This is a genomic window from Mesoaciditoga sp. (assembly GCF_054006115.1).
This window is the reverse complement of the sequence record NZ_JBPNHS010000025.1, coordinates 57,672-102,311: the sequence shown is the minus strand read 5'-3', so window position 1 is coordinate 102,311 and position 44,640 is coordinate 57,672. Positions and strand designations below refer to the sequence as shown.

The window sequence follows — 44,640 nt, the reverse complement described above, 5'->3', positions numbered from 1 at the left end:
GAAATATGGATGAAAATTACATATTATCGCTCATAAAAGCTTACAAAGATTTCTTTAAAAATTACAAGGGAAAATTCGTGATTATAAACGCTGATGAGATAGATTTCGTTCAAAGAAGATCAGATTTTAACTTTGTCCTGTCTAAAATAAAAAAGAGTGGTGTTGCGCTTTGATAATAGGTATTTGTGGAAACATTGGAGCTGGTAAATCAACTTTGATAGAAATCTTGCAAAAAGAAAAAAACTACACCCCCGTATACGAAATTGTGGAGGAAAATCCGTACCTTTCGGATTTTTATTCGGATATGAAAAAGTGGGCATTCCATTCTCAACTTTTTTTTCTCATAAAAAGATTCGATTTTTTGAAAAGGGTAAAGGAAGACGAAGGAATAACACTCGAAGACAGAACCATAGAGGAAGACGTTGAAATATTCGCAAGGAATCTTTACGAAATGGGATATATTTCCTCTAGGGATTGGAAAACCTACAAATCCCTCTTTAAAACTTTTTCAGATCATTTACCACAACCGCGGGGATTCGTGTATTTAAAGGCGTCACTTTCCACTTTATCCAGGCACGTTCAACGGCGAGGAAGAAGCTTTGAAAACGGAATATCAAAAGAGTATCTATCCAGATTAAACGATTTGTACGAAAGATGGACTAAAACTTTAAGCGCTCCACTTCTGGAAATAAACTGCGATGAATACGATTTTGTAGAATTTCTGTCTGATCGACAAAAAGTGGTAAAAATGGTGGAGCGATTTGTGGAAGAAACACTTAGTTGATCTTTCGTATAATCACATCACTTGCGAAGCCTTTCCATCTATGATAAAATATAAGCGCTTCAGGGCGTAGTTCAGATGGTAGAACGCCAGGTTCGGGACTTGGAGGTCGCTGGTTCAAATCCAGTCGCCCTGACCAAAAGCGGCTTTAAAAAGCCGCTTTTTCATTTTCAACAAATCCAACTGAATTTCTTTTGATAAGCGAAGCTTTCAGAATAACTTTCTGCGGTTTTCTGACAAGTTCGCCTTCAACTGCATCCAATAAAAGTGTTGCCGCAGTCATGCCTATAACATCTGTTGGTTGTACCATAGTGGTAACTGTTGGAGAACACACCTTCATCCATTCTGCATCGTCAAAGCCCATAACAGATAACTCATCTGGAACGTTTATTTTTAATTCTTTAACCGCTCTCATAACTCCCAGTGTTGTGAAGTTGTTCATGGCTATAATGGCAGTTGGACGATATTTCTGAGAGAGAATTTCAAGTGCACATTTGTACGATTTTTCTTCGTTGAATTCACCGCCTTTTACCCATTCGTTTTTACATTCCATTTTGAAATCTTTTACGGCTTCAAAAAAACCTTTTAATCTTTCGCTTCCAGTATAACTCTTCTCTATACCATAAATAGCCCCAATGCGTCTGTGACCAAATCTGTTAAGATATTTAACAGCCTCGTAAGTTGCCGCTTCATTGTCCACTATAACAGAATCTGTTTGAAGATCCCCTATTATTCTGTCAAAGAGCACGATTTTTATACCATGACGCACGAGTTTTTTGTAAAGAGGAAGGTTTTTCTCATCACCAGTCGGAGCCGCTATGATACCATCGACATTTTTTGAAACCAAAAGATTTATGTACTTTTTTTCTCTTTCCGGATTTTCTCCAACGTTGCAAATCATGAGATTGTAATTTTTAGCGTAAAGTACCCTTTCCATCGAAGATATAACTTCGCTAAAGTACGGATTTCTTATATCGGATATGAGCACTCCAACGGTAAAGGTTTTAGAAGTTTTCATTCCCCTTGCAAGACCATTTGCTATGTAACCAAGCTCTTTCGCCTTTTCAAATATCTTCTTTCTTAGTTCGTCGCTTACACCTTCCTTACCATTAAGAGCTCTGGACACGGTTGCAATCGACGTTCCAAGTTCTTTCGCTATATCCTTTATGTTAACTCTTTTCAAAACAATTCACATCCTTATCTGTACATCACACATAAATTATACCAAAAACGTCTTTTAAAGATCGATAACTTGCCTATCACTCACTTTCGCTCTCTTCGTTTTCTTTCAAGCTCCTTTCAAGAGTTGAAATTAGCTTCAACACACTTTCCCCATCACTTGGATAAGTTAATACAGCGTATTTTACATTCACTTCGTATTTGTAATTCTTAAGCTGGGAGATTATTAAATTCGCTTTTTTAAGGCAATCTTCTTTTTTCATGGAATAAAAACAAACCACGAATTCATCCTCCCCGTAACGTGCAGCTATATCGGTAAGACGAATGTTTTCACTTATAACACGCGCAATGTACTTTAAAAGCACGTCGCCGTTGAATTTACCATATTTTTCGTTGAATTCTCTCATTTTCTTTACATCCATCATGAAAAATGATAGATGTTTATTCTCTCGCTTGGCTAACGCTTCTTCCCTAACCATAAGTTCTTCAAATTCTTGTCTTGTTGATAAACCCGTTAAGGGATCATATTTCATGGAATTCTTGCTTCTTTCAAGAAATTCGTACATTGAAAGAAATGTGGTAACGTGGTAAAGGAGTGTCCTTATCATTTCTTTTGTTCTCTCGTTTATGGTAAACCTATCCACATTCACAACGTATTTAACAGCCGTAGAATCCGTTTTTAAATCCATATTTATCTTTGAACTGCTTGATGAATCAAAATTGAAATTGTTCACAGTTCCAAGGTATATCTCCATATCTTTGTATTTCATCCCTATTCCGCTGATAGGTTTGGAAAAATCGAGAATTCTTCTAAAAGCCATACGAAGTGCTTCTTGCAGGCTCTTTCTTTCAGTTTTCACTTCGTTAAAAAGCATTGAAAACTCGATCAAAAGCTTGTTCATTTCAACAAGTTCAGCGTTAGTTTCGTTCATGTTTTTTATGAGCTCTGAGTAGTCTTTATCGAGCTTTTCATGTTTTTCAACCAATTGATTGTATTTAAAGGAAAGCTCACTCTTGGAACCTTTCTCGTACTTTTTAAAAGTGTCCAATCCCTTCAAAAATTTCTCAAAGTCCAACACGGGGGCAACTTTCTTTGATATTCTGTAGTAAGATAAAGTCATCAAAGAAAGAAGAATAAGAAAAATAAGTAGCCAAATGTAAAGTGTCTTCCGTGAAACTTCAAAAAGTGTCGACCAAAACGCTCTCTTTATTAACAAAGAGTACCCGCCTATTCCAACGGGTTCTACGAAAAAAAGCTCTCCATTTTTCAAGATAATTCCACTCTTATTAAGCCCCATGACAGATAAGAAATTCTCACATTTGAAATTACTCATGTTAACACCCAATCCAGTTTTATCCACCAGAAATGTGTTTGGAATTTCGCTTCGCTTTACACCAATTATCGCCATGGAAATGTGAGTTCTATCTGATGTTTTACATGCCAACATGATAAACGGAATTGTGGAAGGTTTAAAAAATGGGGAGACATATTTTCCTTCCAGTGTGGCATATTTGTAAGCATTTGAATTTTTTGAAAACGAATTGCTTAACGCGTTATAGCCGTAAAGTAGATGGCCTTCCAGATCAAACAAAGCGTATCCTTTTATCGTTGTAACCGTCGCGGAGGGAAATTCAACCATCTTCGTATTTGAAAGAGTTGAAAGCACATCTTTAAAGTACCAAAAGGTGTTTTTTGAAGATATTTTTGCCTTGCTAAGCATGAAATCATCGTACCTTTTCATGTCATTTAAAACAGAAAAAATGGCGCCAACTGTTGCCACCGCCACTAATACAATTACAAGCATCTTGAATTTCATGATTTTCCTCCAAATTCCCATGCAAGTTTAAAACCAGCTGTAGTTATCCTGTAAAAGTAAATAGAGGTTGTGGCGTGAATGCCGTTAAAAGTAAAGGAATTTCCCACGCCAAAAAATGAATGAGAATTCAAATATTGCTTCACTTCTTTGTAATTAACTTTTTCTTTTGCCAAAACGTACGCGACTTTCAAAGCATTGTACGCTAACACGGCGGCTGGCGTAAGCACCAGATTGGCATGTGAGATTTCTTGATTTAACGTGGATTGAAGATAAAATGGATCCACAAAAGCAATTGTTACCATACCTTTAACCACTTGAATATGTTCAAGCAATAGACTATGAAATGTCCAATTGCTTCCCAAAAAGGCCGAATTAGGAAATTTCTCCTTAAGATGTTCAACAGTTTCCACCGCATGTTCTGGCGACATGATAAGCACAAAGACGTCTGGAGGCTGGATGATTTTTTCTGTTTCGTTCAGAAAAATGCTCTTTGATTTTATCCCACTTAAATCTTTAAGAATTTCACCGGCCAGATAATTCACATACACCAAATTGGACGTGTCTTTCACTATCACAACGTCCTTAAAACCCATTTGCTTAAGATATGTGGCTATGGCTTCAGCTTGAACATCGTCGGTAGGTGAAAGCGTGAAAGCAAATTTGGCCTTTTTCAGCATCGTAGGGTTCGTTACAGCTGTCTCAATTAAGATTGAATGGGTTCTTTCAAGAAAGCCGTCTATTTTCTCAAGATCAGATGAATATCCATCCGAAACGAAATATTCTACACCTTTTTCAACCGCTTTTTTCATGGCGCTAACCAAAGTGGTGGAAGTGTAGTTAACATCCACAAAATGAACATCTTTAGGCAGATTTTTCATGGCAGTTAAAAAGCCAACTCTGGCATCAAAATGCGCATCAACATCATCGGTGGGTAAAAGTATGCCTACCGTTGTTCTTTCCTTATAAGGATTGAATAGCATGAACAATATGATGAGCCCTAAAACTACGAAAATAACGATTCCTGCTCTTTTCATAACACCCTCTTCGAAATTTCAATTGCTATGTACGAAGCGACATCGGAAGGCAAAGTCCCATTTCCGAATCCGGCATCGTAGCCCAATTCAACAGCAAGCTCATGAGTTATGCGAGGACCTCCGGCTATCAACAGAATGGATTTTCTCAATCCTTCCGCTTCCAATATATCGGCTAGCTCTACCAGATTCTTCACATGTATATTTCTCTGAGTCACAACTTGCGAAACCAAAACAACGTCCGCATTCGTTTCTCTGACTTTCTTCGCCACTTCAGCCGGTGGGACCTGACTTCCCATATTGTAAACCTTGAACATTTTGTACCTTTCAAGACCAGAATCACCGTGATAACCTTTCATATTCAAAATTGAGTCAAGCCCTACCGTGTGAGCGTCCGTTCCAATAGTTGCGCCAACTACAACTATTTGCCTTTTGACGTGTTCTTGTATGTATTTATCGACTTCTTCCATACTCATTTTTGGTGTTTCAACCTCTAAAACCCTTATTTCATTGTAATCTATTGAGGAATTCAAATGACCGTAAACAACAAAAAAAGAAAAGTTCTCTTTTAAATCTTTGGAAAATACTATTTGTACATCTGTAAGTCCCATCTTATTTGCAATTTGTCGTGCCGCTTCGCGAGCTTTGGAACCATTTGGCACTGGTAATGTGAAAGAAAGCTGAACGGCACCATCGTCCATCTGATCTCCATACGGTTTAAGATGAGACAAATCAACCTTTTTTACACTCATAACTCTTCCTCCTCAAGCTCTTCTTCCATCATCTCAAAGATGGGATTGTAATAATCTTCTCCTTTTGTAAAGACTCCGTCCGCTCCTTTTCCTTCTTCTCTTTTTCTCGCTATGTCTCCGAAAGTTCCTTCCTCTATTGCCGAAATCAAACCAACATCCTTTACGTGTTCCAAAAGTTCAACGGCATTCGAAAGCACTTCGTTTGCTCTCTTTTGAATGAAACCATTTTCTTTGAATATGATCTCATCGCCTATGTTCTTGGCGTTGTTGAAAACGTACTTCGCGTTCTCTATAGCCAAATACCTGTCCTGCAAAAATGGAGTGTGAATCGCTTCTGTAAGCATTCCCAAAAGCTGTATGGATTGACCTGTCATTACGGAAACGAGATTGTACATGGTGTTCATAGCGTATCCTTTAAAAATATCACCTGTCATATGCCTCGTTGGTGGCATGTATTTTGGAGTTGCTTCTGGAAAAAGCTCTCTGGTCAACAATGCATGTGCTATTTCGTAAAGGAATCCATTTTCTACGTCTGGATCTATCTCAAAAGCGTGCCCAATTCCCATGTACTTTGGTTTTAAATGACTTTTCAAAGCGAATTGTTCATTTATGAGTTGTGAAGTGGTTACCGTATGAGCCCTATCTATTGGATCGGATGTTTTGATGTAATTATCCTCCCCCGTGTTAATCGTAATGTGAGAGTAAGCGCATATCAGTCTTGAGGTGTATTGATCAACAAAGGTTCTTAACATGTTTATATTTCTAAAAAGGATTCCATACATTGAATCATTTAAAAGGAAGTCCAGTCCTTCAATTGCGGCCATCGCGCTTATTTCAGGCATACAAAGTCCCGAAGCGTAATTCGTTAAACGTATATACCTTCCAACCTCATTTGCAGCTTCATCCAGCGCTTTTCTCATTATACGGAAATTCTCCTGAGTTGCGTAAGTGCCACCGTATCCCTCTGTTGTAGGGCCGTAAGGAACAAAATCAAGTAAAGACTGTGCTGTTGAACGTATGACGGCTATTATATCCGCTCCTTCTTTCACGGCGGCTTTAGCCTGAATAACGTCTTCGTATATGTTGCCGGTAGCGACTATGACGTAAAGGTAAGGTTGAGCCGGATCGCCAAGTTCTTCCAACATTTTATCTCTTTCATCTCTAACTTTTTTTAAACGTTCCAGCGCTTCCTGTGTTAGCTCCTCTATCTTTTCTGCTACCACACTTTCATTTTGTGGTGGAAAATCCACCAACGAAAATTCTCCTCTTCCAACACTTTCCGCAATTTCTTGAGGAGACATGCTTTTGGCAACACACGCATTTACAAGCCAATACGTAATCCCTCTGTCTAAAGCTCCAGATTTTTGAACGTCGTCTACCACCACATTAGGAAGAGGAACTCCTTCATGATTAACACCGTCTATTCCATAAAATCTTGCAACTGTTCTTTCTACAGACGTTGTGCTTCTAACATTTATGAATTTCTGAATCTCATCGGTAATTTCTTTTGCTAACTCTCTGGCTTTTTTTACCATCTTTTCGTCTAATTTTAGAACAGGCTTACCCATTTCTCTTCCTCCTCTGCAAAATGATGAATCAATGCCATTGAAGGTTTGAATCGCACTTCTCTTCTTTTAACTTTCTCTTTATTTCCGAAAGTGGTAATTTAACTTGTGAACCGTCGAACATATTTTTCAAAGTGTAAATTCCACTCTTCACTTCCTCTTCTCCAACAACAATAACGTAACGAGCACCCAATTTTGAAGCGTTTTTGAATTGAGCCTTCATCTTTCTTCCCATTACATCTGTTTCAACAATGAATTCTTTTGAAAGTTCAAACGCTATGCCCAAAGCATGCGGCCTTTGTTCATCCTCTACGGCCACCACGTAAACCTGTGGAGAAGGTTTATTTGGCAATTTCTTTTCTCTTTCCAAGGCTATCATGATTCTTTCCATTCCCATGGCAAAGCCCACGGAAGGCGTTGTTCTTCCTCCCAACTCCTCTATGAGATGATCGTACCTTCCTCCTCCTGCAATGGCATCTTGAGCTCCAAGAGACGTGGAAGTTATTTCAAAAACCGTTCTTGTATAGTAATCTAATCCCCTTACAATAGTTGGATCCACTTCATAATCTACACCAAGCGCATTCAGAAGTTCTTTAACCCTGTTAAAGTGCTCTTTACATTCATCACAAAGGTAATCCAATATTATTGGAGCACTCTTCGCGTATTGGGCATCTCTTTTGCAATCCAATAAGCGTAGTATATTTCTATCGTATCTTACCTGACAATCATTGCATAACTTTGGAAGCAAAGGCTTGTAGTACTCTCTAAGAGCTTCTTTGTACTTTGGCCTGCACTTTTCGCATCCCGTGGAATTTATCTTCAACTTAAATTCTTTTAATCCAAGCGCTTTTAAAGTTTCCACAGCCAACACGATGATTTCAACGTCCGCCTCTGGGCGAAAAGAGCCTATCAGCTCCGCACCATATTGATGAAATTGTCTTAACCTGCCAGCTTGAGGTTTTTCATATCTGAACATTGGACCTATGTAAAATAATTTCTGTGGAAGACCTTGAGAATCTAAAGAATGTTCCACGAACGCCCTCATAACTGGAGCCGTTCCCTCAGGCCTTAAAGTAATGGATCTTCCGCCTTTGTCCTCAAACGTGTACATTTCTTTCTGCACTATATCTGTGTCAGTTCCCACACCTCTTTTGAAGAGTTCTGTTGCTTCAAAAATAGGTGTTCTTATCTCAGAAAAACCAAAATTTTTTGAAACGTTTCTCAATCTATCCTCTGCCCATTCCCAAACGTAGGAGTCTTCAATTATATCGTTGGTTCCTTTTATTCTTCTGATCACGTTTTCACCTACTTTTCATTTGCTTTGTGAAATTATCGTACATTTTCTTCAATTTTTTTATATCTTCCCATGTAAGGTACTTCGGCGAGCCAGGAGCCCTTGAAGCGTTTCTAAGCAGGTAACTTGGATGAAACATTGGAAATACCTTTATTTCCCCCTTCCAGTCGTAGAGCTTTCCCCTTGCCGATGTAATGGATTTTACATTGTCTCCAAGAAAGAACTTCATAGCAGTTGCGCCTAATGGAACTATTACCTTTGGATTTATAACTTCTATTTGAGCCATGAGAAAAGGATAGCACGCCTCAACTTCATCAGGCATGGGAACTCTATTCTTTGGCGGGCGACATTTAACAACGTTGGCTATGTACACTTGTTCTCTTTTGAGCCCCACCGACTCTAATATTTTATCAAAAAGTTTTCCGGCTCTTCCCACAAAAGGGCGCCCTGTTTTGTCCTCTTCTTCTCCAGGTCCTTCTCCAACAAACATTACAGGAGAATAAATGTTTCCTTCACCGGGAACGACGTTAATTCTAGTTTCTGACAACCTACACGCGTTGCACTTATTTATCCTTTCGACTATCTTGTCCATTATTTCTTCTTTATTCAAAAGAAGCACCTCCACAATCATTTATTTTAGCACACTCGCATAGAACACCAACTCTTTGAGCACTATCATAAAAAAATCTGTGTTGCCAACCAGCGGTTACTTGATCTTCACATTGGGTTATGATAAAATCTAACCGTATGCGGCCATAGCTCAGTTGGTAGAGCATCAGCTTCCCAAGCTGAGGGTCGCGGGTTCGAGTCCCGTTGGCCGCTCCAAGAGTTCGAATACGAATCGCAAAGCAGTCTGAACGGACTGCTTTTTTTGTAAAAAGTCCTAAAGAGGGGACGAGTAAATTGTTAAAGAACATAAAAGAAGGAATATTCGTAAAAGAAGGAAACACAAATGTTGGAATGGTAGAAATCAATGGAATATCGTACGTCATAGACACGGGCTCAAATACAAAATTTGCCAAAGAACTCCTTACCGAAGTTGGAACTGGAGAAAAAGTAGTTCTGAACACGCACTCGCACGCCGATCACATACAGGGTAACTTTATCTTTGAAAGAGAAAAAGCAAAAATATACGCCAATAGCTTAGAAATTCCTTTTATACGCAATCCAGGCTTTGAAAGTCTTTTTTTGTACGGTGCAACTCCCCCAAAGTCGTTGAGGGCTAGTTTTTACAAAGCGCACCCATCGCATCCTCTTCCTCTTGAAGAAGCTGACGTGCCGAAATATATAGAAGCAATTCCGTTAGTTGGTCATTCCTTAGGAATGACAGGTTTTAAAATAGATGGTGTCCTTTTCTGCGGAGATGCTTATTTCGGTCTGGAAGTGCTTGAGAAATACTCTTACCCTTACTTGGTAGATGTGCGAAAGTTCCTGAATTCTCTTGACTTTTTGGAAAAGACAAATGCAGATGTTTACGTGCCGTCTCACGGAAATATAACAAACGATCCGCATGAAGATATAGAAAAAACGCGTTCAACACTTTACTCATTTATAAACGCTATCTTAGGTGTTCTTGAAGATACAAAATCTATTGAAGAAATTTCATTTAGTCTTGCTGAAATTATGAATATCGGCTTGAACGGTGGGACATTTTATCTGTTTAGATCATTTGTAAGTGCGATTTTATCGTATCTTGAAGAGCAAAAAATGGTATCACAAATGTTGCCAGGCAGATGGAAGAAGATATAACAATATTTTGGGAAATTAACTCATGATGTGCATCGATGTTAAGTGATTACAATCAGCAAATTCACCGCTTATGAGTAAATGGTGAACAGTGATGAATGAGAAGTTGGTAGTCAAGAACGACTAAGAGCAAATGGTAATTTCTCTAGGATTTCCAATTACTAAAATAACTCAAATTATGCAAGTCTGAATATGAAAACTCTCAATCCATTGAATATAGCTTAAATCCTTTGAAATTATTTTCCCCCTTTTTCGGCTCCGCCGCCACTTCCCCCATAAATGGGCAGACTTATATAAAAACGACTCCATCGACATTTTGTCTTTTATGATGAGAAATCAAATCTAACAGGTTTTTCCCACCCCTTCTTCTTTTTTCGAAACACGTGTCAGCGCTTATGAACTCTCCATCTAAAGACTCTAAAAACGAGGTTGGGAAACACACGGATGTGTTGAGAAAGCGCAGCACTCATGGATGAGTGTCTGAGTGTGCCTCGTTTTTTGAGTCGTAAGATGGATAAAAGAGTGAATTCGTGCTGGCAAGTGTTTCGATAAATATTTTCATTGATCGCTTTTTATCCCAAACTAAAATTACTACTTTCATGCCTAACATAAGAATTAAAAAAGCCTCTCTTAGAGAGGCTTTTTGGTTACCAACTTTCCAGATATTTTTTCTGTTTTTCAGTTAAAGTGTCTATCTCTATTCCAAGAAGCTTTAGCTTCGTTGAAGCGATTTCGTAATCTATTTCCCTTGGGACGGCGTAAGTTTTAGCTTCCATCTTTTCATGATCACGTGCTATTTTCAAAACGCTTAAAAGCTGAACGGCGAAGGAAAGATCCATGATTTCAACAGGATGGCCATCTGCCGCCGCAAGATTTACAAGCCTTCCTTCCCCTATCAGATAGAGTCTCTTACCATTAACAACGTATTCTGTGACATTTGGTCTAGCTTCGCGCGAAGAAGTTGCCACTTTTTTCAGATCGGCTACCGAAACTTCCACATCGAAATGACCCGCGTTTGTTAGAATCGCTCCATCTTTCATCTTTTCAAAATGCTCTGCCCTTATCACATCGGTATTGCCTGTAACGGTCACGAATATGTCACCAACCTTTGCGGCTTCTTCCATTGGCATAACCTCAAAACCATCCATGAAAGCTTCTAATGCTTTTACCTCGTCCACTTCCGTTACTATCACACGGGCTCCCAAGCCTTTTGCCCTCATTGCAACGCCTTTTCCACACCATCCGTATCCTGCGACAACCACCCTTTTTTCAGCAACGTTCATGTTGGTATTTCGCATTATTGAATCCCAGGTTGACTGTCCTGTTCCGTAACGGTTATCAAATAAGTGCTTTGTGGCGGCATCGTTTACCAATATCGCGGGGACCGCGAGTTTATTGAATTTTTCAAGAGCTTTTATTCTTTTAACACCACTTGTGGTTTCTTCGCACACGCCCCACAAGTTTTCAAGCACTTCTCTTCTTTTTTCGTGGGCTGTTACCGTCAAATCTGCACCATCGTCCACTATTATGTTTGGATTAAAATCAAGAGTTTTTTCTAAATTTCTTTCATAAACGCTCACATCATGTGTGCGTTCAGCATTTACACGAAGACCTCTTTTTTTCAATTCGGCCACTATTTCATCTTGAGTGCTCAGAGGGTTTGAACCTGTTACGGTAACGTCCGCACCCAGCTTCGCGATGGATAAAGCTAGATATCCAGTTTTTGCTTCTAAATGTACTGACACGGCAACTTTTACACCTTTTAAGGGCTGTTCAGCCTCGTATTTTTTTACAAGCGTGTTTATAACTTCCATTCTTTGGGCAACCCATTCAAGTTTTGCACTTCCTATGTCCATTTACGTTCCTCCTTTGTTCTTCATTCGTTGTTTCTCATCTTAACAAATCATAACATAAAACTGTTTGAAAAAGAGAAATACATTTTATTTTAAGAAAAGGGAGAAAACGGATATTAAAAATCCTCCTATTACTTCGAATCCTTTTAAATTGGAACATTGCTTGAAATAGAAATAGGCGTTGATCATCACCGAAAGACCCAAAATGAAAAGGGCGTATTGCGATAATTTAGGAGTTTTAAAACGTAAAGTGAGAAATGAAATGGACAGTATCAAAAGAACGAGCCCTATCCAATTGAAAGGAAAGAAAAACGAAGGACGGTAAGATATAAGGGAATAGAAAATGAGAAACAATCCCAAAATGACGAAAAAAGTGGAAATGTACTTCATGAAAGATTTAACCTTAAAAGATTTTTTATCGTTTCAAAAAATGTCCACGCTAGCCGAACATGAAATTCTTCGTCTTTAGAGATCATCTTTCTGACAAATAGAAGATGGGCATCTTTTTCCCAAAGGACAAATTCTAACAGATTTTTTTCTGGATCTACTCCAAGATATCGTGCGATATTTGAAACGGCATTATCTCCTTTTTCAGCGGAATGGCGTACGCTTTTGGGAAATCCTTCCACATTATTCAAAAGATTTACCTTGTCTTTTTCTATTGAATACACGGCAAAATTGGTTTTATCAAAGGTTTCAACCAGATCTAACGCCTTTTTGAGTTTTCTGCCTTTTTTAGTTATTTTATGAAGTATTTGAAGCATTTCTTCAAGCAGTTCTTCGTTTTGAGTCATGCCAAGTCCTTTCAGAATTAAAAATATAAAAAAATGGCTCCACCAGTAGGACTCGAACCTACAACCCTCCGGTTAACAGCCGGATGCTCTACCGATTGAGCTATGGTGGAACGGACAAATGGATTATAATACAAGCGTACTTAATTTGTCAAGAGGAGGGCAAAAAGATGAGGATATTTGTTTCTACTGATATGGAAGGATTGCCAGGCATAAACGCTTGGCATCAGGTAAGTACAAATGATAAAAGGTATCTTGGAAGATACATGGAAGAAACGATGGAATGGGTGCTTGAAGGAATAAAGAGTTCTCCCCAGAATTCCAAGATAGACCAAATTTTGATCTGTGATTCTCATTCTTTGGGCGAAAACATGTCGTACGATTTTACCGCCTTGGATGACAGGCTTTATCTCGTCAGAGGGGGATTGCGAGATTATTACATGATGGCAGGAATGGATTCTTCTTTTTCAACGGTGTTTTTTGTGGGATATCACGCTGGAGTGGGAGCGTTACACGGAACTATGGATCACACCTACTCCAACACGGCCGTTCACAGTTTGAAGATAAACGGTATAAGAATGAACGAAACGACGATAAACGCAGCTTTTGCAGCCGAATTTGGAGCACCAGTTTCAATGGTGGTAGGAGACCATGCGCTTGTTGAGGAGTTAAAACCCATCATGCCGGACACCGTTTTGGTTGAAACCAAAAAAGGATTGAGCAGATTCGCAGCTATAATGAAGCCTAAAAACGTTGTGAAACGCGAAGTTATCGAAGCAACCAAAAAAGCGTTGGAAAAAACCGAAAAAGGCGAAGTGAAACCTTACAAATTGGAAGCGCCTTACACTTTGGAGATAACTTTCAGATCTACCGAAATGGCCGACGAAGCTTCTCTTACCCCTGGAGTTGAAAGGGTAAACGGATACACGATAAAGTACGTTTCCAGTTCTTACAAAGATATCATGCAACTTTTGCTAGCCGTGATATACGCTTCAAGGATAGCGACTGAAATGGGTAGATGAATATGCGTTATATAGATATCCGTAGTGATACGGTTACGCTCCCAACTCAAAAAATGAGGGAAGCAATGTACAAGGCAGAAGTTGGAGACGATGTTTACGAGGACGATCCAACGGTCAAAAAATTGGAAAGGTTAGCCGCCGAGAAAATGGGAAAAGAAGCTGCTCTTTTTGTTCCCTCTGGAACGTTCGGCAATGAGCTTGCCTTGTTCACACACACAAAACGTGGTGATGAGGTCATAGTGGATAGAAATTCCCATATAGTGCTTCATGAAGTGGGAGCAAGTGCCGTGATAGCCGGAGTTCAATTGAGGGAGTACATATCTCAAAATGGCATTCCAGATGTTGATGAGATAAATTCCCTGATAAGAAATGAAGATATCCACTATCCCCCAACCACTTTGATTTGTCTGGAAAATGCCCACGGAATGGGAACCGTTATGAACTTGGAGATTATGAAAAAGATTGAAGAATTGGCTCATTCAAAGGGTATGAAAATTCACTTGGATGGTGCCAGAATATTCAATGCCGCTTGTGCTCTAGGTGTTGATGCAAAAGAGATAGCCTCTCATGTGGACAGCGTCATGTTTTGCCTTTCAAAAGGTTTGGCGGCTCCCGTGGGTTCCATCCTTGCCGGTACCAAAGAGTTTATATCGAAGGCGAGAAAAGGCCGAAAGCTCATGGGGGGCGGAATGCGTCAGGTTGGATTTTTGGCAGCCGCCGGAATTGTGGCGTTGGAAGAAATGGTGGATAGATTATGTGAAGACCATGAAAATGCAGATTTTCTTGCAAAATCTTTGGATGAAATTGATGAAATAGAGGTACAAAAAGATCGCCGTGACATAAACATGGTTTTTTTCAGATTTTTGGTAAAATTCGATGAAAAGAAGTTCGTTTCTTACATGCTCGAAAACGGTGTGAAGATCAACCCTCCTGAGGGAGGAGAATATAGATTCGTAACGAACAAAGACGTATCACGCCAAGATTTGGAAAAAGTTGTGGAGATCATGAAAAAATCCTTAAAAAATTCTCTTTAAATTAAAAGCGGGAACGTTTTTATCGTTCCCGCTTTAACCATGAATTAGAATCGTGGCATTCCATATTTTGCAAGTCTTAAAGTATTTTCTATCTTAACCTTTTCAGCGAACTTTTTCATTTTGATAATTTGAAAAACTTTCTCCGCATCGAAATTCTTTTTTTTCATGTCGATCCCTCCTTTTAGATTTTCTTTTTTCCTTTGTCTTTCAGATGCTATTTTACGCTTCTTATCTTTACGCAAAGTAATGGGTAGGATCAGAATGTGTTGGGGATGTTAACTATTTTAATTAAATTTTTATTACAAGGTCTTCATCGCTTAACAGCTTGAAGAAAATTTTCAATTCGTAATGCGATACACAAAATGTAATGAAATCGAAAATAATCTTTCTTTTTATCACGAAGCTTTTTCGTGGTAAAATGTAATGAACGCGCGATCCGGGTTTTTGAAGATGGTTGAAAGCCACACCTTGGATCGGCGGATGTTTTGTGGAAGGAGGTATGATGATGTATGCTATCGTAGAAGTAGGGGGTAAGCAATACAAAGTTTCCGAAGGCGATTCCTTCGAGACAGAGAAACTCAAAAACGTAAAAGAAGGGGAAAGCGTTACTTTGGAAAAGGTGCTTGCCGTCAAAAACGAAAAGGACACCAAAATTGGATCGCCATACGTTGAAGGCGCCAAAATCACTGCTACCCTTGTAAAAAACGGAAGATACAAAAAGGTTCACACGATCAAATTCAAGGGTAGAAAAGGATACAAGCGTGTGAAAAATCACAGGCAATGGTATTCATTGCTTAAAGTTGAAAAAATTGAGGCGTGACAAAGTGTGAATTTCTTTTCCACAACGATCGTTATGTAGGATTTCGCTTTTACGGTCATGTGGGAATAGATAAGAAAGGAAAAGACATCGTCTGTGCTGCGGTAAGTGCAGTAACACAAGCAACAATTATAGGATTGAAGGAAGTTTTGGGTGAAAGTGTAGAATATGTGATAGAAGAAGGAAGCATAAAATGCAGTTTTGATGGTAAAAGCGAGTGTGCCCAGAAGATGGTTGAAACTCTTCACAAAACGACAAAACAGCTATCCTATCAGTACCCAAAAAACTTAAGGGTCTTTGAAATGGAGGTGTAATTATGAAACTTGACATACAGATCTTTGCCTCAAAGAGTTCCGTGGGAAAAAATAGCAAAGACAGCAATCCAAAATACTTGGGAACTAAAGTTGGCGATGGTCAAAGAGTAAAGGCTGGAAGCATTTTGGTAAGACAAAGGGGAACGAAAATATGGCCAGGCAAAAACGTGGGATTAGGTAAAGATTTCACCCTTTTTGCTTTGGTAGAAGGTACCGTAAAGTTTGAAAAGCGCAGAAACCGAAAGTACGCAAGTGTTTATCAAAGCGTGGAGGAAAAATAATGAACAAAACCAAGAATCTGACCATAATAGGTGTATTTGCTGCTTTGGCGACCGTACTCATGCTTATAGAAATTCCAATTCCTCAATTGGCAGGCTTTAAGTACGATCCAAGCGATATCGCCGCATTGTTGGTTGGATTCATGCTAGGACCCATTCCTGGCATTTTAACGGTTTTAATAAAAGATCTGCTTTATTTTGCCATAAGGGGAACGGATATCGTTGGAATTTTTATGAACGCAGCTGCCGGAACAATGTTTATAGGTTTTTCGGCGTGGTTCTACTCCAAAAACAAAACAAAGACGAGAGCCGTTTTTTCCTTGATATGGGCAACTTTGCTGATGACAGCAGGTATGGACGCTTTGAATATGGTGGTATATCCACCTTACTTGAAAGTTTCGTACATGTTTATATTTAAGAATTACCTGTGGATAATAACGCTTTTCAACCTTGCAAAAGCAAGTGTTGATGGATTCGTGACATTCTTGATTTACAAGAAAACGTCAAATGCCTTCAAATTGGAGGCATGGAAAACGAATCGTAAATGGAGGAGTAGCGAAAAATGACTCAAAAAACTTATTTAGCGAAGAAAGAAGAAATTCAGAGAAAATGGTACGTTGTTGATGCAACGGGAAAACCTCTTGGAAGGTTGGCAAGAGAAATTGCCGTAATACTCAGGGGAAAAAACAAACCTACTTACACCCCTCATGTAGACACGGGTGATTTTGTGGTAGTTATAAACGCAGAAAAAGTCGCTTTAACTGGAAACAAGTTGAACGATAAGTTCTACTACCATCACACCGGATACATGGGAAATTTGAGGTCTATGAGCGCCAAAGACATGCTAAAAAAGCACCCTGAAGATGTTGTAAGGCTTGCTGTGCGCGGTATGATGCCAAAAGGCGTCTTAGGGAGACACATGTTGAAGAAGTTGAAGGTTTACCGTGGTCCAGAGCATCCTCACACCGCGCAAAAACCGGAAACATTGGATATTTAAGGAGGGAAATGAATGAACGAAAAAGTGGATTACTACGGAACAGGAAGAAGAAAAACCTCCGTCGCTCGTGTGCACTTGAGACCTGGAAACGGAAAGATCGTCATAAATGACAAATCTTACACTTCATTCAAAGAGTATTTTCAAAGAGATACGCTAGTTATGGAAGCAAATAAACCTTTTGTAGTTACGAACACGATTGGTCAGTTTGACGTTATTTGTAGGTTAAACGGTGGCGGCCTCTCCGGGCAAGTTGGTGCTTTAAAACTCGGAATTGCGAGAGCCCTACTTGATTTTAATGATAGTTTGAGAAAAGTTTTACGTGAAAATGGGCTTTTGACAAGAGATCCAAGAATGGTAGAGAGGAAGAAATACGGTAAGAAGAAAGCAAGAAGAAGTCCACAATTCTCCAAGCGTTGATCTTGCTTACCTGTGAGCAAAGAATTAGAAGAGTTTAAATCAAAGTGCGACATAGCCAAGGTTGTGTCGCACTATGTTTCACTTGAAAAAGTTGGATCAAATTACAGAGGCCTGTGTCCTTTTCATGAGGAAAAAACGCCTTCTTTTTATGTCAACGTGGACAAAGGTTTTTTTCATTGTTTTGGTTGCGGTGCCAGTGGAGATGTAATAGAATTTGTAAAACGCATTGAGAACATTTCCTTTGTTGAGGCAGTCCAAAAGGTTGCGGAGCTATGTGGCGTAGAACCACCTTTGATGTCAAAAGATACTTTTTATCTCAAGTACGTTTCACTCATGGAATTAATGGCTTCAAATTACGCAAAGGTCCTTTTCAGCGTACGTGGTGAGGAAGCTTTAAAATATCTCATCAAAGTGCGCGGTCTTTCTAAAGATGAAATAAAAAAATTTTCACTTGGTTACGCTCCCATAAATTCTGACATCGTAAGAAAAAGTGCAAAAGAGTTAAAAATAGACGAAAATGTTCTTATAAAAAATGGGCTTCTTATCAGAACAAAGAGTGGTAGATTGATAGAATTCTTCAGAAACAGAGTGATCTTTCCGGTAAAGAATTCTAGTGGAAGGATAATCGCCTTTGGTGGAAGAAGTATGGGAGATGATGAACCAAAATATTTAAATTCATCTGAGAATAAGTATTTTTCGAAATCAAAAGTGTTATACCTTTTCAACAAAAAAAAGGTGAGGGATGCAGGCTTTGCGATAATATGTGAAGGTTACATGGACGCTATAGCTTTCCACAAAAACGGTTTTGAAAATGCTTGTGCTTTATTGGGAACAGGATTAACCAAGTACCACATAGACACGCTTAAAAGCGTTACAAATAACTTTCTCTTTGTCTTGGACAGTGACAAAGCGGGCGTGGATGCCATGAAAAGGGCAAGCAAGATATTTGCAACGGAAGAAATCAACGTGAAAGTTCTGCTCTTCGAAGATGCCAAAGATCCAGACGAATTTTTTTCAAAACATTCAAAAGATGACTTTATAAGAGTGTTAAAAAATGCCATCGATTATTGGGACTTTTACGTTCAGAGATCATTGGGAGAGATTGGAGATCCAGTCAAAGCTATATTGAGATTAAAGAGCTCCATTTCCTGGGTTACATCTACGGTTTTAAGGCGTCAACTTATATCAAAGGCTGCGCGAATACTGATGATAGATGAAAAAGACGTCATGTACGAATTGCAAAACTCGGTGAAGGAATCAAAAAAGAAAAAAAACACGGTCAACAGAGCTGAGGATATAAGGATGAATCTGGACGATTATATCGTCTATTTGCTTTTTTACAGTGAAGATATGAGAGAACGGATCAAAAAGCACTTAGATGATGTATCCGTAATCTCTCCTTTTGCAAAAAAGGCTATGGATATCGTTAATTCTGGTGTAACTAAGGCACAAGAAGCCCTGAAAATGATGGACAGAGAAGATGGAGAAAGATTTTTTCAAATATTCACCAAGGGTATACCCGATTCTAATATCGAAAGAGTGTACAAACTCTGCATTTCTAAATTGGAAGAGCGCAAGTTGAAGCACCGCATTGAAAAAGTGGAAAGGGAGATGGTTTCTACGTCGGATCGTGAATTAAAGGCAAAGTTGATTAAAGAAGCTATGGAACTTCGGTCCCTATTGAAAAAAAAGGGAGGTGCTTCCCGTGGCTGAAAGCAAAACGGCTCTTCTCGAAAAAAAGATCAAGTCTCTTGTTAGAAAAGGAAAAAAACAAGGATACGTTACGTACTCTGACATAGACAACGCCATTCCACTTAATTATGAAGAATTCGATTCTAATTTGTTGGAAAATATCTACGATATTTTGGAAAAAGAAAATATAAAGATAAAAGACGACACTTCAGACATAGTGGACGATATTGAAGAATATGACGACGCGGAAGCTTCAGAGGTAAAAAAATATCTTTCGTATTTAGATGAACAAAAGCCGGAAATATACGATAACGCTAATTTGAAGGATCCCGTCAAGCTATACTTAAAAGAAATAGGAAGGATTCCGCTTCTTTCCCCAAGCGAAGAAAGAAGGCTCGCCAGAAAGGCCGCAAATGGTGACGAAAAGGCAAAGCAAAAATTGTGCACATCCAACTTAAGATTGGTCGTTAGCATAGCAAAAAAATACATGGGAAGGGGTCTTTCATTTCTTGATCTGATCCAGGAAGGAAATATAGGGTTGTTAAAGGCAGTTGAAAAATTTGATTGGAAAAAAGGATACAAGTTCTCAACGTACGCAACTTGGTGGATACGTCAAGCCATTACCAGGGCAATAGCCGATCAGGCAAGGACAATAAGAGTTCCCGTTCACATGGTGGAAACTATAAACAAACTGAACAAGGTAATAAGAGATTACATGCAAAAAAACGGTTCTTACCCTACCATCGATGATCTTGCAAAGCTCATGGGAAAACCCAGAGAAAAGATAACTGAAATATTGAAAGCGGCGCGAGAAACGATTTCTTTGGAATCAACCGTGGGAAATGACGACGAATCTACCATAGGAGATTTTGTTGAAGATGTGAACGTCACTTCACCAGAAGATGCGGCTTCTCAGATGATGCTTCACGAACAAATAGAGAAAGTTCTAAACACGTTAAGTCCGCGTGAGGCCATGGTACTGAAGATGAGGTATGGATTGATAGATGGAAAGGCAAAAACACTTGAAGAAGTTGGACAATACTTCAACGTTACTCGAGAAAGAATCAGGCAAATAGAGGTAAAAGCCTTAAGAAAGCTTAGACATCCCAGTAGAAGCAAGCACTTAAAAGTTTTTATGGGATTAGCGGAGGAAGATGAGGAAGAAAATAAAGAAGAAAGCGACAACAATTAAAAAACAGGGCAGATGCCCTGTTTTTTAATTGTCATTTGATGATCGTCAACTTAGCCTTATACTGCTGTAATCACCTACAACAAGATTATGAACTTTTGGTTTGATTTTAATGCTTGATATCATAGCATTTTTTCCAACTATACTCGCATCTATACGCACATCCACATCTCTTATTATTGAGTTCTCCATAAAAATGGAATTTTCCACTTCTGAATTTTCTATGGTAACGTTTGGACCTATGGACGTGTAAGGACCAATATATGAGTTTATTATTGAAGCTCCTTTTGCAATTATCACAGGTCCCCTTACGAGCGTGTTGGAAAGTGTGACCCCTTTTTCTATGATAACAGGTCCTTCTATTTTGTAATTTCCATCGTTTAACGAAGTGAGTATTTGAGAAGTTTTTATCTGTGAAAGAACTCTGCGATTCGCTTCCAGCAGATCGGCCGGCCTACCGGTGTCTTTCCACCACCCATAGACGATGTGCCCTTGAACTTTACCGCCATTATCTATGAGATACTGAATTGCATCGGTTATTTCCAATTCTCCTCTCCAGGAAGGTTTTATGTTCTTTACCCCTTCGAATATTTTAGAGCTGAAAACGTAAACGCCTATTATTGCCAAATTCGAAGGCGGATCTTTTGGCTTTTCAACCACCCTTTTTACATTTTCCCCTTCCATTATGGCTATTCCAAAGCGTGTTGGATCCTCAACAGGAGTTAACAGAATTGAGGCGTCTGACTTCGATTTTTGAAAGCTTTCAACGAACTTGAAAAGATCTTCCTGAATTAAGTTATCTCCCAAATACATTAAAAAATCATCGCCATTTATAAAGCTTTCCGCGAGAGAAACGGCGTGTGCCAATCCCTTTGGCTCCTTTTGGACCACGTAAGAAAGGTTTACTCCAAAATTTTCTCCATTTCCCAAAACCTCTTTGAAATCGTTTATGTTGTCTGGATTTACTATCATCGCTATTTCTCTAACGCCCGCCCTGTGAATTTTTTCAATGGAATACAGTATCACAGGTTTGTTCGCAACGGGTATCAATTGCTTGGCACTCGTAAAAGTCAAGGGTCTTAATCTCGTTCCTTTTCCAGCACAAAGTATTATCGCTTTCATATCTATCCCTCTTGGCACACATGCATTTTAGAATAAGCGTCCAAAGCCGCAGTAACAATTGGGTAAGCAACCGGTGAAGCCGTTAAGAGCGGTTGGGTTCCTATTTGAAGAGAAACAAGTTCGGTTACACTCATTCTACTTTGAACTGCCACTCCCAACACATTGATCATCTCACCGACTGATTTTCCACCCATTATCTGTCCTCCCAGAAGGACGCCACTTTCTTTTGAAAAAACGAGCTTTACCTTAACCGCACTTGCATCCGGTATGGAAGACGGATGTCTGTCCATAGTTGAAGCGTTGCCGCAAATCACTTCAAAACCGCTTTGTATCGCATCTGTTTCTGTTCCTCCGGCCGCTCCCAGTGTTCTTCCGAAAATAGAAGTTGAAAATATTCCTATGTTTCCCTTTATTTCTCTTATCAATCTAACGTTAAAAAGATTTGTTCCAGCTACCCTTGCATCAAAAGCGGCTGTGGATGCGAGCATAAGTCTACTTGGCCTTCTAGAAAAGAACTCTTTGTGTTCGGCACAATCTCCTACCGCGAAAACGCCATTTGCACTGGTTCTCATGTACTCATCTGTCCAAATTCCACCCGTCATTCCTATGAACAAACCTGCGTTCTTCGCCAATACGCTGTTTGGACGATATCCTATTCCCAATATAACTCCGTCTACATCAATATGCTCGCCAGATTCAAATGTGATTCCATCGACGTGTCCGGAACCCGTAATCTCTTTTACTCTTGTTGAAGTAAGGACTCTTATGTGGTTTTCTTGTAAAAGCTTTCCAACTTCTAACGAAAATTCAGGATCAAACGCTATAGGTAAAACTCTTTCCCTAGCTTCTATGACCGTTACCTGTTTTCCCATTTTATGAATTTCATCACACATTTCCATACCAATGAAGCCGGCTCCTACAATCGCTATTTTGTTCATTTTCTTTATTGCGTCTTTCATCCTAGATATTTGCTGAATGTCTTTTGGCACGGTAAAAACTCCATCCAGTTCCACTCCCGGCATTTTTGGGACAATTGGCTTTGAACCAGTGGCAAAGACCAATTTATCGTATTCCACCGTTTTTCCCGATTCTGTGAAAATTTTCTTTGAATTCACGTCAACTTCTTTTACTTCATCGATTAAAACTTCTAAACCTCTTTCTTCCATGGATTTTGTACCCATAACGTCTTTCTCTACAGAATCCAGAGTTGAAAAGGTGTAGGGAATACCGCAAGGAATTAAAGTTTGGCTTTCTTTCTTTATCATGGCGATCTTCTTTTTTGGATACGAAGCCATTGCCGTTGCCACCGTTGCCATTCCCGCTGGTCCTCCACCAATCACAACTACATCGAATTTCAAAATGTCCACCTCCATTTAATTTTAAAATCACCACGAAATTTTCTATCCCTTGAGATCTTAAACAATGGTTTTATCCGTAATCATATTGGACGCACGCAGTGTTTACTTAAAAAGTAAATACAAAACACCCAACACTAACGCTATACCGCCAACTATCAAGATCTCCTTAAGATAAGTGTAATTGTTTTTGTTTATCACGACAGTGGCCGACTTGGTCATAGTTTGTCCATAGCTTTTAACCGTAAAAACAACTTTGTAAATTCCATTTGGCATCGCAACGCCATCTATAGAATTTCCATTCCACGATATCTCGTTATCACCGTAAGTTGCGCTTATTTCACGATACCATATAAGTTTATCATTTGAATATATCTGAATCTTTACCAAACCCTTTCGACTTAAATTTACGTGAAATGTTGTCGTATCCTCGTACCAATCTCCATTTGGGCTGAATGGATTTGGGGACACGTTTATAGATACACTTAAAGGTTTCAATTTCAAATTGAGAGCGAGAAGCGTTGTCTTTTGAAATTCAAAAGTTAAATTTTCTCTTTTCGCCAGGTATTCTGGATTAGAAAAGGTTATCGTATGTGTACCCACCGGAACGTATATTCCATCATTTGAGTTTGTTATCTTTCCAAAATTATCGTTATCAACTTCAATGGAAATCGGATAAACATTGGAGTTTACCCTGAGCATTCCAGCCGCCGTTAACATCATAGAAATGTAATTATCGCCCGGTAAAACGTTGTATCCTATAGTTTGATCTACATACCACTCTTTTGAGAACTTTATTTTGTGGTATCCAACTCTTACGCCTTGCAAATAAAGTATTCCATCGTAGCCTGTACCACCGGCAAATACCCCATCAATGTATACATTTACGTAAGGCTGAGAGTGAATGTATAGGTTGGCCGTTAAGGGCGCAAGTCTAACGTTTAAAATGGTGGTTTCGTTTGCTTTTACTTCAACGGCACCATTGTAATAAGTTTGATACCCGTTGCGCTTAACCTCAACACTATGATAACCGATTAAAAGCTTTAAAAGATGTTCTCCATTGCCAACTTCGTTTCCGTCAACGTATACCGTCGCGTCGTCTGGATTTACCTTTATCTGTAACTTGCCGTACACGCTTTGATTCAAAGGTAGTAAGTTTACATTGAGAATTTTTTCTTTTCCAAATTCCACGTAAACTATTCCTTTCCATTCTTTGTATTTATCGAGCGAAAGCGTAATAGAATGATAACCTGGATCAATTGCCAGAGTCACTGGTGCAAAGCCAATTACTTTTCCATCCACAATTACCTTCGCACCATTTGGCGTGCTGTTAACTTCCAATTTGGTTTCAACTTTTCCGGAATTCAGATAAAAGTAAGTCCAAGCCGTCCATTTCTTCGATACATCTACCAATGATTTCATTAAACTCACTTTGAATTTCGTGAATTCTTTTTTTGTCCCCTTTCCAACAAGTGGAAATGGACTTGCTTTGGTAACCGAATTTTTTTGAAGAAAACTTATTGGACGTGAAGAAAGTATGTACTCAATGAATTCTAGACCTGAGGTTTTTCCAGAAACCGTGAATTTGTAGCTCCGTATGGAAGGAATTTGGTGGATGCCGGCTTTAATGAAATTATCTCTTTGATAGTAATTTGGAAATAGCTGGGTAACCGTTCCGGATGGGGTAATGTCCAAAATGTAAAGATATCCTTCATGGTTGTTTTTAACGGTAAAAAAAATCGTTTCTCCATTTCTGTAAACACTGCCATTTGGTTTATTCATCTGAACACTTAAAATTTTGTTTGGCTTTATCTCCACAAGCTTCGCTTTGGACATAGCACTTACACTTGAGGGAATTCTTGCTTTGGGCATAGAAGATGCGATTGCCACACTTAAAAGAAGGATCAACAAAATAAAGAAACCAAAAAATACTTTTTTCACAATCATCACCCCTTAACGGGCACCCGAAGGTGCCCAGTATGTGTCGCTTAAACTTATGCGCCGTACTTTTCAAGTCTCATTGTATTGGCTAACAACAAAGTCATCAAATCGCGGGCCTCGATGGTTCCAAGACTCCCACGAGCACACTCCTTTTCATTAAACGCTTGTGAAAGCCCATATCTCGAATACTTCGAGTAAACCAAGAGTGGCACTGGATGCCAGCTATGGCCCCCAATGAGAGCTGGCGTAGAATGATCTCCCGTTATGGCCACAGCATCAAATTTCATCGCAAGTATTTCGGGTAAGACTTGATCCACCACTTCTATGACGTGAACTTTCGCTTCAAAGTTCGAATCTTCACCAAACGAATCGGTGTGTTTCACGTGAAAATAAAAGAAATCGTACTTGTCATAATTGTCTTTTAATACTTTAATTTCTTCCCTTATCATGTTCATTTCCCCATCTGCGGATGGAACGTCTAACACGTCCATTCCAACAAGTTTTGCAAGACCCTTGTACATTGGATACGTGGCTATTGCGGCACTTTTCAATTTGTAAACTTCAGGAAATTGTGGTAAAGATGGGTACTTTGAAAAACCTCTTAACAAACATCCAGATATCTTTTCTTCATCCTTTAAAAGCTCTGCAACTTGCTTTATGAATTCATTGACCACTTCAGCGGTTTTTTGTGATTTTTCATCCAGCGCTTTGGCATAAGTTACAGGTTCTCCAGCCCTTTGCGGATCTGCATCTGTTAATTTATCATCAAGGCCATCTCCTGTGAGTTTTAAGACAAATCTATGTTCTTTTCCTGGAAAAACCTGTACTTTCACACCATTTATCTCTTTTATCGCATTATTTATTTTTTCACAGATCTTCACGTTTTCCTCTGTTGCCGGTCTGCCAGCCCTTCTGTCGACAACTATTCCATCTTTAAAAGTAGCGAAGTTTCCCCTTGCAACGACATCTTTTTCAGAAACTTCAAGCCCTATCCCTAAAGCCTCCAGAATACCGCGTCCTATTTGGTACTGAACAGGATCGTATCCGAATAATCCAAGATGGCCAGGACCACTTCCGGGCGTTATTCCTGGTATAACAGGCACACTTTGCCCCAAATCAGACGCTTTCGCCAGCGCATCCATATTTGGGGTGTTAGCGGCTTCCAACTCGGTCATTCCACCCAATTCTGGCGCTCCTCCAAGACCATCCATTATGAGCATTAGTATCTTAGTATCGTTTTTAACCGTTAATTTGCTTACAAATTCTTGCTTATCCATATTCATTCTCCTTTCCTTTAGTTTTTCCTTTCTATTTCTCTCGATTATACATTAAAACCCACATTGTAGAACAGTGCGATAAGGATCACTTTTTCTTTTTGAATTCATTCGTTATCAGTGCTCCACCTACCGCCATTATCACCAATCCACCAACGTAGAATATTCCGGTTTTAAATAAAAACGCGCCTGGACTCATTTTCCTCGCAGATGCCTCCATCACCGATGAGGAAAGAAGTAACATTGCCAACCCAAAAAGTGCTAAGGCGATCCCCGCAAGTATTTCGAAAAAACGTTTTATCATCATTCTCGCCTCGAATAAGAACTTAAACTCCTTAAAATTACCATTTACAAAGTATTATTTGTTTTGCTTACAAAATCGACAAATTCAGATGACTTTAAAGGCGGGCTGAAGTAATAACCCTGCACCGCGTCAACTTCATATTTCTTTAGCCTTTCGAGCTGTCTCTCGCTTTCCACGCCTTCGGCAACCGTTAATATACCCAGGGATTTTCCGAGTCCGATCATGGCCCTAACTATTTCGGCATCTTTGGGATTTGTTAGTATATGACGTATGAACGACATGTCTATTTTTAGAATGCTTACTGGCATTGTCGCCAGGTATTTCAAATTGGAATATCCCGTTCCAAAATCATCAAGTGATAGCTTCACACCTAGAAAATTCAATTCGCTTATCGTGCTCTTCGTGGCCGGCGAATCTTCCATGAGCGTCCGTTCGGTTAATTCTATTATCAAATCCTCCGGACTTAATTCGTTTCTCTTAAGCGCTTGTTTTACAAGCTGGGCAAAGCCCATTTGCTGAAAATGCGTGGCAGCGGTGTTCACACTTATACTTATCTGAATGTTCTTATCTCTCAAAGTTCTCAATTCTTGGCAAGCTTGCTCTATAGTCCATTCCCCCACTTCCATTATCAGCGGTCCCTGTTCTATGTAAGGAATGAATTCATTTGGCAAAACCAATCCTCGTTTGGGATGATTCCACCTTATAAGCGCTTCAGCTCCAATTACTTTCTTACTTGCCAGGCTTACAACAGGCTGATAGTAAAGTTCAAATTCTTTTCTCTGCAAGGCAAGCTGAATGTCGTGCTCAATTCTCGTCCCCTCTTTCGCGGCGCTCGTTAAGCTATCATCGTAGAACGCGTAACAGCCTTTGCCCTTTGCTTTGGCTTTGTACATGGCCATATCCGCTTTGTGAATCAGCTCTTCAGCTTTTGTACCGTCATCTGGATACAAACTTATTCCTATGCTTGACGAAACAGAGATCTTTTCTTTTCCCAATTCAATTGGTTGAGAAATGGCTTCTCTTATTTTTCTTACAACACGAAGAATGTTTTTGGTTTCTCTGGCACGAATAACTATTACGAATTCGTCTCCTCCCACACGTGAAATCGTATCCGATTCTCTTAACGTCGATAACATACGTTGGGCCACGGTTTGCAAGACCAAATTCCCGTGGCGATGGGAAAAGTTGTCGTTTATTCTTTTGAAATCGTCTAAATCAAGAAACAGAATGGCTACCTTTTCGCCATTGCGCCGTGCCAGGCTAAAGTTCTGGTAAATTCTATCTCTTAAGAGTGTTCTAGTGGGTAACGATGTTAACTCATCATGGTATGCCATGAAGTTAAGTCGATTTAGAGTTTCATTGCTTCCAACTGGCTCTAAAAAAACTATGGCGTACTCATCGAAGACGAGAGAATATATCAAAACATCTTCTTTGTTCCTAAGCCTGTAAACGCCATTTAGGGGAAGAGTGAAAGCGTATTTTTGTCTAAACTTCACGGAAGAGGGAAGAAGTTCTGAGAGCGTCTTTCCAATTATTTCGTTTTTTGAAAACAATTCATTCGCAATTTCGTTTGCATGCACTACTTTGCTTTCTTTGTCTACAAGCATCGCTCCAACTTCGGTGGTATTTGCAACAGACAAAAGGTAATCTTTTTCTTCGTGACAAATCATTATAACCTTCCTTTCTGCGATCTTTATCATATGAACGCTTACGGTAATGGTTGAGCCATCTTTCCTACGATGCAATTCACCATTGTCTATTTTTTGTACTTTCAAATCTGAAAATAGTTTTCCCTTAAGCTCGTCTTTTGAATACCCGTAAAGCAATGTGTTGCCACTTACGTTGACTATTTCATCTTTTTGATTCAGTACAAGTAAAACACATCCATACACATGAAACTTTTCTTTCATGAAAGTCCTTCCTCACCTTTTAGACTCTTAAATATCCTTGTCGTTCGAATCCACGATCATTAAAATTTTACCACTTCAAGCGGTATAACAAACGCTTTTGCCCATAAATTATTTTAGAACTCCACCAAATCTTTATGCTAAAATAATTGGCGATTCATAATATTTAATGCGAAACGAAAAGGGGCGGTAAAAATGAAAATCATGGTGCTATGCAACGATATCGCCAAAGATGGATTTTTCCGTGAGCACGGTCTTTCCTTGTTGATAGATGAGGAAACGCTTTTTGACACGGGAATGAGTGACGTCGCGTTGAAAAACGCCCACAAATTGGGTGTGAATCTTTCAAGAGTAAAAAGGATATTCATAAGCCATGGCCATTACGATCACGCAGGGGGGCTTATCTATTTGCTAAAAGAAATGCCAAACGTCGATCTTTACATTCATAAAAAAGCCCTTATTCCAAAGTACAGTGAACAGCGCTTTGCAGGCATTCCTTACGATTGGAAGGAAATTGAAGAAAAGGCACATGTTCATTTTGTCGAAGGGGATATGGAGGTTGATGGGTTTAAAATAATAAACAACGTTCCCACTGTGGAAAAAAACATAGATTCAAGGTTCTTGATCGAGGGTAAACATGATCTCTTCGAAGATGAATTGAATCTTTACAAAAATGGAATTCTCATAACAGGATGCGCTCATAGGGGAATAGATAACATCGTAAAAAAAGCGCGCGAGTCGTTTCCAGTTTCTGTGGTAATGGGAGGATTCCATCTAAAAGACTCCTCAATCGAAAGAATCGAAGAGGTATTGGAATTTTTTCAAAGGTACAAAGTCAAAATAGTACCTTTGCATTGCACTGGAGAAATGGCCATCAACCTTTTTAAGGACAAGATGAAAGATAAGTGCGTAATTGTCAAAGCGGGAGAAAGTATAGAACTTTGAAAGATAAACAAAGTGCAAACTCTTTTCCATGCAACTATAAAGATTTTTCTCTTCTCGAATTCTCACACACCGTTTATCGTAAAAAAGACTTTGCTTCTAGGAATTCCTACCATGATAAAATCACGTTTTACTTGAAAATCAACAGTGCTTACGCATTGTAATGAAAATAAAAAAGCTCGATTAGGGAGGGAAGACCATGATAGGTTTTATATCAGATTGGGGTTACAATTCCTACTATGTTGGCATAGCCAAAAGTGTCATCTACACAATTTCTCCACATTCTGTAGTTGTTGATCTCATTCATACGATCACTCCTTTCAACGTTAAAGAAACCTCGCACATCATCGAAAGGGTTCTCGAAGATCTTCCTAAAGGAAGTGTTTTGCTCTCCGTGGTGGATCCTGGTGTTGGCACAAAAAGAAAGGCGATCGCTCTAAAAGTAAAAGATAGGTATTGCGTTGGGCCGGATAATGGTTCATTTACACGTATACTCGATTCTGACTTTTCTTGTTATACGATAGAAAATCCAAAATACATGTACAAATATCCACCATCCAACACTTTCCATGGCAGAGATATTTTCGCCGCCGCCGCTGCTTATTTGGACAAGGGAATTCCAATTGAAGAGTTCGGAAAAGAGATAAAAGATGTTGTAAAGCTGGATTACCCACCCGCAAATGTGAGAGAAGGTATCATAGAAAGCGAAGTTGCTTACATAGATGGTTTTGGAAACATCGAAACGACCTTGAAAAAGGAAGATATTGAAAGGGCAAAAATCGGGAACCATTTCGAAGTTAACGGAATGAAGGCCATTCTGGGAACGGCTTACGCTCAAACCGAGGATAACACGCTCTTAGCACATTTTGACAGTTCAGGATATCTCGAAATTTCGGTGAACAAAGGAAACGCCGCCAAGCTCTTAAATCTTTCGTGTTGCAATAGGATTACGTTGAAGAACACTGACAAGCAGCCTTTCAGCCAGATGGTATAATATCTTGATAATCAAATGAGGAGGCTGCTTATGTCTGAAAAAACAAAAGTGATTGTTACCGGTGGCGCGGGATTCATAGGTTCAAACATCGTTGATGCGCTTTTGGAAATGGGAATGACTCCCATAGTTATAGACGATCTTTCGACTGGAAAAGAAGAGAATGTGAATCCGGATGCCATCATGTACAGACAAGATACGAGGGATTTAGCGGGCTTGGAAAAGATCTTTTCCAAACACAGGCCGGATTACGTTTTACACCTCGCCGCTCAAATATCAGTTTCCCGTTCGGTGCGAGAACCAATTTACGATGAAAGCGTAAATATAAAAGGAACTTTGAACGTATTGGAAATGTGCCACAAGTACGGTGTTAAAAAAATCGTTTTCACGTCGTCTGGCGGTGTGATGTACGGCGAAAATCCTCCATTTCCTACTCCAGAAAGCGTTTGCCCGGATCCGATATCCCCTTATGGAATATCGAAACTTGCGGGAGAGAAATACGTTAGATTCTATGGCTTTGAAAAAGGTCTACGCTACACCATTTTAAGGTATGGAAATGTTTACGGTCCAAGGCAAAGCCCGGACGGTGAAGCCGGGGTAATAGCCATTTTTGCAAAGAAAATGTTAAATAAAGAACCCGTAACCATAAACGGGGATGGCGAATACGTAAGAGACTACATATACGTAAAAGATGTCGTAAATGCAAACATTCTCTCAATGGAAAATGGTGATGGTGAGATTTTCAACATAGGGACGGGAACCGGAAAGAGTGTAAACGATGTGTTTCTTTCCCTAAAGGAACATATATATTACGATGCAGATCCAATATACGGTCCTCCACGGCCAGGAGATTTGAGAAAAAGTATTTTAGACATTTCTCACGCCAAAGAAGTATTGAAATGGAAACCGAAATACTCTTTCAGTGAAGGTTTGAGAGAAACTGTGAGCTTTTTTGAAAGCAGAAGGTGAACCTTTTGCAAAAAAGTCTTTGGAACGAAGAGCCGTTAGCGGCAAAGATAAGGCCAAAAAATTTGAACGAATTCGTGGGTCAGGAACATCTTCTTTCAAAGGGAATGCCGTTAAGGTTGGCCATAGAAAATGATAAGCTTTACAGTTGTATACTGTACGGTCCGCCAGGATGTGGTAAGACTTCTTTAGCGGAGATAATAAAACATAGCACGCGCAACACTTTTAAACATTTCAGCGCTGCAACGCAGGGCGTGGGTACATTAAAACCTATGATGAAAGAGGCTGAAGATAATTTTCGCGCTACTGGAGAAGCAACTGTCATCTTTGTGGATGAGATACACAGGTTTTCAAAGTCACAACAAGACACCCTTCTTCCGTATGTTGAAGAAGGGGCAGTTATTTTAATAGGTGCAACTACAGAAAACCCAAGTTTTGAAGTGAACCCAGCATTGCTTTCGAGATGCCATGTTTTCACGTTTAAGCCTCTTTCTCCCGAAAACATTCTAACCATTTTAAAAAAGGCTTTGAAAGAAGTTGATGTCAAATTCTCGGATGAGGCTTTGCAAGAACTGGCTGAGATGTCTGGTGGAGATGCGAGAACGGCTCTCAACTCTTTGGAAGCGGCAATTAAAACGGCGCTTTCAATGGGAATAAAGGAAATAAACGATGTGGAAAAAATCATCCAGAGGTCTATCCCTCGCTACAGAAAGCGCGCCGATGAACATTACGATTTTATTTCTGCCCTTCATAAATCAATGAGGGGAAGCGATCCCGACGCGGCGATTTATTATCTTGCAGCCATGCTGGAAGCTGGAGAGGATCCTCTCTACATAGCGAGAAGAATAGTCAGATTCGCTTCCGAAGACATAGGATTGGCGGATCCGCGAGCGCTTAGCATTGCAATAGACGCTTACCAGGCCACACATTTCATTGGAATGCCTGAATGCACAACAGCGCTCGCCGAAGCCGTCGTTTACTGTTCTGTCGCATCAAAGAGTAACGCACTTTATAAAGCTTATCGAGAAGCCGCGAATGAGGTGAAAAAGCATCCTTTTGATGAAGTTCCTTTGAAACTCAGAAACGCTCCGACGAAATTCATGAAAGACAATGGATATTCAAAAGGTTACGTCTATCCGCACGATGTGGAAAATGCCTTCGTAATGGAAAATTACCTGCCTGAAAGATTAAAGGGAAGGGTGTTTTACCATCCAAGCGATCGAGGATTGGAAGTAAAAATTCAGGAAAGGCTTAAAAAGCTTTGGAAAAATTTCAAAAAATGGTGATGATGATATGAAAAGGATATTGTTCTGGTCAATATTAACGGCTGCAATTGTTGGAATGTTCTTCTTCATGAAAGCCGTTTTCAGCGGAAGTTTAATACTCAACCCATATCTTGTAAGCATTGGAGCATTAAGGATCAAGTGGTATGGGACAATAATAGGCTCGTCGGTTATAGTGGCGTATCTTCTGGCACGCCATCAGCTTTTAAAGGAAGGTGTCAAAGAAGACGAATTTCTGCTGGGCATGGTTTTTGTAATTCCATTTTCGGTACTTGGAGGAAGGCTTTATTACGTGGCTTTTACATGGGATTACTTTTCAAAGCACTTGAATCTGATCCTGGACACAAGGACTGGCGGAATGGCCATCCATGGTGCTTTATTCGCAACCTTTTTGATGACAGCTGTTTTTATTCTTCTCAGAAAGAAGATAAAAGGTCGATGTTCCTTTACATACCTTCAAGCTATGGATGCTTTTGCGATGGTAGTGCCTTTTGCACAAGCGATGGGGAGATGGGGCAATTTTTTCAATTATGAAGCTTACGGGGCACCAACCAATTTACCATGGAAGATGTTTGTACCCCTCCAGTACAGAATGCCTCAATACGTGAATTACAAATTCTTCACGCCGACGTTTTTGTATGAGACCGTGGCGGATTTGTTGGTTTTTTACATAGTTTACACTTTTACTCAAAAGAGAAGAACGAGATTCGGGCAAACTTTTGCGCTGTATCTGATACTTTACTCCGTTTTCAGATTCTTCAACGAATCTTTTAGACTTGATAGTCTATGGTTTTACAATTTGAGAATCGCACAAGTCGTTTCCGTCATTCTCATAGTAATTGGTGCCATTCTTTTTTCTTACACCTCAAAGAACGGAAAAAAAGTGGAAGAAGTGATAAAATCGTGAACCTTTTCATATTTGATGGAACCGCCTTGATTTACAGAGCATTTTACGCTTTACCAGAAATGAGCAACTCAAAAGGGATTCCCACCAACGCCGTCTTCGGAGTGGCAAAGATGTTGTCTAAATTTCTTCGTGAGCATGTAAACAAGGGGGATTCTGTTATTTTCGTTCTCGATTCGAAAGAAAAAACTTTCAGGCACTCTCTCTTTGATGATTATAAAGCGAATAGAAAACCAACGCCTGATGAAATGGTAAAACAGATCCCTTACGTGGAAAAATTCATAAAAGCACTTAACATACCACTTTTAAAAGGAACGGGTTACGAGGCGGACGATGTTATAGCAACCCTTGTTAAGAGGCTTTCCCAAAAATTCGATCGTATTTACGTGGTAACAGGAGACAAAGATCTCCTCCAGTTGGTAGAAGAAAAAACGAGGGTGCTTCGTTTCACATCTACTGGTGTGACAGACTTAAAAGAGTATGACGAACGTGCAGTTGTCGAAAAATACGGTTTAACCCCATCGCAGATTGGAGACTATCTAGCCTTGGTAGGTGATAAAGCGGATAATATTCCGGGAGTTAGAGGAATAGGAGACAAAGGAGCCGTTAAGCTTCTAAAAACATATGGAAGTTTGAGTGAAATATATTCCCATTTGGATGAAATTCAAAAAAGGTATTCAAATCTTTTAAAAAACGGAAGAGAGAACGCCCTTTTGTCAAAAAAGCTTGTCGAATTATCTTACAATGTTCCTTTGGAATTCAATTTAAGAAGTTACACAAAGCCAAATAAGAAAGAACTCATTGCCCTTTTTGACGAACTTGAATTTTCTTCTTTGAAGAAAGAATTTGGATTGTACGAAGATGTTGAAGCAAGGCAAAACACTTACAAAATAATTTCTTCTTTAGAAGAGCTTGAAAAAGTTTTGAAAAAAGCGGCAGAGGTTGGAAAAGTGGCTTTTGACACCGAAACCACATCTTTGAGTGCAATAGATGCCAAACTTGTTGGAATATCCATTTCATGGGGAAACGAAAGTTATTATACTCCTGTGGGCCATGAGAGGGGAAAGAATTTACCGATTGAGGGTGTTATCGAAAAAATCAAAATATTTTTTTCGACAACAGATGCAAAAGTTATAGGCCAAAATTTGAAATACGATCTGAGTGTGCTAAAAAAGTACAACGTGGAATTCAAACCGTATTTTGACACGATGATAGCCGCTTATTTGCTAAATCCAAACGAAAGGAAATTTTCGCTGGATTCTCTCGCTATGAAGTACCTTAATTACAAAACCATAACTTACGAGGATATTGCTGGAAAAAATGGAGACTTCTCAAGGGTAAACGTTGAAAAAGCGGGAAAATATTCAGCAGAAGATTCAGACGTAACTTACAGGTTGTATAAAATCTTAAGTAAAGGTCTGTACGATTACGATCTCTTTGAAGTATTCAAAAAAATAGAAATGCCACTTGTTGAAGTGCTTTCCACAATGGAATTAAACGGAGTTTACGTGGACACGCCTTCTTTGAAAGAAATTTCTGATAGATATTCCCAAAAGCTCTTCAATCTGGAAGAAAAGATTTACGCTTTAGCCGGTGGAATGCCGTTCAACATAAATTCTCCAAAACAGGTTTCTGAAATTCTTTTCCAAAGGCTTGGCTTAAGGCCAAGAAAGAGAACAAAATCGCACGCTTTTTCAACTAATGCCAAAGTACTCGAAGACATGATAAACGATCACCCGATCATTCCTCTACTTTTAGAGTATAGAAAGTACTTCAAGCTAAAATCAACTTATCTGGACGCCTTGCCAAAAATGGTAAATCCCAGAACTTCGCGTGTGCACACTTCTTTCAACCAAACGGGCACTTCAACAGGCAGACTATCAAGTAGCGAACCAAATCTTCAAAACATTCCTGCTCGCAACGAGGAAGGGCGCGAAATAAGAAAAGCCATAAAGGCTCAAAAACCTGGTTGGATTATATTGAGCGCTGATTATTCCCAAATAGAGCTAAGGGTGCTTGCACACGTAAGCGAAGATCCGGCGCTTATTGAAGCCTTTAAAAACGGAATCGATATTCACACCGCCACCGCGGCTAAGGTATTTGGCGTGAAGGAAGAAGAAGTGACTAAGGAAATGCGACAAGTTGGAAAGATGGTGAATTTTGCCGTCACATACGGAGTTAGCCCGTATGGTTTGGCAAAAAGAATTGGAATGAGTAACACAGACGCTCAAATGTTGATAGAGAATTATTTTAAGAATTATTCGAAGGTAAAAGAATATTTAGATAAAACTATGAATTTTGCCAAAGAAAATGGTTACGTTAAAACGATCTTCGGAAGAAGAAGGGATATTCCATCTGTAAGAAGCAAAAATCACAATATCGCTGAGGAAGGAAAAAGAATGGCAATAAACGCTCCCATTCAGGGAAGTGCGGCAGATATCATAAAAATTGCCATGATAAACATTCACGAAAAACTCAAGGAATTTCAAGCCATGATGATACTTCAAGTTCACGATGAGCTTGTTTTTGAACTACCACAAAAAGAATTGGAAAGCGTTCGAAGTATCGTAAAAGAAGAGATGGAAAACGTTGTGAAGTTGAAAGTTCCACTAACCGTTGATATAGAATTTGGAGAAACATGGTAGTTGCTGTAAATTCGCAAAAATCACGTCTTAAAACGTTTTCAAAAGGTGGGAAAATAGTGAAGGTTTTTTTTAAAACTTACGGTTGTCAAATGAACGTGCGGGACACGGAAATAATGAAGGGATACCTTTCAAGCGCTGGAATTGAAGTGATTAACAACATGAAAGATGCCGATATCGTGGTATTAAACACATGCGCTGTAAGGGAAAAATCGGCGAATAAAGCGTACAGTTTAATAGGAAGGTTGAAAAAACGTGGAATAAAAGTTGGCGTTACGGGTTGTGTGGCCCAAATAAACGCCAAAGAATTCAAAGCGCGTGGAGCCGAATTCGTCCTGGGAACAAGGGCACTAAATTCCATTGTTGACGCTGTCAAAGGTAAAAAAGAGATCGACATTTCAGATCACATCTTTGAAATAGATCAATCGATGTTAAAAGGAAGGAATAAAGCTCGTCACGCGTGGGTCAATATCATTTCTGGCTGCGATAAATTTTGCACTTATTGTATAGTTCCGTACACGAGGGGAAGGGAAATTTCAAGACCTATAAACGAAATTGTGAAAGAAGTGGAAGCTCTTGCAAAAGCGGGACACAATCAAATAACATTTCTCGGTCAGAATGTGGATTCTTATGGAAAGGATTTAAAAGATGGGACTTCACTTGCCAAACTTCTTGAAGAAGTACAAAAAATAAAAGAAGTTGAGAGGTTCTGGTTTTTAACTTCTTACCCTTCAGATTTGACCGACGAACTTATAGAAGTTGTAGCCTCTCATGAGCGCATATCAAGGAATTTTCACCTTCCTCCTCAGTCAGGGAGCGATAGAATCTTGAAACTTATGAACAGAAGGTACACGAGAGCCGAATATTTAGAACTCATAAACAGGATAAAGAAAGCCATACCTGAGGCTACGATAGGCGGAGACGTGATAATAGGTTTTCCAACCGAAACGGATGAAGATTTTGAAGAAACTCTTTCACTTGTAAAAGAAGTTCGATTTATCAGGCTGAACTTGGCTCCTTATTCACCACGCCCTGGAACGGTTGCTTCAAAGCTGTACAAAGACGATGTTCCAATCAACGTGAAAAAGAAAAGAATGGCAAAACTTTCCGCACTTCAACATGAGATAATGTTCGAATTGAACGAAAAATTGGTTGGAAGAGAGGTTGAAATAATAGTCGAAGGAAGAAGCAAGGGGCAATCTTATGGAAGAACAATAGATAACAGAATGGTTTTCTTTGAAGGAAAAATAGAAGACGGTGAAAAAGTGAGAGTAAAAATCGTGCGTGCAACGGCCGGACCATTGTACGGTGAACTTTCAAAGAGGGTGGTAAGAATTGCGAAATGAACTAACACCCATGATGAAACAGTACGCGGATTTAAAAGCCAAATATCCAGATAGCGTGCTACTTTTTAGGGTTGGAGACTTTTACGAAGCCTTCGGAGAAGATGCGAAGTACATTTCAAAAGCACTCAGTTTGGTTTTGACGCATAGAGGGGATCAACCAATGGCGGGAATTCCTCACCACGCTTTGAACGTTTACTTGAAAAAACTCGTTGAACAGGGAAACAAAGTGGCAATATGCGATCAACTCGAAGATCCGAAATTGGCAAAAGGTCTTGTAAAAAGAGACGTCACAAGGGTGGTAACTCCAGGCACTTTAATAGATGATGAGGCTTTAAGTGAGGAAAACAATTATCTCGCAGCAATTTACGAAAAAAGCGTTGCACTAGTTGATATCTCAACTGGTGATTTTGTAGTCGAGTCTTCTCTCGATGCAATTGAAAGATACGCGCCAAAGCACATCATTTACACCGGTAAAGATCCCGCTTCGAATTTTGACGGTATTTTTAAAGAAAGAGTGGAGGATTGGTACTTCGATCGCCATAATTCTGAAAGTGTGCTCAAAGAACAATTCAAAGTGGATGACATATCCTTCCTTGAATTGTCAAAGGAAGAGCTTATTGCCTGTGCTGCAGTTTTGAAATATTTGAAAAACACTCAAAAAAGGGCGCTTTCAAACATAAAAACTCCCATTAAATTCAGAGAAAACACACGCATGTTTCTTGATTCAGACACACTTTCAAATTTAGATATATTAACCAAAGGTCCAGGCTCGCTTTACCACCATATGAATAGATGCGTTACGAGCTTGGGACAAAGATTGTTAAAAAGGGAGCTGATAACCCCTTTGAGAAATCAAAAAGAGATAGAAAGCCGACAATCACTGGTTGAAGCACTTGTAAAAAACGAAAACTCACTCTCATCGCTCAGGCAAATTCTTGCCGTCATTCATGACGTTGAAAGAATAATGGCTCGCATAGCGTATCCTGCCGCAACTCCTTCGGATATCGCAGCTTTAAGAGAAAGTTTAGTGGGATTCGAAAAGTTGAACTTATGGGTTGAATCAAACAAAATTTTCAGTGATTTCGTCCTTGAAGATTTAAAAGAGCTGAGAGAGTTTTTAGAAGACGCGGTGAAAGAAAATCCAACAGGCGAAGTGGGTAAAGGAGGCGTAATAGCCGAAGGGTTTTCGATCGAATTGGATGAAGCCCGTTCTTTGATGAACGATGTTGATGAATACCTTCAAAGGTATCAAGAAAGTGTTAGACGAAAATTGCAAACAAAGGCAAAAGTTGGATACAGCAGTGTCTTCGGTTATTACGTGGAAATATCCAAATCTTACAAAGGAAAAATACCTCCTGAATACAAAAGAAAACAAACGTTAGTCAATTCCGAAAGGTACATAACACCGGAACTGTTGGAATTGGAAAAGAAAATGATTCACGCAAGCGAACTAGTCAAAAAACTTGAAAAAGAGCTTTTTGAGCAAGTTTGTAATGAAATCCTTAAAAAGAAAAAAGAGATATTTTCTAATTCACAAAGGGTAGCATTTATAGATATGATTGGCTCTTTCGCAAAAATGGCTCTGGATGACCTTTACACAAGGCCCCTGTTTTCCGATCATGTTGACCTTGTTGAAAGTAGGCATCCAACAGTTGAAAAGCGTGTTACGGAGTTCGTTCCAAACGATTTGAGGATGAACGATAAGCGTAGATTCGTGATTTTAACCGGGCCTAACATGTCTGGAAAATCGACTTTTATAAGACAGATAGCGCTTATTTCCATCATGGCTCAAGTTGGCTCCTTCGTTCCGGCAAAAAAAGCCGTTTTAAAGGTTTTCGATCGCATCTTCACAAGAATAGGCGCCAGAGATGATATAGCCTCAAACAGAAGCACTTTTTTGGTTGAAATGTCGGAAGTCGCCACCATTTTACATTTTGCAACAAAAGATTCACTTATAATTCTCGACGAAGTTGGACGTGGCACAAGCACCTTTGATGGTCTAAGCATAGCATGGGCCGTTTCAGAATTTTTATCACAAAAACTGAAAGCTTTTACCATTTTTGCGACCCATTACAATGAACTTTCCGAGCTTGAAAAGATGTACAATGGCGTTTTCAATCTAACGATAAAAGTGATAGAAAGCGATAACAAAGTGGTATTTCTTCATAAAGTTATAAATGGAAGCGCGGATAAAAGTTATGGAATAGAAGTTGCAAGGATAGCCGGAATTCCGGAAGAAGTTATAAAACGAGCTTATCAGGTTGCAAATGCCTTAGCCTCTACCAGCCAGATAAAGAAAAGCGTTCGTTTTCTCACCAACGCAGAAGTGGAAAAGATAAAACAAAAGTTGAAAAAGGGAGGAAAAAATCAACTAACGTTTTTTGAAGAGACGTTGAAAGAATAAAATAAACGAAAAATAGACGAGTTGGCTCGTAGCTAAAAATTGAAATGGGCACGTTAACTGAAAAGGAGGGATCTAAAAATGAAGAAAATAGCCGTTATGACGAGTGGAGGAGATTCCCCAGGAATGAACGCCGCGATACGTTCTGTAGTAAGGTACGGTGTTTCAAAAGGATTGGAAGTTTTTGGAATAATGCGTGGATACGCTGGTCTCCTTGAAGATGATGTGAAACCTCTCACATTTTCCGATGTTGGGGGAATAATGGAAAAAGGCGGGACAATACTTAGAACCGCAAGATGTGAAGAATTCAAGGTTGATAAGATAAGAAAAGAAGCTTACGAAATATTAAAAAAGCATGAAATAGAAGGTCTGATCGTTATAGGTGGTGATGGTAGTCTCAACGGAGCAACTCTCATAGCAAATGAAAGCGATGTTAAAGTTGTTGGAATTCCAGCCAGCATAGACAACGATATTCATGGCACGGACATGTGTATAGGAGTTGATACGTGCTTGAACACGGTTGTGGAAAACATTCAGAAATTGAAAGACACAGCCTCTTCTCATGAAAGGGCTTTCATAGTTGAAACCATGGGAAGAAATTGTGGATACATAGCTTTGGTAGCCGGACTTACCACCGGTTCTGAAGCGATTGTAATTCCGGAGGTAAAAATAGACTATCAGGCATTGGCGGACAAATTGCTGTCCGGAAGGAAGCGTGGTAAAGTAAACAGCATCGTTGTCGTAGCGGAAGGTGCTGCGAGCGCTTACACTGTCGCAAGGCATTTGGAAAACAAAACCGGCTACGAAACTAGGGTAACCATTCTTGGTCATATTCAACGCGGTGGATCCCCGACGGTATTTGACAGGCTGCTCGCGTCAAGATTGGGAGCCACAGCCGTTCAAAAACTTTTGGATGGAGAAAACGATATCATGGTTGGTCTTGAATCGAATGGCATCGCCTCAATGAAATTGAGCGAAGTGTTGGAAAATAAAAAAGAGCTTGACTTAAGCCTTTACGAATTGGCAAACACACTTTCGTAGAGTGGGGAGGTGAAGGCATGAGAAAAACCAAGATAGTTTGCACTATAGGTCCTTCAACTGAAAAAAGAGAGATGCTTGAAAACCTTGTAAGAAAAGGCATGAATGTTGCCCGTTTGAACATGTCTCATGGAACTCATGAAGAGAAGAAGAAACTCATAGAGATCCTAAGAGATGTGAGAAAAACCATGGGTGTTCCTCTTGCAATAATGATAGACGTTGAAGGTCCAAAAATAAGAACCGGAAGGTTGAAAAAAGACAAGATTTTGTTAGAAAAAGGAAAAGAACTTACACTTACAACGGACGAAATTGTTGGAGATGAAAGAAAAATTTCCGTTGATTACAGAGGCCTCCCTTTGGATGTAAAAAAAGGAGATAAGATTTTAATGAACGATGGTTTAATAGCCCTTGAAGTACTTTCAACAAATGAAAAAGAGATAAAAACTCTGATATTGAACTCTGGAGAGATCACTCACCATCGTGGAATAAACGTTCCGGGTGTGGATTTAAAAATCCCACCTTTTACCGAAAAGGACATGAAAGATTTGAATTTTGCGGCTCAAATGAAGCCTGAATACGTGGCACAATCTTTTGTTAGAAAAGCTGAAGACGTGCTAAAAGCAAAGAAAATCTTAAAAGAAAACGGCATGAAAGACATAAAAATAATTTCAAAGATAGAGACAAAACAAGCTCTTGAAAATTTAGAAGAAATTCTTGATGTTTCAGATGGTGCAATGGTTGCGCGTGGAGATCTCGGTGTGGAGATAAATCCTGAGGATTTACCAGTTGCCCAAAAACGGATAATCAGAGAGTGCAATAAACGCGCTATTCCTGTTATAACGGCAACACAAATGCTCGAATCTATGGTCAACAATCCTAGACCTACAAGGGCTGAAGTAACAGACGTTGCAAATGCGGTTTTAGATGGGACAGATGCGGTAATGTTGTCGGAAGAGACCGCTATGGGTAAATATCCTTTAGAAGCCGTCGAATTCATGGACAGAATTACACGAAAAGCGGAAGAGTTCTTCAACACCTCAGAGCGCAATAGACTTTTAAGTCCATTTAAATGTGAAAGCGTGAGTGACGCTATCTCCTTATCTGCTTGGCAATTGAACGTTGAACTAAAAGCCAAAGCTATAGTCGCTTCTACCAGTTCTGGCTTGACCGCCAGACACGTTTCAAGATTTAGACCATCTTCCATAATTCTTTCACCCACTCCAAACGTGCAAGTTTATCATAGACTCGCACTCATATGGGGAGTTCTTCCAGTTGTCATAGACAAAGTAGATTCCACCGATGAAATGTTGGCACGTTCAACTCAAAAATTAGTTGCAATGGGACTCGCCAAGCCTGGCGATAAAGTCGTTCTTACAGCTGGCATACCATGGGGTGTTTCTGGAACGACCAATATGATAAAAATTCAAGAAGTGGGTAACTCCGTCGAATAAAACGACGGAGTTTTTCCAATTCATGTCTTTTCAGGGAGTTAAAAAAGCAATTTTAAGCTCATGCATTGAGTACTCATCATGTGCGTCGATGCTACAAATCGTTTCAAAAAATGTTCTAGTACACCATGAAGTATATAATTGAACGATGAATATTTGTGAAAAGAAACGAAAAGAGGAACAAAAATGCTTTTCTCATTTTACGTCAACCTCGCTTCGAGTATAGCAAATGGCTTGATGCTGCTTTATTCTGTGAGGTATCATATTTATTCGAAAAAAAGCCCTAAAAACTTTTATTCCATATTCATGACCACGGTGTTTTTAATATGGAACGCCTCGGAATTTTTCAGGATTTTTGGCAAGGTTCAATTTCAACTCCTGTCATTCTCACTTTTTTCTTTTTTGATATCGATCGCCATAGCGCTCATGTTAAGCTCATTTTTAGATATCAAAAAAATGTACTGGTTGGAATTCTTTTTCCTAATTGTAGGAAGCGTCGCCTTCTTTTTCTACGCTTTCACGTCCAAAAACCTGTCAGAATTTTCCACAGTTTTTTTCACTTTGAACTCATCGGTTATGCTTTTTTGCCTTGTGTGGAAATATTTTCAAGTCAGATCCTTTAGCGTAAGAAATAAAATAATTCTCAACGCGCTTTACTATCTTGGTTTTTTCTCTTTTGAGGCTATTGTCGTATGGTCGTACTACTTTGGGCCGTTTTCGCCTTCTTATCTCATACTTACAAACTCGTTGATACTTTCCGTGTATTTGTACATGCTTATGAGCTCCATGTACGGAAATAACGTGAGCTTTTCCGCCAATTTTTTCAAAAACGCCCTTTACGGCGGGTTAGTTGCTTTCATAATATCGGTTTTCTTCACGATTGGGTATTACGTAGACTCTTACTTTGCGGGAAAGGTAGGAACGGTTCAATCTTTTTTCATAAACTTTGTATTGGTGTTTTTTCTTTTTCTCGCTTTCAACGGTTTTTTCAAGAAAATCGATATTGTCTTAGAGAAATTCACGAAAACAGGCACTTACTATTACAGGGAAAGTATGATGAATTTCATGAGGAAGGTATTGAGTATTGATAATCTCGAAGAATTATCAGTTTTGGTATCAAATTACATGCTAAAAGTCCTGAATTCATCAACTGTGGAAATTTTCTTTAAAGAGGATGATGGAACTTTTATCTCTGCCAAAAGAAAAATCGATGGAAGTTACTTTAACTCTATACCCAAATTCACAAAAGTAGTGGATCTTTACGCCATATCAAAAAAACCAAAATTCCTGAAAGGAAAAGAATTCTTAGTGTGGATAAAGAGTGTGGATAAAATAGAAGGATGCATGATTCTTGGATGCAAAAGGTTTGGAAGATACACTCCATCCGATTTGGAAGTCGTGGACATAATTTCAAACCAGATAGCTCTCTTCTTCTCGCGTTACAGAAGTATAGAAAGAGTGAGAAAAGCGGAAAGAAACCTTTTCTTGCAGGAAAAAATGGCGTCGTTAGGACGTTTGGCCTTTGGAGTGGCCCACGAAATAAGAAATCCTTTGAACGTAATCTCCACTTCTTTGCAGATAATAGACGAAGAACCTCAACAGAGCAAAAAACTGAGAAAATACATTCAGGAAGAAATTGAAAGGATAAACGGCTTGCTGGAAAATTTTCTTGATTTTGCCAGACAAAAGCCAAAAAGCGTTGAAATGGTTAACATAAATGAAATAGTCCAAAAAACGGTTCTACTTTTAAAGGAAAGCGCCTTAAAAAAAGATGTGGAAGTTATTGAAAGCGTACCTCAACAACCTATTTACGCCAAAATAGACAAAAACATGATGATGGAAGTGCTGTTAAACTTGGGTACAAATGCTTTGGATGCCGTTGGTGAAGGTGGAAAAATATGGTTTGAGTTGAAAAGAAATGGAGATTCTTTCTACGTTCACGTATCAAACAACGGAAAGCCGATTCCAGAAGAGGATAGGGAAAAGATCTTCGAGCCATTTTACACAACAAAAGCCCACGGAAGCGGCCTGGGACTTTCAATAGTTTACAACTACATTCAAAATATGGGAGGCACAGTTTACGTTGAAAGTGATGCATCAAAAACGACTTTTACGGTGCATCTTCCACTGGAGGTGAAAAATTGAACACGATCTTATTTGTGGACGATGAAGAACACATATTGGATCTTATGAAAATGCACTTTTCA

40 protein-coding genes and 3 tRNA genes (1 of these 43 cut by a window edge) are annotated in these 44,640 nt (G+C 39.3%); 26 read left to right on the top strand and 17 right to left on the bottom strand.

The window, feature by feature from the left end:
• The first annotated feature begins 169 nt into the window (after window positions 1–169).
• Together ACXJIN_RS05470 and ACXJIN_RS05465 are read left to right on the top strand one after the other, a co-directional pair.
• Entirely contained in the window at window positions 170–784 is a 615-nt protein-coding gene (locus ACXJIN_RS05470; protein ID WP_456400237.1) for a deoxynucleoside kinase, read from the top strand.
• Window positions 785–844: 60 nt separating this feature from the next.
• Window positions 845–920, top strand: a tRNA-Pro gene (locus tag ACXJIN_RS05465).
• Between the two features lie 9 nt (window positions 921–929).
• On the opposite strand, the gene ACXJIN_RS05460 is transcribed toward ACXJIN_RS05465, so the two are convergent.
• The 7 genes from ACXJIN_RS05460 to ACXJIN_RS05430 form a co-directional block, all read right to left on the bottom strand.
• Window positions 930–1,964, bottom strand: coding sequence for a LacI family DNA-binding transcriptional regulator (locus ACXJIN_RS05460; RefSeq protein ID WP_456400236.1), 1,035 nt, complete (start codon window positions 1,962–1,964; stop codon window positions 930–932).
• A gap of 76 nt (window positions 1,965–2,040) precedes the next feature.
• Window positions 2,041–3,777 carry a GGDEF domain-containing protein gene (locus tag ACXJIN_RS05455; RefSeq protein ID WP_456400235.1) on the bottom strand — a complete coding sequence of 579 codons (1,737 nt, stop codon included), beginning with the start codon at window positions 3,775–3,777 and terminating at the stop codon, window positions 2,041–2,043.
• The gene (locus ACXJIN_RS05450; RefSeq protein WP_456400234.1) at window positions 3,774–4,811 is read right to left on the bottom strand and encodes an ABC transporter substrate-binding protein; all 1,038 of its coding nucleotides are present in this window, start codon (window positions 4,809–4,811) and stop codon (window positions 3,774–3,776) included. The genes ACXJIN_RS05455 and ACXJIN_RS05450 overlap by 4 nt, the downstream gene beginning before the upstream one ends.
• Window positions 4,808–5,560 carry a lysine 5,6-aminomutase subunit beta gene (gene kamE, locus ACXJIN_RS05445; protein WP_456400233.1) on the bottom strand — a complete coding sequence of 251 codons (753 nt, stop codon included), beginning with the start codon at window positions 5,558–5,560 and terminating at the stop codon, window positions 4,808–4,810. Before kamE ends, ACXJIN_RS05450 begins: the two co-directional genes overlap by 4 nt.
• Window positions 5,557–7,128 (bottom strand): lysine 5,6-aminomutase subunit alpha, encoded by a 1,572-nt coding sequence (gene kamD / locus ACXJIN_RS05440; protein WP_456400232.1) that lies wholly within the window; start codon window positions 7,126–7,128, stop codon window positions 5,557–5,559. The genes kamE and kamD overlap by 4 nt, the downstream gene beginning before the upstream one ends.
• A 28-nt stretch (window positions 7,129–7,156) precedes the next feature.
• Entirely contained in the window at window positions 7,157–8,422 is a 1,266-nt protein-coding gene (gene hisS / locus ACXJIN_RS05435) for a histidine--tRNA ligase (protein WP_456400231.1), read from the bottom strand.
• A 4-nt stretch (window positions 8,423–8,426) separates the two neighbouring features.
• Window positions 8,427–9,029 (bottom strand): uracil-DNA glycosylase, encoded by a 603-nt coding sequence (locus ACXJIN_RS05430; RefSeq protein ID WP_456400230.1) that lies wholly within the window; start codon window positions 9,027–9,029, stop codon window positions 8,427–8,429.
• A gap of 139 nt (window positions 9,030–9,168) precedes the next feature.
• Between ACXJIN_RS05430 and ACXJIN_RS05425 the strand changes: the two genes are divergently transcribed.
• A tRNA-Gly gene (locus ACXJIN_RS05425) sits at window positions 9,169–9,244 on the top strand.
• A gap of 78 nt (window positions 9,245–9,322) precedes the next feature.
• Window positions 9,323–10,168 carry an MBL fold metallo-hydrolase gene (locus ACXJIN_RS05420; protein WP_456400229.1) on the top strand — a complete coding sequence of 282 codons (846 nt, stop codon included), beginning with the start codon at window positions 9,323–9,325 and terminating at the stop codon, window positions 10,166–10,168.
• Between the two features lie 644 nt (window positions 10,169–10,812).
• On the opposite strand, the gene ACXJIN_RS05415 is transcribed toward ACXJIN_RS05420, so the two are convergent.
• From ACXJIN_RS05415 to ACXJIN_RS05405, 3 genes are all read right to left on the bottom strand, one after another.
• Window positions 10,813–12,021 carry an adenosylhomocysteinase gene (locus ACXJIN_RS05415; RefSeq protein ID WP_456400228.1) on the bottom strand — a complete coding sequence of 403 codons (1,209 nt, stop codon included), beginning with the start codon at window positions 12,019–12,021 and terminating at the stop codon, window positions 10,813–10,815.
• Window positions 12,022–12,404: 383 nt separating this feature from the next.
• Entirely contained in the window at window positions 12,405–12,812 is a 408-nt protein-coding gene (locus ACXJIN_RS05410) for a hypothetical protein (protein WP_456400227.1), read from the bottom strand.
• A 34-nt stretch (window positions 12,813–12,846) separates the two neighbouring features.
• Window positions 12,847–12,922 (bottom strand) — tRNA-Asn (locus ACXJIN_RS05405).
• Between the two features lie 57 nt (window positions 12,923–12,979).
• On the opposite strand from ACXJIN_RS05405, the gene ACXJIN_RS05400 reads away from it, so the two are divergent.
• Together ACXJIN_RS05400 and ltaE are read left to right on the top strand one after the other, a co-directional pair.
• On the top strand, window positions 12,980–13,831 hold the full coding sequence (locus ACXJIN_RS05400) for a M55 family metallopeptidase (protein ID WP_456400226.1): 852 nt from the start codon (window positions 12,980–12,982) through the stop codon (window positions 13,829–13,831).
• Window positions 13,832–13,833: 2 nt separating this feature from the next.
• The gene (gene ltaE / locus ACXJIN_RS05395) at window positions 13,834–14,865 is read left to right on the top strand and encodes a low-specificity L-threonine aldolase (RefSeq protein ID WP_456400225.1); all 1,032 of its coding nucleotides are present in this window, start codon (window positions 13,834–13,836) and stop codon (window positions 14,863–14,865) included.
• 44 nt (window positions 14,866–14,909) lie between these two features.
• Here the strand turns inward: ltaE and ACXJIN_RS05390 are convergent, their stop codons facing one another.
• A complete protein-coding gene (locus tag ACXJIN_RS05390) occupies window positions 14,910–15,032 on the bottom strand; it encodes a hypothetical protein (protein WP_456400224.1) in 123 nt (40 codons plus the stop codon).
• Window positions 15,033–15,370: 338 nt separating this feature from the next.
• On the opposite strand from ACXJIN_RS05390, the gene rplU reads away from it, so the two are divergent.
• From rplU to rpoD, 8 genes are read left to right on the top strand one after another with little or no spacing between them, the layout of a single operon-like run.
• Complete coding sequence (gene rplU, locus ACXJIN_RS05385) at window positions 15,371–15,685, top strand: 50S ribosomal protein L21 (protein ID WP_456400222.1); 315 nt, start codon at window positions 15,371–15,373, stop codon at window positions 15,683–15,685.
• A complete protein-coding gene (locus ACXJIN_RS05380) occupies window positions 15,682–15,996 on the top strand; it encodes a ribosomal-processing cysteine protease Prp (protein WP_456400220.1) in 315 nt (104 codons plus the stop codon). Before rplU ends, ACXJIN_RS05380 begins: the two co-directional genes overlap by 4 nt.
• 2 nt (window positions 15,997–15,998) lie before the next feature.
• Window positions 15,999–16,277 carry a 50S ribosomal protein L27 gene (gene rpmA, locus ACXJIN_RS05375; RefSeq protein ID WP_456400218.1) on the top strand — a complete coding sequence of 93 codons (279 nt, stop codon included), beginning with the start codon at window positions 15,999–16,001 and terminating at the stop codon, window positions 16,275–16,277.
• The gene (locus ACXJIN_RS05370) at window positions 16,277–16,840 is read left to right on the top strand and encodes an ECF transporter S component (protein ID WP_456400216.1); all 564 of its coding nucleotides are present in this window, start codon (window positions 16,277–16,279) and stop codon (window positions 16,838–16,840) included. Before rpmA ends, ACXJIN_RS05370 begins: the two co-directional genes overlap by 1 nt.
• Window positions 16,837–17,271 carry a 50S ribosomal protein L13 gene (gene rplM / locus ACXJIN_RS05365; RefSeq protein ID WP_456400214.1) on the top strand — a complete coding sequence of 145 codons (435 nt, stop codon included), beginning with the start codon at window positions 16,837–16,839 and terminating at the stop codon, window positions 17,269–17,271. Before ACXJIN_RS05370 ends, rplM begins: the two co-directional genes overlap by 4 nt.
• 12 nt (window positions 17,272–17,283) lie before the next feature.
• Complete coding sequence (rpsI, locus tag ACXJIN_RS05360; protein ID WP_456400212.1) at window positions 17,284–17,688, top strand: 30S ribosomal protein S9; 405 nt, start codon at window positions 17,284–17,286, stop codon at window positions 17,686–17,688.
• Between the two features lie 12 nt (window positions 17,689–17,700).
• Window positions 17,701–19,401: a DNA primase gene (dnaG, locus tag ACXJIN_RS05355; RefSeq protein WP_456400210.1), complete on the top strand. Its 1,701-nt coding sequence runs from the start codon at window positions 17,701–17,703 to the stop codon at window positions 19,399–19,401.
• A complete protein-coding gene (rpoD, locus tag ACXJIN_RS05350; protein ID WP_456400208.1) occupies window positions 19,394–20,572 on the top strand; it encodes an RNA polymerase sigma factor RpoD in 1,179 nt (392 codons plus the stop codon). Before dnaG ends, rpoD begins: the two co-directional genes overlap by 8 nt.
• A gap of 45 nt (window positions 20,573–20,617) precedes the next feature.
• On the opposite strand, the gene ACXJIN_RS05345 is transcribed toward rpoD, so the two are convergent.
• The 6 genes from ACXJIN_RS05345 to ACXJIN_RS05320 form a co-directional block, all read right to left on the bottom strand.
• Window positions 20,618–21,691 (bottom strand): glucose-1-phosphate thymidylyltransferase, encoded by a 1,074-nt coding sequence (locus ACXJIN_RS05345; protein WP_456400206.1) that lies wholly within the window; start codon window positions 21,689–21,691, stop codon window positions 20,618–20,620.
• A 2-nt stretch (window positions 21,692–21,693) separates the two neighbouring features.
• On the bottom strand, window positions 21,694–23,058 hold the full coding sequence (locus ACXJIN_RS05340) for an FAD-dependent oxidoreductase (RefSeq protein ID WP_456400241.1): 1,365 nt from the start codon (window positions 23,056–23,058) through the stop codon (window positions 21,694–21,696).
• A 93-nt stretch (window positions 23,059–23,151) separates the two neighbouring features.
• Window positions 23,152–24,987 carry a PEGA domain-containing protein gene (locus tag ACXJIN_RS05335; protein ID WP_456400204.1) on the bottom strand — a complete coding sequence of 612 codons (1,836 nt, stop codon included), beginning with the start codon at window positions 24,985–24,987 and terminating at the stop codon, window positions 23,152–23,154.
• A gap of 53 nt (window positions 24,988–25,040) precedes the next feature.
• Window positions 25,041–26,264 carry a 2,3-bisphosphoglycerate-independent phosphoglycerate mutase gene (locus ACXJIN_RS05330; RefSeq protein WP_456400202.1) on the bottom strand — a complete coding sequence of 408 codons (1,224 nt, stop codon included), beginning with the start codon at window positions 26,262–26,264 and terminating at the stop codon, window positions 25,041–25,043.
• A gap of 85 nt (window positions 26,265–26,349) precedes the next feature.
• The gene (locus ACXJIN_RS05325) at window positions 26,350–26,565 is read right to left on the bottom strand and encodes a hypothetical protein (RefSeq protein WP_456400200.1); all 216 of its coding nucleotides are present in this window, start codon (window positions 26,563–26,565) and stop codon (window positions 26,350–26,352) included.
• Window positions 26,566–26,609: 44 nt separating this feature from the next.
• Window positions 26,610–28,475, bottom strand: coding sequence for a sensor domain-containing protein (locus ACXJIN_RS05320; RefSeq protein ID WP_456400198.1), 1,866 nt, complete (start codon window positions 28,473–28,475; stop codon window positions 26,610–26,612).
• 192 nt (window positions 28,476–28,667) lie between these two features.
• On the opposite strand from ACXJIN_RS05320, the gene ACXJIN_RS05315 reads away from it, so the two are divergent.
• From ACXJIN_RS05315 to ACXJIN_RS05260, 12 genes are all read left to right on the top strand, one after another.
• A complete protein-coding gene (locus tag ACXJIN_RS05315) occupies window positions 28,668–29,417 on the top strand; it encodes an MBL fold metallo-hydrolase (RefSeq protein WP_456400196.1) in 750 nt (249 codons plus the stop codon).
• 196 nt (window positions 29,418–29,613) lie between these two features.
• Window positions 29,614–30,408 (top strand): SAM hydrolase/SAM-dependent halogenase family protein, encoded by a 795-nt coding sequence (locus ACXJIN_RS05310; RefSeq protein ID WP_456400194.1) that lies wholly within the window; start codon window positions 29,614–29,616, stop codon window positions 30,406–30,408.
• A 30-nt stretch (window positions 30,409–30,438) separates the two neighbouring features.
• Window positions 30,439–31,374 (top strand): SDR family oxidoreductase, encoded by a 936-nt coding sequence (locus tag ACXJIN_RS05305; protein ID WP_456400192.1) that lies wholly within the window; start codon window positions 30,439–30,441, stop codon window positions 31,372–31,374.
• Window positions 31,371–32,657: a replication-associated recombination protein A gene (locus tag ACXJIN_RS05300; RefSeq protein WP_456400182.1), complete on the top strand. Its 1,287-nt coding sequence runs from the start codon at window positions 31,371–31,373 to the stop codon at window positions 32,655–32,657. The genes ACXJIN_RS05305 and ACXJIN_RS05300 overlap by 4 nt, the downstream gene beginning before the upstream one ends.
• A 7-nt stretch (window positions 32,658–32,664) precedes the next feature.
• Window positions 32,665–33,561 carry a prolipoprotein diacylglyceryl transferase gene (gene lgt, locus ACXJIN_RS05295; RefSeq protein ID WP_456400102.1) on the top strand — a complete coding sequence of 299 codons (897 nt, stop codon included), beginning with the start codon at window positions 32,665–32,667 and terminating at the stop codon, window positions 33,559–33,561.
• Window positions 33,555–36,203, top strand: a complete 2,649-nt coding sequence (polA, locus tag ACXJIN_RS05290) for a DNA polymerase I (RefSeq protein ID WP_456400240.1) — start codon at window positions 33,555–33,557, stop codon at window positions 36,201–36,203. The genes lgt and polA overlap by 7 nt, the downstream gene beginning before the upstream one ends.
• 56 nt (window positions 36,204–36,259) lie before the next feature.
• Window positions 36,260–37,546: a tRNA (N6-isopentenyl adenosine(37)-C2)-methylthiotransferase MiaB gene (gene miaB / locus ACXJIN_RS05285; RefSeq protein ID WP_456400100.1), complete on the top strand. Its 1,287-nt coding sequence runs from the start codon at window positions 36,260–36,262 to the stop codon at window positions 37,544–37,546.
• Window positions 37,536–39,950 carry a DNA mismatch repair protein MutS gene (mutS, locus tag ACXJIN_RS05280; protein WP_456400098.1) on the top strand — a complete coding sequence of 805 codons (2,415 nt, stop codon included), beginning with the start codon at window positions 37,536–37,538 and terminating at the stop codon, window positions 39,948–39,950. Before miaB ends, mutS begins: the two co-directional genes overlap by 11 nt.
• A 78-nt stretch (window positions 39,951–40,028) precedes the next feature.
• On the top strand, window positions 40,029–40,988 hold the full coding sequence (pfkA, locus tag ACXJIN_RS05275; RefSeq protein WP_456400096.1) for a 6-phosphofructokinase: 960 nt from the start codon (window positions 40,029–40,031) through the stop codon (window positions 40,986–40,988).
• Window positions 40,989–41,005: 17 nt separating this feature from the next.
• Window positions 41,006–42,436: a pyruvate kinase gene (gene pyk, locus ACXJIN_RS05270; protein WP_456400094.1), complete on the top strand. Its 1,431-nt coding sequence runs from the start codon at window positions 41,006–41,008 to the stop codon at window positions 42,434–42,436.
• A gap of 183 nt (window positions 42,437–42,619) precedes the next feature.
• A complete protein-coding gene (locus tag ACXJIN_RS05265; protein ID WP_456400092.1) occupies window positions 42,620–44,578 on the top strand; it encodes a two-component system sensor histidine kinase NtrB in 1,959 nt (652 codons plus the stop codon).
• Window positions 44,575–44,640, top strand: partial view of a sigma-54-dependent transcriptional regulator gene (locus ACXJIN_RS05260; RefSeq protein WP_456400090.1) — the 5' end (the start) only. It continues 1,296 nt past the right edge of the window; 66 of the gene's 1,362 nt are visible here — the first part of the coding sequence; the start codon lies at window positions 44,575–44,577; the stop codon falls past the right edge of the window. The genes ACXJIN_RS05265 and ACXJIN_RS05260 overlap by 4 nt, the downstream gene beginning before the upstream one ends.

What these genes read in the sequence shown, in the direction of transcription:
- ACXJIN_RS05305 (WP_456400192.1), top strand. Translation starts at nt 30,439, where the DNA reads ATGTCTGAAAAAACAAAAGTGATTGTTACCGGTGGCGCGGGATTCATA.
- kamE (WP_456400233.1), bottom strand. Translation starts at nt 5,560, where the DNA reads ATGAGTGTAAAAAAGGTTGATTTGTCTCATCTTAAACCGTATGGAGAT.
- ACXJIN_RS05325 (WP_456400200.1), bottom strand. Translation starts at nt 26,565, where the DNA reads ATGATAAAACGTTTTTTCGAAATACTTGCGGGGATCGCCTTAGCACTT.
- pyk (WP_456400094.1), top strand. Translation starts at nt 41,006, where the DNA reads ATGAGAAAAACCAAGATAGTTTGCACTATAGGTCCTTCAACTGAAAAA.
- rplU (WP_456400222.1), top strand. Translation starts at nt 15,371, where the DNA reads ATGTATGCTATCGTAGAAGTAGGGGGTAAGCAATACAAAGTTTCCGAA.
- ACXJIN_RS05400 (WP_456400226.1), top strand. Translation starts at nt 12,980, where the DNA reads ATGAGGATATTTGTTTCTACTGATATGGAAGGATTGCCAGGCATAAAC.
- ACXJIN_RS05450 (WP_456400234.1), bottom strand. Translation starts at nt 4,811, where the DNA reads ATGAAAAGAGCAGGAATCGTTATTTTCGTAGTTTTAGGGCTCATCATA.
- rpmA (WP_456400218.1), top strand. Translation starts at nt 15,999, where the DNA reads ATGAAACTTGACATACAGATCTTTGCCTCAAAGAGTTCCGTGGGAAAA.
- ltaE (WP_456400225.1), top strand. Translation starts at nt 13,834, where the DNA reads ATGCGTTATATAGATATCCGTAGTGATACGGTTACGCTCCCAACTCAA.
- kamD (WP_456400232.1), bottom strand. Translation starts at nt 7,128, where the DNA reads ATGGGTAAGCCTGTTCTAAAATTAGACGAAAAGATGGTAAAAAAAGCC.
- lgt (WP_456400102.1), top strand. Translation starts at nt 32,665, where the DNA reads ATGAAAAGGATATTGTTCTGGTCAATATTAACGGCTGCAATTGTTGGA.
- rplM (WP_456400214.1), top strand. Translation starts at nt 16,837, where the DNA reads ATGACTCAAAAAACTTATTTAGCGAAGAAAGAAGAAATTCAGAGAAAA.
- ACXJIN_RS05390 (WP_456400224.1), bottom strand. Translation starts at nt 15,032, where the DNA reads ATGAAAAAAAAGAATTTCGATGCGGAGAAAGTTTTTCAAATTATCAAA.
- ACXJIN_RS05330 (WP_456400202.1), bottom strand. Translation starts at nt 26,264, where the DNA reads ATGGATAAGCAAGAATTTGTAAGCAAATTAACGGTTAAAAACGATACT.
- ACXJIN_RS05410 (WP_456400227.1), bottom strand. Translation starts at nt 12,812, where the DNA reads ATGACTCAAAACGAAGAACTGCTTGAAGAAATGCTTCAAATACTTCAT.
- rpsI (WP_456400212.1), top strand. Translation starts at nt 17,284, where the DNA reads ATGAACGAAAAAGTGGATTACTACGGAACAGGAAGAAGAAAAACCTCC.
- ACXJIN_RS05345 (WP_456400206.1), bottom strand. Translation starts at nt 21,691, where the DNA reads ATGAAAGCGATAATACTTTGTGCTGGAAAAGGAACGAGATTAAGACCC.
- ACXJIN_RS05455 (WP_456400235.1), bottom strand. Translation starts at nt 3,777, where the DNA reads ATGAAATTCAAGATGCTTGTAATTGTATTAGTGGCGGTGGCAACAGTT.
- pfkA (WP_456400096.1), top strand. Translation starts at nt 40,029, where the DNA reads ATGAAGAAAATAGCCGTTATGACGAGTGGAGGAGATTCCCCAGGAATG.
- ACXJIN_RS05315 (WP_456400196.1), top strand. Translation starts at nt 28,668, where the DNA reads ATGAAAATCATGGTGCTATGCAACGATATCGCCAAAGATGGATTTTTC.
- ACXJIN_RS05310 (WP_456400194.1), top strand. Translation starts at nt 29,614, where the DNA reads ATGATAGGTTTTATATCAGATTGGGGTTACAATTCCTACTATGTTGGC.
- ACXJIN_RS05320 (WP_456400198.1), bottom strand. Translation starts at nt 28,475, where the DNA reads ATGAAAGAAAAGTTTCATGTGTATGGATGTGTTTTACTTGTACTGAAT.
- ACXJIN_RS05415 (WP_456400228.1), bottom strand. Translation starts at nt 12,021, where the DNA reads ATGGACATAGGAAGTGCAAAACTTGAATGGGTTGCCCAAAGAATGGAA.
- ACXJIN_RS05265 (WP_456400092.1), top strand. Translation starts at nt 42,620, where the DNA reads ATGCTTTTCTCATTTTACGTCAACCTCGCTTCGAGTATAGCAAATGGC.
- ACXJIN_RS05370 (WP_456400216.1), top strand. Translation starts at nt 16,277, where the DNA reads ATGAACAAAACCAAGAATCTGACCATAATAGGTGTATTTGCTGCTTTG.